The following is a 57,671-nucleotide window of genomic DNA, read 5'->3' on the forward strand; positions in this document are numbered from 1 at the left end:
AATTAAATGAAAAAGGACAGGGCAAAGATGGAGAAATCGATGTTCAAGATGCGATATTATCCGATTCTGAACACATTGCAATAAATTCAGACGATGCAGACAGGGTAGATGAATCGTCTGACAAAAATATGGTATTGGGTAACGAAAAAGATTTATCAATAGTCCGTAGTAAAAATAAGGTGCAAGGTACATATAAACTTGAGAGTCTATCTGAGGATCCGCTGTCCACTGTTTTGGCATTTAAATGGATTGAATTTTTAGCAGGTCGGGTCGGCATAAATAATTTAATGAATATGTTAGACTATTATCATGATCTCAAATGGATATCAGAAGATGTTGTAGCTCGATTGATAAAAATATCTAAAACTATGGAATACTTAACTGAAGAAAATAATAAAATTGACGAAGTTGTTAATAAAATGGTACCTGAAGATCATATCGTTTCAATACTTTATGTTGAAAAATTAGCTGGTCGGACAATATCTGCTGATGAATTAGAGCATATAGATAGGGAAGTAAGTAAGATTAAACAATGGGTTAATGAATTACAAAATATATAAACATCAATGAGTATTATGGAGGTGCATAATTATGAATACCCCAGTAGCATTATCTTCATTATTGTTTGAAACACGACAAGTAACCAAGTTGAGAGATATTCCGGAAGACCCGATATCTATAATATATACATTAAAATGGTTAGACTATTTATCCGAGAGGGTTAGCACCTCAAATGTGTCAAATGCTGTAAAAATATATTATAATTTAGGTTGGATATCTGATGAAGTAGTATTGCAATTATTAACATATTTAAAAGGAATTAAAAAAGATAACTACGATTTGAAAGATAATTCATGCAAACTTACAATAACTGATCATCTGGTTTCATTACTATTTATTGAAAGAATAAATGGTAAAAAAACATCTGGTGAAACACTCGATACAATAGAGTGGGAAATAAGAAAAATAAAAGAGGGGGTTGAACAATCATATGGGATTTAGTTCAATTGCTGGATTTTTGGTATTGATATCGACATTATTGGCATGTTCATTATATCTGTATGATAATGTGGACTCAAGCCTGACTGAAATAAATAGTGCATATTCTGAATATATCGAACATTTGAGCGATAAATCAGATGAAAAATTAATAATAACTTCGGTCGTGGGTGTTGATGGTAATATATATATTAATGTGTTAAATAATGGCTCATTAACTAATGAACCATATAAATGGACAGCATTATACAATGGTACTCCAAAAGGAATTAGCATCGATTCAAATATAACATACCTAACTCCATTAAATAATGTGACCATTACAATAATAGGGACGGCCCCTGCCAGGATATGTATTGTGTCAGAATATGGAAATAAATATTATTATTATTTAAATTAATAAATATTCATGGTAAATATTTATATTTATATTTACTTATTTATTCTTAGAGTTATTTTAACTTAAAAATATAAATACCCATATAATTAATATATTTTAAGATAACTTCGCCTGTTCGGTAGGTGATTTAATGGCATCTAATACATTCTCGGAAATTATTATGTTTGTTGTTGTTTTAATAATTGCCGCCTCAGTTTCGGGAATTCTTGTGGCCAATACTCACCAAATATCATTAGGTATGGCTACTAAGGGAGAGGTAATCTCGTCTAAATTATCCAATATTTTTGAAATTATCAATGATCCAGAAAATATTCCCAGAAATGAAAGCACCGGCATTATTTCAATATATATAAAAAACACGGGGAAAACACCATTTGTATTTAATTCTGGGGTTACAACCGTTCTTATTGATGGAGATATTAAAACAATAAATTATATGACTGCAATAAGTAGTGCCTCAAATGAAATGTTAGATCCGTCGAAAATTGGTAGAATCGATGTTGAATACAATACTACTGGATATCATAGGTTAAAAGTAGTTTCTGAATACGGTGGAGCCCGAACATTGAAAATGCATATCCAATGAGTATATTTGGTGGTTTTATGAAAATTGCAGAAATTAAAATTGATAGGGATGATGTTCACAAGAGATTGGGCGGAGGCATACCTTGGGGGAGCATAATTCTTATTGAGGGGGAAGAATCCACAGGGAAATCAATCATCTCTCAAAGACTTACTTATGGATTTCTACAAAATAACCACTCTGTCGTATATATCTCAACACAGTTAACAACCACGGAGTATTTGAAACAAACTAGGTCTTTGAATTATGACATGAACAAAAAACTTTTATATGGTGATATTTTATATATTCCCGTATATCCATTACTATCGCACAATATTCGAAGAGAAAACTTCATAGATAAAATTATGAGTACTAAACTATTCTATGAAAAAGATATAATTATATTTGATACATTATCTTCACTTATATTAAATGATGTAAGTGATATAACTACGCATGATTTAGTGGCTTTTTTTAAAAGAATTGTGGGTATGAATAAGATTATAATTTATACCATTAATCCAAAAGAACTTTCTGAATCCATGTTGCTATTACTGCGGACTGCAGCAACAGTAATATTTAAAACTGAAATTTATTCATTTGGGAATAATATTAAAAATATGATTAAAATTGAAAAATACAATTTAGCCCTAGGACCATTTCAAAAAAGCATAATATACCGAGTGGATCCGAAAATAGGTATTGCAGTGGAAATATCCTCCATAGCATAATTTATACACAAAACTTACCTTAATACTAGATGTATGGGTGGCGAGATGGAAGATGAATTTAATATAATGATGAACAATAATCCACATTTAAAAGAATATGTAGATAAATTTAAAAAAAAATATAAGAATATCCCTGTATTTAATGCGACATTGTCAGGAGAGTTAAAGGAAGAAATATACCCCAATATAATTTACCCCATAGGAGACCCATTATTTATTCATATATACGGAGCTCCCAAAATTAGTACGACATATAATGTCATAGAACCACGGTTAATGCCTGATGAAATAAGGGCATATAAATCAATAATGGATAAGATTTTAGAATATGCTCCTTATGAAGAGGCCCCCGAGGATGATGAAGAATTTGAAAAAATAATTGAAAAATTGTTTAAAAGATCAACTAAAATAGTTAATAGTAAAAATAACAAAAAAAGCCTTTTTAACCATCTAATTGGTGGAAAGATAAAAATTACACAGGATGAATTTTATAAATATGATTATTTATTAAAAAGAGATTTGGTGGGAATAGGTGTTCTTGAACCCATTAAACGAGATCCGTATATTGAAGATATACATATAATTGGTTCACATAATTGTCAGCTTATCCATAAATTATTTGATTTACTGCCTACAAATATATATTGGAACGATGATTTAGAACTTTTTAGTTATCTAAAAAATTTATGTGAGCGAATCGGAAGGCCTGTTTCTGATGCAACCCCCATTATTGATGGTTCTCTTCCTGATGGTTCAAGGTTAAATCTATTATATTCTAGTGATATTTCATTAAAGGGGCCCTCATTTACTATTCGAAAATTTACGGATATTCCTATAAGTATAACTCAAATTATAAATTGGGGAACCATGTCGGCAAGAATTGCAGCATATTTGTGGTTATGCATGGAATACGGTATGAGTGTATTTATATGTGGTGAGACTGCATCAGGTAAAACCACAACATTAAATGCAATATTGCCATTTATTAAACCCAAATCAAAGATATTTTCTTGTGAGGATACTTCAGAGGTTAAACCTCCGCAGCCAGTATGGCAGCAGCTACTTACAAGGGAAAGAGGACCCGAAGAAAGTAGGGTTACATTATTTGATTTATTGAGGGCCGCTTTACGGTCTAGGCCTAATTATATTATTGTAGGGGAGATAAGGAGTATTGAAGGTGCCGTAGCATTCCAGGCAATGCAAACAGGACACCCCGTTCTGTCAACATTTCATGCTGCAAGTGTTAGGAAAATGATTCAGCGATTAAATGGGAATCCAATTAATATCCCATTAACATTTATGGATAATTTAAATGTAACACTTTTCCAATTGGCAGTATATAATAAAGGAAAATTTTTAAGGAGAGTTGTAAGTATTGAGGAACTTGAAGGATATTCAAAATACGCAGAGGGAATTGTAACTAGGGGAGTTTTTGAATGGGACCCACAGCTTGATAGGCATAATTTTACAGGATTAAATAACAGCTATATTCTCGAAGATAAAATTGCAACGGTTGCAGGTTATGATGACCCCCGGGAGATATACGAAGAACTGGATTTAAGGACAAGAATATTGGAAGAAATGGTATCTAGAAATATTTTTGGATATGATGAAGTAGTAAAAATAATATGGGATTTCTATAAAGAAGGTTTGGACGGCCTTCCATTCCCGATCTAAAATAATTGGGGTAATTATATGGTGTTAAATATTTTGCCGCGAATAGGATTAAGGCCCAGAGATTATTTATTAAAATATGTTTTTCCTTCGACAATAATATCAATTATTATACTTGCCATAGGTTTAAATTATTTTTCGGGCTACACTTTATTAACTACATTAACAATTCCAATCGTTATTATGGGCGGTGCTTTGGGTTATCCATTTATAAAATTACATGATCAGAAAACTAAAATAAATGAAAAACTTCATGTATTTATATCTAAATTTGGAGTACTTTCAATAACAGATTTAGATAGAAAGGAACTTATACATTTGCTTGCATTAGAAAAAGATGAATTGGGACAGTTGGCAGATGAATCAAACAAAATATATGTATTGTTGAATAGATGGAATCAATCACTTGCTGAATCTTGTAGATTTTTATCGCGCAGGACTCCAAGTGATGAATTTTCAGATTTTTTAGATAGAATGTCGTATTCAGTAGATAGTGGTGAGGACCTTAAATCATTTTTGATTAAAGAACAGGATATTGTTCTAAATGATTATATAGAATTTTATAGGCGATCCTTGTATATGTTGGACATATTCAAAGAAATATATGTTAGTGCAATCACGGCACTTTCATTTCTTATAACTTTTGCAATTATCACCCCATATATAGCTCCGTATGATTTTATATCTATGGTAATTATGTCACTTATTGCTTTTGTTGTATTGGAAATCCTGTTAGTACAGATAATAATAAATCAAATGCCAAGAGATAAATTATGGCATCAAGCCGATAGGCCCACACAAATCGATCTGAGCATTAGAAAATATTTAATAATTTCTATCATATTGTCGGTAATTACTATGTCTGCCCTAATCTGGGGAAAATATATTGCAGAAATTCCAAAATTGGTGTTAATTCCATATCAAATGGTGTTTGCTATTGGTATTACTCCCCTATTAATTGGTGGGTTCAAGGCAAAAAGAGAAGAAGATTTGACCATAAGAAGAGAATATAATTTTCCAGATTTTTTAAGGTCCTTGGGCGATTCAGTATCTGCAAAAGGAGGGGGGATGAAAGACTCTTTGGAATATCTTTCATATCATGATTTTGGTCCATTAACTAAAAATATAAAGCATCTTTACAAAAGAATGGTATTAAACATCGATAGTAATAAAACATGGAAATTGTTTGGAGTTGAAACAAGTAGTTATTTAATACAATTATTTTCGGAAATGTTTGAAAGATGTACATATTTGGGAGGTAATCCTGGATTAGCATCAGATATAATCGGAAATAATTTTCGTAAAATAATACATTTAAGGAAATCAAAATATCAAAGTGTTAAGCAATTCTCTGGTACCATGTATGGATTGGCTGGGGGCATGGCTTTAACATTATTCACAGTTCATGGAGTAACCAATATGATAAATAAATTATATGCAGGACTTAATATGGGACAGGTTATGAATCTTATACATGTTGTGCCATCCGAGGACATGAATATTGTAGCATATCTAATGTATGCAAGTTTAATACTTTATTCTATGTTTTCGGCATATTTAATAAAAATGATGGATGGAGGTCATCCACAAGTCGTTTTGGTGCATTTTGTTATAATGGTATGGGTAGTATCTATTGTAGCATGTGTAACAGGATATGTGCTGGATATAGTATTGGGAACCACTATTTCAATAGCTTAAAAAAATATTTGCCCTTTATGTTATATATTGTGGGGAGGAAGATCACTATGGTAACTTATATTTTTGGATTAATCGGATTATTGGTAGCGTCTATACAAGATATTAAAAGTAGGGAAATCGAAGATTATATTTGGATATCGATGGTGATTTTTGGATTAATTTATAATATATATTTATCTATGGCAACCGGAAACTATTTCTTTATTATAAATTCAATTTTTGGATTCATAATATGTTTTGTACTTGGCTATTTGATGTTTTTATTTGGGGTAGGGGGAGGAGATGGAAAAGTATTAATTGGCATGGGGACACTTACTCCAAATTATGATATGCCAATTTATTCAACATTGGGAAATATACTTACCATAGGATACATCCCCGCATTTCCAATAATGGTTTTTATAAATGGTATGTTTTTTATGATATTTTTGCCCATAATTATATTAATACAAAATTTATTGAAAGGAAATACGCCAAAAAATTTTAAAGAAATTATGGTGTTATCATTTGGAGAAAAAATGAAAGTTAGCGAAGCAAAAAAGAAAAATAGACTTATAATGGGTCGTGATAATGATAAAATTAATTTATTTCCTTCGTCAGAAGATGATGATTTTTCCAAGTATTCTGACGACGAAATTATATATGTCACTCCAATGATACCATTAATTATTCCTATAACTATTTCATATATTATTACGCCATTTATTGGTGATAATATCATATACCTAATAATATCAAATATAAAAATATAATTTATAAACAAATTAAAATAATGGGATAAAAAAATAATAAAAATATGCCCTGTTATTTTTAATGATTAATAGTATTTATAATATTATATTTTATTTACTTTATAGGCATATATCCTTCTTTCTTAACAATTTCCTGACCTTCTGGACTTAATACGAAATCTAAGTATTCCTTAGCAAGTCCTTTTGGTTCTCCATTTGTAATCATATTTAAGTTTCTTGAAACTTTGTATTTACCATTTTTAACATTTTCTTCCGTAGGTAATGCTCCTTCAAATTCAAGTCCTTTTACATTATTGTCAATATATCCTATTGAAAGATACCCTATTGCATTTTCATCTCCTTTAACTGCGGATTTCATATTTCCATTTGAGGTTACAACAGTTGCTCTTTCAAATATTTTTGATTTGTCAAGAGCTTTTTCAAAGAACACTTCTCTTGTTCCACTTTCTTCATCTCTTGTATATACATTGATTTGAGCATCATTTCCACCAAGTTCTTTCCAGTTGGTGATTTCTCCTGCATATATTTTTTTGATTTGTTCTTTTGTAATTGATTTTACTGGGTTTGCTGGATTGACTACAATTGCTACACCATCTAATCCAACTGGGTGAGTGATTAATTCAGGATATGTTTCTTTTTCTGCTGATTTTATCTCCCTTGAAGCCATTCCAATATCTGCCAATCCCTGCCCTGCGGCTTTAACTCCAACTCCTGAACCTCCGCCAGATACTTCAACTTTTACTTTTGGATTTTTTATCATGAACTGTTTTGCTGCTTCCTTAGCAATGGGCAATACAGTTGTTGAACCTTCAATTTTTAAAGTGCCCGATAATTCGTTGGTTGTTGTGGTTGTAGTTGTTGTAGTTGTATTATTGCTATCTCCCCCTATACAACCACTAAATCCTACAAATGATGTTATAAGTAATACTCCGAATAATATGCCAATGAATTTTTTCAATTCATCACCTCAATTATAATTATTGTATTATTGTATGCGATTTACCATACATAACATGGCATATTTATTATTAACGCTGTTGTGTATTGCAGGTATATGCCTAAATAATCCTGTCGTTATACTAATATATAAATGTTTCTATTTTGTATTATTTAGTTCATATAATATGAATAAAAGAAATATTTAAAAACTATGAGCTATATAATATAGGTGCACATATAATTATAAGATAATATTAAAAACTATGAGCTACATAGTATATAGTTCCCATATCAAGAGAGGAGAAAAAATATGACATTAATCGCATGGTTAGATGACCTTTCAAATGAAGATGTGAATATTGCAGGAGGAAAAGGAGCTTCGCTTGGTGAAATGTGGAATGCGGGGTTGCCTGTTCCCCCAGCATTTGTAGTAACCGCAGAAGCATATAGATATTTTATAAATGAAACGAAATTAAATAATAAAATAATGGAAGTTTTAGAAGGGCTTGATGTTAATAACAATGACGAATTAACTAAAAAATCAGCAGAAGTGAGAAAATTAATAGAATCTGCTGAAATGCCAACTGATTTAAAAATTGCCATTGTAGAAAGCTATAGTAAATTAGGGCAAATGACTGGTACTGATGAAACATTTGTAGCAGTTAGGAGCTCCGCCACAGCTGAGGATTTACCTGATGCAAGTTTTGCAGGGCAACAAGATACATATTTAAATATGAAAGGAGCTGATGATGTAGTAGATGCCGTTCAAAGATGTTTTGCATCATTATTTACTCCAAGAGCTGTATTTTATAGGGAACAGAAAGGATTTGACCACTTTGAGGTTGCGTTAGCTGCAGTAGTTCAAAAAATGGTAAATGCCGATAAAGCAGGTGTTATGTTTACTGTAAATCCCATAAACCACAACTACGATGAAATTGTAATCGAAGGAGCTTGGGGATTGGGAGAAGGTGTTGTTAGTGGAACAGTTAGTCCAGATACATATATTGTTAGCAAGGATAAAAAAATATTGGATGTATATATTGCTACAAAAGAAACAATGTTTGAAAAGGACGAAAATGGAATAACAAGAGAAATTCCAACACCTGATGAATTAAAAGATAAAAGAGTATTGTCAGATGAAGAATTATTGAAATTAGTAGATAAAGGATTAGTAATTGAAAAACATTACAATAGACCAATGGACATAGAGTGGGCATTGGAAAATGAGGGCGTATATATGCTTCAAGCAAGGCCAATTACTACGCTAGATGAAAAACCAGCAAAAACAGGAGGGGGAGCAAAACCTCCAAGTTCAGAAGATGCTGGTGGAAATATAATTTTAAAAGGAATTGGAGCATCACCTGGAACAGCATCAGGAACTGTAAAAATATTAAATAAAATTGAAGAAATTGATAAAATTAAAGAAGGCGACATATTAGTTACAAAAATGACAACTCCCGACATGGTCCCCGCAATGAAAAAAGCAAGTGCTATTGTTACCAATGATGGAGGATTGACATGTCACGCTGCAATCATATCTCGAGAATTGGGAACACCTTGTGTAGTCGGAACTAAAAAGGCCACGGATGTTTTAAAAGAAGGCACCATTATCACCATAGATGGTGAAAAAGGAGTGGTTTATGAAGGAGAATTGGCTAAAAAAGAAGAAGCAGTTCAAGCCAGAGTGGTTTATCAGGGAGCTCCCCTTATCACAGCAACAGAAATAAAGGTAAATGTCTCTATGCCAGAAGTTGCTGAAAGAGCAGCCGCAACTAATGCGGATGGAGTAGGGCTTTTAAGAGCAGAACATATGATATTAGGAACAGGAGTTCATCCATTGAAAGTATTGAAAGATAAAGGAGAAGAAGGTCTAATAAATGTATTTGCCGATGGAATTAGAGTTGTGGCAGATGCATTCTATCCAAGAACCATTACTTACAGAACCCTCGATGCCCCAACAGATGAATTTAGAGGATTAGAAGGTGGAGAGGACGAGCCAGAAGAGCACAACCCAATGCTTGGATGGAGAGGAATTAGAAGAGGATTAGACCAGCCTGAAATATTAAGATGTGAATTATTGGCAGTTAAAAAATTGCTTAATGAAGGATATAAAAATATAATGGTCATGATTCCTCTGGTATCAAGTGTAGATGAAATTAAAAAAGTTAGGAAGCTTGCGGATACCGTAGGTTTAAGACTTGGAAAAGATGTAGAATTTGGAGTTATGGTCGAAACTCCTGCGGCAGCTCTAATTATCGAAGATATAGTAGAAACTGATATCGACTTTGTGAGTTTGGGAACAAATGATTTGACCCAATATACAATTGCTATCGATAGAAATAACGAATATGTTGCTAAATATTATAGGGAAAATCACCCTGCTGTATTGAAATTAATAGAGCATGTGATAAAAACCTGTAAAAAGAAAGGAGTAAAAACATCAATTTGTGGTCAAGCTGGAAGCAGACCTGCAATTGTGGAAAAACTCGTAGAATGGGGGATTACAAGCATATCCTCAAATATTGATGCCATAGATACAATTAGGCAGACTGTGGCAAGAACAGAACAGAGAATTATTCTTGACATTATAAGAGATAGTAAAAATAGAAGTGGATTGTAAATATATTAAATAAAAAATAATAAATAAAATTTCTTTTTTTATCCTGAGCAAAGCGAAGGATATAGAAAATCCTTGTGATTTTTTTTATTTTTTTAATTTTATAGTATATGTTAATATATTATTATGACTTTAACAATTATAGTTGATTTTATGGATTTGCAAAATATAATAACAAAGGATAAAATAAACAATTATTTATATCGGACAGAAGAAGCAATATCAATAATAAAAAAAGCAATGCCTCCAAAAAGAAGCTTGTTGTATGATGTTGCAGAAGATTATCTAAATATGATAGAATGCTATTTTAATGATGCAAACACATTTATAGAAAAAGGAGATTATATTAATGGGTTCGCATCTCTAAATTATGCTTATGGTTGGATTGATGCAGGAGCGAGATTAGGAATTTTTGATGTAGGAGATGATGACATTAGATTTACACTGGCTAAATAGCGAGACCTAATTAATAATAAATAAAAATAACAAACTTAAAAAATATTATAATAGAATTGTTCAGGAACATATTATAGAATAAATGGCCATAATATGTCTACAAAATCAAAGATTTTGAATTTTCCTTCGGAAAATATGTCAATATTGTTGGTCATTGTGAATAAATTTTTTGAACATATTATAAATTAAATTGGTGAGATTAAATGACAAATTATCATGTAACATTACAAGCGCCTTATATTGTGAAGAATATTGAAGATGTTGAAGATGCCCTTGGTGTGGCGATATCGCATATAGGAAAAATATTGAATAAAAAAGGAATGGAATATGTGGATATAGATGTTGGGTTAACCATATGTCCAAAATGTGGAGAACCTATTGATTGTGTTTTGGTGGTTGCAAGAACAGCGATTGTAGGAATATTGTTGTCTATGAAAATATTCAATGCCGAATCATCAGAACATGCTGTTAGGATTGCAAAATCATCATTAGGTAGAACTTTAAAAGACATCCCACTTGAAATTGTGGACGTAGTAGAAATCTAAAAATATGGATGTTATATTATATTATATTATATTATATATTAATTAAAGATTCAATATAAATATATAACATATTTTGGGAAGGGGGCGAAACGATGGATGAAATTGATTTCGATTTTGTAATTGATAAAATATCGAAGATTAAAGACGAATCAGTTAAAGCTGGGGTACTTTGTGAATTGGCGGAAGGGCTTATAAATTCAAACGATGACCAAGATGAAGTAATAAAAAGGTTGCTTCAGATGATGGAACTTACAGATGCATTTAAAGATGAAAAATACTCTTCGATAGTAATTGGGCAAATCGCATTGGTGAGTGCCAATATTATGGGCATACCTTGTGATTCAGAGTTATATATTGGGATGCTGGAAGATAAAGAAGCAGAACTAGCATTTATGAAAAGAATAAAAGATGTAAAAAAGGAAATAGAAAAAAATACTAATTTGGATGACTTAGATTTGTCCGAATTAGAAAAATAATATATAATAATGCTTATTTATTTAATATATTTTTATATCCAACACAAAAATATGCTCTCTTGGAGAATATGATTTTACAATTCTTTTTTCAACTATTTCACAATTACATTTTGATTTAAATAAATTTATGGCTTCATTATAATCTGTTCCAACAGTATAATAATGAATTATGCCATTTTTTTCAACCATTTTCAGTGCCGTATCTACAAATAAATGGGCAAATTTAGGAAGATTCATTATTATTCTATTACCTTTAACTTCTGTTTTTCTTATATCATTATTTATGGGTATTATTTTATGTTGGAGTTTATTTAATTTGATATTCTTTTTAAGGAGCTCCACGGCGTCTGGATTTATATCTATGGCATATATCTTTTTTGCATTTTTACAAGCTATTGAGAAAGGACCAACTCCGCAAAACATATCCACAACAATATCCTCTGGTTTTACTTTTTCCATTATTCTCTTCCTTTCCCAGCCTAATCTCGGAGAGAAATAAACTTTTTCCACATCTACCCACAATCTATATCCATTTTCTTTATACATCGTTAAAGTTTTATATTCTCCTGCAAGGAGCTCCAATTCTCTAACTCGAAATTCTCCCAATATTTCGCTTTTTCTTCGATATACGGATTTTACAGATGGTATTAACTCTAAGGCCTTAGCCCCTATTTTTTTTGCAATGTTTTCGTCAATATTATCAGATATCTGTATAATTACAATATCTCCAATAATATCATAAGATAATACTACGGCCCCATTTTCTATTTCTTTCTTAAAGTTTTTAAGTAAATATTCCCTAAAATTGAGTTTATTAGTTTTTGGATTTCCCAACATATTAATTTCAATAAATTCTATATTATTGTATATTTTTTTTAAATTTTCCATAATAGATTTATCAATTTCAGTTTCGTCTGTGGAAATTATTGGAATAAATAAATAATTATCTTCTTTTTTTAATTTATAATTTTTATTAAGTTCGTTGTTGTCCAACAATATCTTTCTAATTCGTTCTCCTTTATTTGTGGGAACTTTGCAGCAAAGCACTTTTTTTGCTGTTATTGTTGTTTCTACTTCTGTTATTGTCATTATCTCACTTTTTTATAGTAGTGGTATTCAACAGTTTTTAAATTTATTCCTGTTATTTTTGCTATTTCTTTTGGTGTTTTATTTTCTTTTTTAAGATTTAATATTATTTCTTTTTTGTCCGTAGGTCTTCCTGTCTGTGTATTTTTTGGTTTAATTGTAATTTCTATTTCTTCCAGTGCTTTTATTAGTTTTTTACTGGTTCTACCATACATAGACTTTGGAAGATATATATTTTCTATATCTGAGCTCTCCAAAATATTAATTGCTAAATCTTTTGTTAGTTCTTTATTAATATATAATTCTTCTTCCTCTCCGAAATCAGTATTATCAATTTTTTCAAGGAGCTCCCTTTTAGATTTTCCTCTTATTGTTATCATAATATCTTTATATTTATATTTATATTTATATTTATTTTATAATTCTAACAGGTAGTTAAAACTTACTTTCAAACACACGATTTTAACATTATAACCAATATATTTATATATATTTTCCATTAATATTATATAATAAGTAGGTTTGTATTAGATAAAATCAACATATTAATATATAATAATACCATATAATATCCATAAGAATTTAAAGTTTTATTCTTATTATTCCTATTATTATTTATTATTATTTAAATCCATTTAAAGAGATTGGTGGTATGTTATGAGAGAAATCATGATGTCAGAATGTAGCGAATTATTAATTAATAATGAGTATATAGTTTCACAGCCATTTAGTAGGTCATGTTTCGACATAATTGCTAAAAAAAAGAACTCAAAATTCTTAATAAAAATATTGAAAAATATAGATAGTCTAAGTGTTAAACAGTCATCGGCTCTCTTAAAAATATCTAATTTATTAAATGCCACTCCCCTTTTAATTGGTTCTAGAACAAGAAATTATCCCATGGAAGAAGGCGTAGTTTATGAAAGACATAGTATAAAATCAATCACATATAATACATTTGAACAATATTTGAAGGGAGCTCCTCCAATGGTATATGCTGGAAGAGGAGGATTTTTTGTGAATATTGATGGAACAGAATTAAGAAGGATAAGGGAGGAGTTAAATATATCCGTTGGAGAATTAGCGGATTTTGCAAATGTTTCAAGAAAAACCATATACAAATATGAACAAAATATGGCAAATCCATCTGTTGAAGTTGCAATAAAAATAGAAGAATATTTGGATAGTCCATTAATTAATTGTATGGAATTAAGCGCCAGTAATTTAAAAGAAAATCCAAAAAATACAGAGGATACCAAAAACAAAAATGATGCCAAAATAAATAAAACCAATGAAGAAAATGAATTTAAATCATTGGTTATGAATATATTAAATGAATTAGGATTTAATTTAACAGAAACTGAAAAAGCACCATTTGATGTAGTTGCTGAAAAATACAAAGTGAAACAGAAGTATGAAGAAGAACCCAGATATAATCCATTATTATTAACAAATATAGAAGAAAATGACAATGCAGAAATAAGAAAAAAGGCCATGATTGTTAATCAAATTTCAAATATATTAAATAGTTATTCATTAATGATATTGGAAAATAGCTCAAATGATATGGGAAATATAAAAACTTTGAGTTTTAAGGAGCTTGAAAAAATGGACGATGCTTTTGATTTAATGGACTATTTATTGGATTCAAATAAAAATAAAAAATAATTAAGAATAAAAATAATTAATAATATATTATAGATATTGATATGTATATGTAGCTATATGGTTATAAAACATATATTTTATTTTTTTATTTATTTTTTTGGAATTCTTCCCAATCTTTCATAAAACTTTCTATTCCTTTATCTGTTAATGGGTGGTTGAACATTTTATCCAATACTGCAAATGGAATTGTAGCAACATCTGCTCCCATTTCTGCGGATTGAATAACATGTATTGGATGTCTCACAGATGCAACTATTACCTCTGTTGCTATTCCGTAGTTTGTGAATATTTGAACAATTTCAGCAATTAAATCCATTCCATTTTGTCCATTGTCATCTAACCTTCCAACGAATGGGGATACATAGGTTGCCCCCGCTTTTGCTGCCATTAGTGCTTGATTTGCTGAGAATATAAGTGTTACATTTGTTTGGATTCCTTCCTTTGATAAAACATTTACGGCTTTTAAACCTTCTTTTGTCATTGGTATTTTTACAACCACATTATCTGCCAATTTTACCAATTCTCTTGCTTCCTCAATCATTCCTTCGGCATCTAATGCTATTACTTCTGCACTAACTGGACCATCTACGATAGAGCATATTTCTTTAATTACTTCATGAAAATCCCTTCCTTCTTTTGCTATTAGCGTTGGGTTTGTTGTAACTCCATCGACCATTCCTAAATCGTTAAATTCTTTTATTTTATCCACATTTGCAGTATCTAAGAAAAATTTCATAATTTCACCGTTCTTTTTTTATTTTGTAGTTATAAATATAATCATTTTTATATTAATTTTAAGATATAAAAATTAATCTATTGCGTAGTGTAGTTTGGGAGCTCCCTAATATTATTTTAATATTATTTTAATATGGCGTTGCAATTTATAAATTTTTTCCCATATATGCCCCAATTCTTTCATAACCTATCTTTTTATAATATTCTCTAACTCCAATACCGCTATTTATTAATATTTTATTTTTATTAAATTCTTCTTTTGCTATTTTTTCAGCCTCTTTTAATAATAATTTTCCATATCCTTTATGTTGCCATGTTGTTTCTTTGTCCTCTGTTTCGGTTAATTTTTGCCCCTGTCCGCATATATGGAGCTGTCTTATTAATGCCGTGTTGTTATCTATCTCTGGTCTAAATGGTTTATATGGAATTCTTAATCTAAGGTAGCCTATTAATATATCATTTTTGGTGTCTTCATACGATAAAAATATCTCTGTTCCACCATTTGCTTCATAGTCTTCCCTACAAAGTTTTATATCTTCTAATTTTGGTATTATTCCTTTTTTATATATTATATGTCCAACTTCCCTACATCTTATACATTTACATTTTATATTTTGAGCCTCTAAATTTTTATATATGAGCTCCCCCAAATTACTTTTCCGAACTCCTTCCTCAATTACCGTTGCAGGTATATCTCGCTGTATTCGTGAGGTTCTAACCCATTTTGGCATTATTGATTTTGCGTAGGTAATTAATTCTATTGCATCATTATCATTTATTGGTTTAAATTCTCCTCTTTCATATATGTCATATAATTCAGTTCCTTTTATTACAAGACAGGGGTATATTTTTATTAAATCTGGTTTAAAGTTCGGATTGTTAAATATTTCGTAGAATAATTTTTTATCCAATTCTTTTGAAGACATTGGAAGCCCCGGCATAATATGGTAAGATATTTTTAAACCACTATCTCTTAATAATTGGGTTGCTTTTATAGTATCTTCTACACCATGTCCTCTTTTTATATGATTTAATATGTCGTTGTATATGGTTTGAACTCCAATTTCTACTTTTGTAGCTCCCAATTTTAGCATTTGGTTTATTTCTTTTTCTGTGCAGTAGTCAGGTCTAGTCTCCACAGTAAGTGCCACGCATCTATGTTTTGCAGTTTCGTTTATCTTCTGTGCTTCTTCAAGTGTATCGGATATTGTTCCATTTAAAGCATCTAAACAGCCTTTAACAAAGTTGTCCTGATATTCTGGTGGCCTAGATGGAAATGTCCCCCCCATTATAATTATTTCTACTTTATCGGTTGGATGTCCAACTTTTTCAAGCTGTTCTATTCTTTCCTTTGTTTGAATATATGGGTCAAAATCATACATAATTCCTCGCATTGTGGCTGGTTCTTTTCCTGTGTAGCTTTGGGGTACTTCTCCAAAATTGCTGTCTGTTCCCCCTGGACAGAAAAAACATTTTCCATGTGGGCACTCATGAGGGGAGGTCATAATTGCCACAACAGCCACACCCGAAAGTGTTCTAATAGGTTTTTTTCTCAATATTGGGACTATTATTTTTTTCTCCTCCTCCGTGGCATATTTTATTATTTCTGAATTTGGAGGAAATCCTATATTTAATTTATATTTCCTTAAACCTCGAGCTTTTATATCTTCTATCTTTTGTTTTTTCTTTTTTGGAGGTAAATTGTTTATATCTTTGCTATTTTCCATTAGTTTTTTAATTATATATAATATAAATTCTTTATAGCTTTTTTCATAGTTTTCATTATGATTTTCAGTATTTTTATTCAAAATCTTTGATTTTGTATTTTTAATATTCATTTTATTCACCGTGGAGCTCCATTATATTCATATCAATATTATATGTACATAATGCGTTTAAAAAATTTATTTAATAATGTTAAATATAAAATTATATAAATAATATAAAATTATATAAATAATATAAAATTATATATATGATAAAAGAAATAATATGTAGTAATTAGTTAATAGCGTAAATATAAAATATAATAATTATATTAACATACTATTTTAACAACATTTATTATATGAAGTTATATACTACTTCTTTTTTATGGTATATTTAATCTAATGTAATATTAAATACAATAGATATAAAAAATATACTTTGTATTTCTAATGTTCTTTATATATACTATGTTTTAATTATTTAATTAATATTAATTTAATTAGAGGTGATTACTTGTATAAATTAATAACCATATCTGACACCATTAGAGTTCCACCCAAAATGTTCGGAGCTCCCTTAAAAGATAGCATACATAAAATATTAATGGAGAAATACGAAGGATTAATGGATAAAGACTTTGGTTTTATAATGTCCATAGGCGATATCGGAGAAATTGGGGGGGGCAAGGTAGTTTATGGAGACGGAGCGGCATACCACCCTGCAATCTTTGATTTATTATGTTATGAACCAGAACTATATGAAATTATAGAAGGAGAAATTGTAGATGTTGTAGAATTCGGTCTTTTCGTAAGATTGGGCCCGTTAGATGGACTTATACACATATCCCAAATTATGGATGATTTCGTATCTTATGACCCGCAAAGGGGTGCTATCATTGGAAAAGAAAGCGGAAAAGTTATTGAAAAAGGCGATAAAGTTAGGGCAAGAATCGTGGCAATTAGTTTAAGAGAAGCTAAAAGAAGAGGAAGTAAAATAGCTTTAACGATGAGACAGCAAGGACTAGGAAAATTAGAATGGATTGAAGAAGAGAAAAATAAAAGAGCTAATATCAACAATACAAAGGCTATTGCGGAAGAATAATCTACTACTCATAATGAATATATACATTCATTTATTTATTTTATAATTAATGATATAATAAATCAATAATTGCTATAATTAAGGTGGAATTATGAAAAAATCTTGTATAAGATGCAAGTATTTAACAGATGATGAAAAATGCCCAATTTGTGGCTTTGAAACATCAGATAATTGGAGGGGGCTTTTAATTATATTGGACCCAAAAGAATCTGAAATAGCTAAAAAAGCAAGAATTGATATCAAAGGTAAATATTCATTAAGTGTAAAGTAATAAATAATAAGAATAATAAGGTAATAAAGACATATAAGAATAATAAGGTAAATAATGTATATGCTAAATGAATCGACAAAAGAGATTTTAAAAAAACCCTTTGGAAAAGTATATAAAGAACTACCCCCAATAAATAGAAAAGTCAATATTATCGCAGTTGGTGATATTACCACAAAAAACCTTCTATCAAAAAGTATAATACCAAACCTGTCCATCATTGATTTAAAAACCAAACGGAATATTCCTGTAAAAATAAACCATAAATTTAAAACGGTTTTTGAAGTAAATAACCCCCAAGGGTGCATATCTGATGAAGCAGAAGAAACTATAAAATATATTTCTTCATTAGATATGGTGGATACAGCATTAATTGTAAAGGATGGAGAAGAAGATTTATTAACTATGATGGTAATTAGATATTTTCCAAAAGATACAATTGTATTATATGGACAACCTGATGAAGGAGTGGTGTTATTAACTATAAATCAGGATTTAAAACATAAAATAAATAATATATTATCTATGATGGATAAAATTTAAATAATTGTGTAGATAATAAAAGAATATATATTTCAAGATAGTAAAATTACAAGATTATAAATAACAGATATTACACACAAACTATATTGGTGATTAAATGGAAATAAAAATAACATCTGATAGGGCAAACCCATTATTACATAGAAGAGAAGTTAAATTCATAGCAAATTATGATGGAACTACGCCATCAGTTAACGAAATAAAGATGAAAATAACAGCAATGTTAAACGCTGACAAATCCCTAACAATAGTGGATTCAATCTGTCAAGAATATGGAAACACAGAATCCTTAGGATATGTTAAAATATATGATGATGAAAAATCAATGAATTTATTTGAAAAAAAATCAGTTTTAGAAAAAAATAAAATAGAAGAAGCTGAAACAACAGAAGAAGACGGTGAATAAAATATGGCTACAAAAAACAAAGGAACACAAAAACACAATTACTACAAAGTTGAAGGAGACAAAGTAGAAAAATTAAAAAAAGAATGCCCAAGATGTAAAGGTGGCGTATTCATGGCTGAGCACCTAAACAGATTTGCATGCGGAAAATGTGGATACACAGAATTCAAAAAACAATAAATTTTTAATTTTTTTTATAAATTTTTAATTTTTTTAATATATGATGATTTTTTTAGACATAATTATGGGCGTTGTATTATAGTCAATCTTCGGACATTTTCGCTAAACCATCTCAAAATCGCAAAGCGATTTTTACGATCTCAAAACTCCGAAGGAGTTTTTACGACCCAAAATTCCGGAGGAATTTTTAAGGTCGTATAAATTTTTCAGAGAAAAATTTAGAGATATTTTAAAGCTAAATTCTACTATTACCAATAATAAAGAATGATTTAATGATTTGGACTATAAAGAACAGTTATTGAAGATTAACTATATGCGGGGAGCTCCCAAAATATAACATAATCTAATAAAACATATCTTTTTTTAAATTGTTCGAAAATATTATATATCATTCATTATTTAATCGATATTGTTATTATTTCATTATTTATCTTTATTTATTATTTTATTTAATTGTATAGTTATTTTAAATTTGGTGAATTAAAATATGTTAGAGGATATTTTAAAAGGAGATATTGAAAGAAAAACTATCACCCAAATATATGGTCCTCCGGGTGTTGGAAAAACCAATTTATGCATCATTTCTGCTATAAATTTTATAAGGCATGGATATAAAGTTGCATATATTGATACAGAGGGAGGATTATCGACCGAAAGAATAAAACAAATTTCAAATAATAATGAAGAATTTAATAATATATTAAATAATTTAATAATATATGAACCTGAAAGCTTTGAGGAACAATCAACCATACTTAAACAACTTGCCTTAATCGATAATTTGGGACTAATTATTGTAGATGGTATTGCATCACTTTATAGGCTAGAACTCTCCGATGATATCAATCAAAATGCAAAAGTAAATAGGATAATGGGAAACCAGATATTAATACTAAATAAAATATCAAAAAAGAACAATTCTGCGGTTTTAATTACTAACCAAATAACTGATACCAATAAAGGATTTAAAGCATCAGGGGGTAAGATTTTAGAATATTGGAGTAAAATAATAATTAGGATAGATAAACCAAACACCATAAGAGAAATGACATTAGAAAAACATAGACATGCAGCAGAAGGTCAGAAATTACGATATAAAATAGTCAATAACGGCGTTCATAAATTATAGTCATTGTAGGACACCCTGCATAATGCTCTATGTTAAATAAGCGATATTTATAGTTAATCTTCAATGACTGTCCCTTATCCGCCCTAAATTATTAAATAAAATCTCTTCGAGATTTTATACAAAAGCATAGCTTTTGCAAATAAATTTTTTCGTTTTTCTTTAATTCAATAGGCAATAGGATATTTTGCTTAATTATAGCACGATTTAGTGAAAAAGACCGAAGATTGACTATAATGTTTAGTTACATATGAGTAAATATGTATGGATATTGAAATTTTATTGCAAATATTTCATAATTAACCATATAATCTGTTATATCTTTTTGAACGCATCCTAATAATAAATATCTTAATATAATAATAATAGAATAATAATATTGTATTATATATATTGACCATACAATATTAAGCATATCGTTATATGGTGATATTATGAAAGTGCTATTATATATATTTGTAGAAATTGAAAATATTGGAAAAGCTATCAATGCCCTTTCAGAAGGGGAAATTTCTGGATTTTTTTTAATGGAATATAAAGGAATGTCACCTCAAGAGTGGGCTGGATTTTTAATTGACGAGGAACCTGAAAAAGCTGTAAAAATAATCAATGATATGGCCAAAAATTCAGTTGTAATTGGAACTGTTGTTAGTGAGAATAATCTTGAAAACATAAAATATGCCATAGCTGAAAAATTAGGGGACTACAAACATACGATTATGGAGCTCCCATTATGCGGACTAAAAGTAAATAAAGTGGATTAATCAAATTAATTATTATTTATTATTTATTATTTTATATTGGTGATGATAATGGTATTGCTTGAAGTAAAAAATGTTAGTAAAAAATTTGGAGATAGTGAGGTATTGAAAAATATAAATTTTACATTGGATGAAGGAGAGGTTCTTGGAATTCTTGGAAGAAGTGGTGCTGGAAAATCGGTTTTACTACATATGCTTAGGGGTATGGAGGGGTATGAACCAACAGAAGGGCAGATAATTTATACCGTAGCTCAATGTGATGGATGTGGTTCAGTAGAAGTTCCTTCGATGGAAAATCAAAAATGTAGTTGTGGAGGCAATTATGAGCTGATTTCTGTTGATTTCTGGGACAAAAATCAGACAACATTTAATTTAAAAAGAAAAATTGCCATAATGCTCCAAAGAACTTTTGCTTTATATGGTGAGCAATCTGTTATTGAAAATATATTGCAGGCACTATCAGCAGCAGGGTATGAAGGAAAAGAGGCAACAAATATAGCTCTAAAATTAATAAAAATGATTAAAATGGAGCATAGAATTACTCATGTTGCAAGAGATTTAAGTGGGGGAGAAAAACAGAGGGTAGTTCTTGCACGACAGATAGCTAAAAAACCAATCATATTTTTGGCAGATGAACCAACTGGAACACTGGACCCAAAAATCGCAAAAATTGTTCATAAAGCACTAAAAGAGACCGTAGTTAAAAATAAAATAGGCATGGTAATAACTTCTCACTGGCACGAGGTAATAGAAGAATTGGCAAATAAAGCCATATGGTTAGAAAAAGGAGAGATAAAAGAACAGGGAGATAGTAAAGAAATAGTTGCTAAATTTGTAGAAACCATTACAGAATTAAAGAAATTTGACAAGGTTGAAATTAAAGAGGATATGGCAATATTGGAAAATGTTGAGAAAAAATATTGTTCGGTTGAAAGGGGAATTGTAAATGCCGTTGGTGGAGTATCATTAGATATTAAAGAAATGGAAATATATGGATTGGTTGGAACCAGTGGTGCTGGAAAAACTACCTTATCAAAAATAATTGCAGGTGTAATTCCTCCATCGAAAGGAAAATATATATTTAGGGTGGGGGATGAATGGGTAGATATGACACAACCTGGTCCAATGCATAGGGGAAGGGCAAAAAGATACATAGGTATGTTATTCCAAGAATACACATTATATCCACATAGAACAATATTATACAACCTTACAGAATCCATTGGCTTGGAGCTCCCTGGAGAATTTGGAATGATGAAAGCTAATCAGGTGTTGGTTTCAGTAGGTTTCACAGAAGAGGAGGCAGAGAAACTATTGGATAAATATCCAAATGAGCTCAGTGTTGGGGAAAAACACAGAGTAGCACTTGCCCAAGTTCTTATAAAAGAGCCACATATGGTATTATTAGACGAACCAACTGGAACAATGGATCCAATTACAAGAAACCAAGTTGCAGAATCGATTCAAAAATCAAGGGCAGAATTAGAGCAAACTTATGTTATAGTATCTCATGATATGGATTTTGTGTTAAATGTATGTGATAGGGTGGCATTAATGAGGGGAGGCAAAATAATTAAAATAGGAGCTCCCGAAGAAATTGTTCAAATATTGACGGAAGAAGAAAAAGAAGAAATGATTGGACATTAATAACATATATTATTTATATAATTTTATTTTTTTAATTATTTATTTTATTATTGTTTTTGAAAGGTAATTATAGTTAATCTTCAATAACTGTTCCTTATCCGTCCCAAATTGAGCATATTTCTCTGTTGTTGGTAATATAATAAGAGATTTTATATTCTTTAACTATGCATTACGGAAATTGTTCGAAGATTGACTACAAATGAATGGTAAAAATATATTATTGGGAATATCAATTTTAACAAATGTATTATTGATAATATTAATAATATCATCTGTTTATATGGTATGGAGCTCCGCCAATGATTCCAGAAATGCAATTCCATTTGAACAAATGGCAGAGGGGCAAAATTCAATCTCAATAGTAAGTCAAAAAGTCATATTTGAAGATAACAATATCTATGTGGAAGTAGTTGGTAAAAACATAGGGGATAGAGTATGCGAAGGAAGTATAACTGCTAAATTTTATGATTCGGGGTGTTATTTAATAGGTAGCACAACAGAATACATTGCTAATATTGATTCGGGCGAAACATTTAAAATAAAAATAAACAGTCCTCACAATAATAATATATCAACAGTTAATTTATCAATAAAAAGTTATGGCAGTATGCAAACTTATGACGGAGCTCCCATTCAAACCAACTATAATATTTTAAAATACAACAATAGTCAAATTATTGAAGTTGTCGGTAAAAATACAAACAATAAAAAACTTAATGGATATATTTTAATAAAATATTATGATGGCAATAATATATTAATAGGGCAGAATGAGGTTTATTTATCTTGTGTATCCCCAAATGAGGAGTTTAAATTTAAAACCCATTACAATACTTGGATACATAATAATTACACAATTTCAAAATGCAAAATATATTCTATCTTTGATATATACAATCCCGTAGGAGGTTATTTGAGGGAGTTGGATAATGGAAAACAAACAGATATAAAAATAATTAGTCAAAAATTATCAATGTCAAAAAATGGACAGGCATATGTAGAACTAATTGGTGAGAATACAGCTAAAAATAGTATAGGTGGAGCAAATATACAAATTAAATTTTACAATGACAATAATATATTAATTGGATGTGGGGAAAAATATATTAAAAATATAGGGGCCAAAGAAAAATTTAGATTAAAAATATATTGTTGTATTCTTACTAACTATCATAATTACAATTATTATGGTGATGGCAAATATAATAATAATACCAATCCATTAATTTTAGGATATGATGATGAAGTTTCAAAATATAAAATAAACATAAATAAATAATTGTTAAAAAATATATAAAATAATATAAAGATATTAAATTTATTTTTTTATAAATCTCTTGGGTCTATTAATTCCCCTTTAACCGCACAAGCTGCTGCTGTGATTGGTGAGGCCAAATAAACTTCTGATTCCAATGAACCTTCTCTTCCTCTGAAATTTCTATTTGAGGTAGCAACCCCAACTTCATTAGGTCCCAATATACCATAGAGGGCCCCCATACATGCAGAACATGACGGATTTGTTACGACACAGCCATATTCATAGAATTTTTGAATAATTCCTTCGTTAATTGCCTCCAACATTACCTCTCTTGAAGCTGGGGTGACTACAACCCTAACATCATCAGCTATACCTCCATGCTGGTCTATGATGTTTATTGCAGCTCTTAAATCCTCAACTCTTCCGTTGGTGCAACTTCCGATAAATACTTGGTCAATAGGTCTTCCAGCAACTTCTCTTGCAGTTTTTACATTATCCACAGCATGAGGGCAAGCGAATAATGGTTCTAAGTCATTTACTTCTATTTCATAGGTTTCTTCAAATTTAGCGTCTTCGTCTCCTTTTAGTGCGGTGTATGGTCTTGTTGTCCCGTGCTTTTGCATAGCCCTTTTTATGAAATATGTTGTTTTTACATCTGGTTCTATAAGTCCAGCTTTTGCACCCATTTCAATGGCCATATTTGACATGGTCATTCTTGAAGAAATGGACATCTCTTCAACTGTTTCACCGCCATACTGGGCTGCTTTGTAAGTTGCGCCATCAAATCCAACTTCTCCAATTATTTTTAATATTACATCTTTTGAGGTAACGAAATCGTTTAATTTTCCACTTACATTAAAGTATAGCGTTTCAGGTACTTTAAACCATAATTCTCCTGTTGCAAATACTGCTGCCATGTCTGTGCTTCCTATTCCTGTTGCAAATGTTCCAAATGCTCCATATGTGCAAGTGTGGGAATCTGCTCCAACTGCAACGGTTCCTGGTAAAACATGTCCTTTTTCAGGTAAAACTTGATGGCAAACTCCTTCTCTAATATCATAGAAGTTTTTTATGCCTTGTTCTTTTACAAATTTTCTTAAAAGGGCATGGTTTTCTGCTGCGGTTATACTATCCGCAGGTATTTGGTGGTCGAAAAGTATTGTTATTTTCTCTTCATTATCCCATACTTTTTCTATTCCTTCATTTTTTAATGTATTCACTGTCAATGGTCCAGTAATATCATGAGCCATTGCCGTTTCTATTTTGGCCATTACTATGTCTCCGGGAGCTACTGTTTTATTTCCTGATGCTTTTGCAAGTATTTTTTCTGCTAATGTCATTGCCATAATTTGCCTCTATTTAAATTATTTTGTTTTTAATAAACGGTATAGTGTGCTCGGAAAAAACTCTTTCCTTGAAAATCTATAAATCCAAAGGAAAAGGATTATAATATTTATATATGTGTTGTGGTCAATCATATAATGTAATACAAAATACATGACGACCCAGTTGGAACAAACTTTTTGAACACACCGATATATATTATGCCCGTATTATACATAATATACTTTCATATGTTCAATATGTATAGGATTATAAACTATAAATAATATTTGTTTATGATATAAATTATTATATAATAATTATAATAATTATGGTTAATTGACAATATATGTTCTTAAATATACAATAATTAAAGACACATATAATACTACTAAACAGTAATTAAGGCATAATTTTCCATCTGACATATATATTATAATAAAAAATATCCATACAGTTCAAAGATTTAATCCATATAATATGGCAAATATAATATATTGTAATATAATATTTATGGCCATAGAACAAACATGAATATGTAATAATTATGTCCAATAGAAACTTATATATAATATACATTCAGAAACTATAAAAAGTATTATATATTAGAAATAGCTAATAACTTTCGATATAATAAAACACACAATATTTTTTTATTTTCGTGAGGTGTAAATATGATAGACAACCAAAGACCATTGGATGCATTAGGCAAATCAATAAATACTAATGTTTTAGTTAAATTAAAAGACGGACAAACCGTAAAAGGTAGGTTAAAAGCATATGATTTGCATTTAAATGTTGCATTAGAAAATGCTAAATTCGATGGAGAAGAAAAAGAATATCCTCTCATTGTAGTAAGGGGAGACAATGTATTATTTATATCATTATAAATGACCAATATATTGGATAAAACTATATTAATATAAAAAAGATATATCTATATCATATAATTAAAACACGGTGAATTAAATGAGTAAAGGAACGCCATCACAAGGTAAGCATAACAAAGGTTCAAACCATATAATATGTAGAAGATGTGGAAGAAGATCATACCATGTTAGAAAAAAAGCATGTTCAGCATGTGGATTTGGAGCAAGTAAAAGATTAAAGACATTTGCATGGAAAAACAAAAAAATAAATGGACAAAGAGTTAGATAAATAATAAATTTAATATTTATTTATTATTTTTTTAATCAATACTATGTATTATATAACATATATGTTATTTAGGCTTTATTTTTATTTATTTTATTTTTATTTATCATCAATCTTCGGTAGTTCCCTGTATATTGTCCCTGAGAACAGATGATAAAAACCAAAGATTTTATAGTCCATTGGTTTAGCTAATCTACAAGTTCGAAGGAATTTGACTTTTCGAACATGCCATAATTTTAGAAACATTCATTAATTATAAATATATATTATAGATATTAGAATAATATATATTAAAAATATTATTAGTGATAACAATGTGTGGAATTTTTGGAATATATTCGTTTTTAAATAATGATGTTGCAAGTAAAATTTATTATGGCCTTTACGCTTTACAGCATAGGGGGCAGGAAGGTTCAGGCATAGCTACCTTTGATGGGGAAAAAATTAATTCCTACAAGGGCCTTGGTTTAGTTCCTGAAATATATACAAATGAAATATTATCGGAGCTCCATGGTTCTGTTGGTATTGGTCATGTTAGATACTCCACAACAGGAGATAGCTGTATTGAAAATTGTCAGCCATTTGTAGTAAGTAGCTCCATAGGTTCTCTCTCAATAGTCCATAATGGAGATATTGTAAATTCCGATAAATTAAAAATTGAGTTAGAAAAATTAGGGCATATTTTTATGTCTTCAACAGATTCAGAAGTTATAGCCCACCTTTTAGTTAGGGAGCTCCTAAAAACTGACGATATTGTTGAGGCAGTGACAAATATTTCAAAAGAATTAATCGGTTCATATGCCATTATAATTATGCACAATAATAAACTTATAGCTGTTAGAGGTCCAAACGGATTTAAACCACTTTGTGTAGGAAAAGATGAAGATGGTTCCTTATATGTTTCCTCTGAAAGCTGTGGATTAGATGTAATTAATGCAAAATTAATAAGAGATGTGAAACCAGGAGAAATTATAGTAATAGATGGCAATGGTATGGAATCATATAATATGATGCCTGAAAATGAAAAACCAGTGCCATCAAGCTGTATGTTTGAATATGTTTATTTTGCAAGACCTGATTCCATAATTGATGGAGTTAATGTATATGATGTTAGGAGAAATATAGGAAAAATACTTGCAAAAGAACACCCTTGCGATGCTGATATTGTTGTCCCAGTTCCTGATTCTGGAATTACCTCTGCTATGGGATATTCCGAGGAAGCCAATATTCCATATTATGAAGGCCTAATAAAAAATAGATATGTGGGAAGAACATTTATCATACCCTCGCAGGAAGCCAGAGTTTTAGCTGTTAGATTAAAGTTGAATCCCATAAAGCATCTTATTAAAGATAAAAAAGTGGTTTTAATAGATGATAGTATAGTCAGAGGGACTACTTCACAAAGATTAATCGACTTAGTAAGAAAAGCAGGGGCAAAAGAAGTTCATTTAAGAGTAGGTTCTCCAAAAATAATTTCACCATGCTTTTATGGTATAGATATGCCAACAAAAGAAGAATTAATAGGGAGCTCCAAAACGGTTGAAGAAATAAGGGAGCATATAACAGCTGATTCATTAGGTTATTTAAGTATAAAGGGATTAATAAAGGCCATAGGAAGAAAAGATTTATGTTTTGCCTGCTTAACAGGAAACTATCCTACTGAAGTATCCAATAAGTTAAACAATGTCAAATAATATTGCGTAATTTATTTAATTTTCTGATCAATCATAAACAAATATCATAATATATTTAAATATGCACCTATATATTATCAATATTTTTATTTACTTCTTTTAATTTATGTTTTGCCTTTCTTTTAAGATACATATTTCCTAAAACACCAGAAACTACTGGAAGTGGTGTGGCGACATATATAATCCCCCCAAGTATTGCAAGAAGTTTTTTATGAAGTGCAATATCTAATTCAGTTTTAGATATCATGGATTTTATAATTTTTTTTTCAGAGGTATAAACCATTTTATAGCTCCAAAGAATTATCTCCTGTAATGGCGTGGGAGCTCCCCCAAAAGATGTTTTTCTTTTAACTATGGAATTATACAACTCTTCTTTTGAATTTCCTTCAAACATGGTATATCCATTACCTACCATTTTTGCCAAATGTCCATCGCTATTCCCGATAAATGCCACAGGTTTTTTGTGATAATTATTAACAACCTTTTTTAAAGCTATATTATTTATAATTCCATCTCTATGGTATGCGTTAAATACCTCAACACCATCTAATTTTAAATTAAATATTTTATCGCCCAATGCATGACATATTGGACTATATGGATGCGGAGCTATGGCTAAACCTCCTTGCGCGTGGATTTTTTCAACAGTTTCCTCAGCAGTTAGTCCTTTTGGAATTTCCTCATTTAAATATAATCCAAGGAGCTCCCCATCTTTTGTCATTATTTCGCTTCCAACAATTACCTCTACACCATATTCTTTTTCAAGTTTTTTAGTTTCCAATCCTCCCCTTATGGTATTATGGTCAGTGATGGCAATTATATCCAATCCTTTTTTTTTAGCACTCCTAATAATGTTTTTTGGTTCTTCAACAGAATCAGGAAATGTCAGCCCCATATATTTCATTAATCCCGAATATTTAGAATGAATATGCAAATCTGCTTTTGAGTGGCAATCATTCATTGAATCCCTCTTAAATAATAAATAATCATAGTTTTATATGCATTAGTGTGAATTACCCCTCCCTTACGGACGGGGTTGAACGAAAACCTTTCGGTTTTCGTAGCCCTCGCCCTTCGGGCAAGGCTTCCTGATTCATAGGAGATACTTGCCCAGAGATTACCTTTATATAAGGTATAACTCTGAGTAGAGGTCTCCCCTCCGCAGGCACAACGGACTCTCCTAGCCCTGACTTTAATATATTCAAGGATGCGTTGTAATCCCTATCAATTTTCCAACCGCAGTTGGGACAAAAAAAGATTCTATCAGACAATCTTAAACTACTAACTACACAACCGCAGTTGAAACATTTTTTAGAAGTATAGGCAGGATTTATGAGTATTACTTCTCTACCAGCACCTTCCGCCTTATAAAGAAGTAAGTTTATAAATTTTTTCCAAGAACCATCAAGAATATGACGGTTTAAGGTCTTCTGACCTTTTTTGTTTTCAACCATTGATTTTATGTTTAAATCCTCTAAAACTATTTTATCATAATTGTTTATGTAGTATCTTGATAATTTATGTAGAAAATCATTTTTCTGATTATTTAGTTTATCATAAACCTTGATAAGTTTTAATTTGGTCTTTTTATAGTTATTAGAACCCCTAACCTTTCGAGATAGGTTCTTTTGGACTTTCTTTATTTTATCTAATGTTTCATCTATAAATTTGGGATTTTCAAACTTGTTTCCGTCTGAATCGATGGTATAACCATCAATTCCTAAATCGATACCTACAACCTTATTGGTTTTAGGTAGTGGTTTAGGTTCTTCTTCCACTTGAAAGAAAGCAAACCACTTGTTTGTTAATTCTTTTTTTATAATTACTCCTTTAATTTCTCCTTTGATTTTTCTATGTAGTTTTATAGAAATTTCTCCTATTTTAGATAGGTAAAGTTTGTTATCCTTTATCTTAAAACCTGATTGATTGTATTCTATCGTTTTATAGTGATTTTTAGATGATTTGAATCTTAATTTACCTACTTTATGTCCATTCTGTTTTAGTTTTCCCAATGCTTTGAGATTGCCCCAAAGTTTATTATTTACCATTTGAAGGGCTTTGGAATGGACTTTTTTAAGTTCAGGATTCTCCTTTTTATGCTCTGTGATTAATTTTTGAGTATCCCCTTTGTTTAGTTTCGGATTTTTAGTTTTTTGTTCTAAAAGGTAATTATAGAGGTATCTACAAATGTTTAGGTGCTCTTCTATTGTTTCTTGGATACTCTTGGATATGTAAATCCTGAACTTATAAGTTCTCATCATATTATTTACTCTGTTGTTCATCAACATATTTTTTCAACATATCGAGAGTCACTTGTCCAGATGTTGCCAGAAAATACGACGGTGACCATAGTGCATTTTTCCATAGTTTTTCTTTGACTTCTGGAAAATTACGCCTAATTTCCCGTGAAGTTATTGTTTTTAACGCATTTATGTATTTAGTAATATTCAATGTAGGTTTAGATTTGAATAGTGTATATGAATATGGTCGTCATCGCACTCCATAGCAACAATACTTACTTCAAAATTATGGGATATTTCATATACCTTCTGTTTAAGAAAATCTATTATTTTATCATTTATAAAAATATTTTTCTTCTGTATTTAACTACAATAATAAGATGATAATGCAAAGAATACACTGAATGACAACCCTTATCAAGTTTATATTTCATAATTATCACAAATATGGTATAACTATGTTTATACTATATATTTTGCCCGCATTTCCGAGCGAAGCGAAGGAAATATATAAAAACCGAAGGTTTTTATCATAATTCATCCCCTCCCTTACGGAAGGGGACTTCTTGCGGAATAAGTTAAAATATATAATAATATGTATTTTATATTATTTTACTGTTTATAAAAATAGTAACTATTCTATATTATATAATTATACTTTTTTTTATAATATTTCAATCTAAAATTTATAAAAAATTAAAAAATGTATTAAATATTTAACTTTATTCTAAAAAAATCTTAAAATTTATTTACTCTTAGGTTAAATTAATATCTATCCATATAATGCTAAAACGATTGGTATGTTGTCAATTATATCAATAACATTATAATAATATCCCTTCTCTTTAAGCAATAAATCTCCTGCATATCCGTTTATAAATGCACCACAACACCCCGAAATAAAGGCGTCATTTTTGCAAAATAATGCTCCAATTATGCCACACAATGCATCTCCTGTTCCCCCAACAGTCATACCGGCGTTTCCTGTTTTGTTTATTTTTATATTATTTTTATTAAATATTAAGTCGTATTTTCCCTTTAAAACTATTGTGGAGCTCCAAGGTATCCCATAAATATTATTTATATTATTGACATCAAGCCCCATATATTCAAATTCTTTTTTATGTGGTGTGAAAATAAAATTCTCATTGAAAATAAAATTCTCATACTCTATTACCTTTATAGCATCTGCATCAATTACAACTTTTTTGTTTAATTTATCCATTTCCATTAAAAATCCATTTACAAACTTTTTTGTAGAGTTATTTACACTTAATCCATTCCCCAAAATAACAACATTGTATTTTTTAGAGAGCTCTACAATTTCATTTATATGTTCCTCTCCAAAATAATTCCCTTCAATTTCATAGCCCATTAATTCCGGATAGTTTCTTAAAGCATCCATGGTATTTTTAACGGATGCAACAGTTACCAAATCCACTATTTTTGAAGATGCTAATGCAGATAAAATCGGAGCTCCGAAAAATTCCTTGGAGCCACCAACAACCAAAACCTTTCCATTATCTCCCTTATGTGAATCTGGATTAATCTTAGATAATGCCTTTAAATCCCCCCAACCAACAATATGCTCTGCTATTGGTGGAATGCCTATTTTTTTAAGATTGGTTTTATTTAACTCATTATCTAATTTATGTTTGTGGAATGTAATTATTAAATCCCCGTTTAATCCCTTAGTTTCGGTATCTACGGAGATTATTTTTATATTATTTGATTTATTTAAATTATTTAATTCATTTACCACAGTTTTAAATGGTTCTCGGAGCTCCCCTTTAATACCTGTTCCCAGCATGGCATCTATAATTATTACATTTTCCTTTTCTGTTTTAATATTTTTAATTACCTTTAAAATTTCATTTGGACATGCCATTTCCTTTATTTTCAGTCTAAAATCCAACTCACCGATATTTTTTAAAATCTTAAAATTTTCCTTTGATTCATAGGTTTTTATTTCCTTTTCTTTTCCAAGTAGTATTACGGTTATTTCCGAGCGAAGCGAAGGAAATCGTATAAATCCGGAGGATTTTGAGATTTTATCCATATAATCGCAGTATCCTATTAAATGACGAATCGCAACAAATCCATCTCCACCGTTGTTTCCAAGTCCGCAAAATACGAATATTTTATTTTTATTATTTTTAACTAAATAATTTACCACTTCGTCGGCGATGGATTTTCCAGCATTTTCCATAAGAACCATTTTCGGAATTCCTAGATATTCACAATTATTATCTGTAATGTTCATCTCTTTTGGTGAAATATATTTTTTTATTCCATAATTTTTTAAAAGTATGTTGTGGAGCTCTAAATTATCCATAATTTCACCATTTTTTATTTTTATTATCAATTATTATTTTTCATTGGCATATGGGTTGTATCTTTTCAGCAACAATGATAAACTTACAACTGTAATTGAACTTAATGTCATGGCAAATGCAGCGAGCTCAGGTCTAAATACTATACCATATGGATAAAGAACACCAGCTGCCACAGGAATTAACGCTAAATTATAGGCAAATGCCCAGAAGATATTTAGTTTTATCTGTTTTAATATTCTTTTACTGAGTCTTACAAACCCAACTACATCCTTTAATCTATTTTTTATTAAAACAACATTTCCGCTTTCAATTGCTATATCTGTCCCTCCTCCAATAGCCACGCCCACATCTGCTGTTGAAAGTGCAGGGGCATCATTTATACCATCCCCTACAAATCCCACATATCCATTAACATTGTTTCTAATTTTTTCAACAATTTTTGCTTTTTCATCTGGTAGCACATTGGCAAATATGTTATTTTCTACAATACCCACATTTTTACCAATTATTTTTGCAGTTTTTTCGTTATCTCCTGTAATCATATATGTGTTTATTCCCATATTTTTCAGTGCTTCGATAGTTTCCTTAGCATCCTCTTTTATTTTATCCGATATTCCAATAACTCCCTTTATTTCTTCATCTACTGCCACAATCAAAGTGGTTTTCCCATCATTTTCAAGTTTTTGGGCAATATTCTCATAATTATAATTATCCTTATTATTATCCTTATCATCTGTATTGCTATTCTTGTTATTTCCCATATATTCCTCAATAAATAATTTATTTCCAATGACTACTTCCTTACCATCAACAAATCCTATTACACCTTTTCCACTAATTGCTCTAAATTTTTCAACCTTTTTATTACTAATATCTAAATTCTGCTCCAAAGCCTTTTTTACTATGGCATTGGCAATGGGATGCTCTGAATTACTTTCCAATATAGATACCATCTTTAAAAATCCATTGGTATCCATATCTGTAATTATATCCATAACCTCAGGTTCCCCTATGGTAATAGTTCCGGTTTTATCAAATATCATGGCATTTAATTTGTCCGATACATCAAACACCCTACTATCTTTAATCAATATGCCGAGCTCAGCTCCCCTACCAATTCCAACAGTTATTGCAGTAGGTGTGGCAAGCCCCAATGCACAGGGGCAGGCCACCACAAGAACGGATATCAATATGGTTGTGGCAAACAAAAATCCATTTACAAAATGCCAATATGTGGCAGATATTAAAGCTATTATTAAAACTGTTGGAATAAAATAGCTAACAACCTTATCGGCCAAACCCTGTATTTCTGGTTTTGATGACTGAGCATTTTTGACGAGCTCTATAATTTGAGATAATAAAGTATCCTTCCCCACTTTTTCAGCTTTTATTCTCAGAGCTCCGTTGGTATTTATGGTTCCTCCAATAACTTTATCTCCTGATTTTTTTAAATTTGGAACTGGTTCTCCTGTAATCATCGACTCATCAACATAACTCTCCCCTTCAACCACAACAGCATCAACAGGTATCTTTTCTCCCGGTCTAACAACTATTATGTCCCCTATTTTTACATTTTCTATTAATACTTCAACCTCTTTACCATCTTTAATTATCTTCGCAGTTTTTGGTTTTAAACCCATAAGCTTTTTGATGGCCTCAGAAGTCTTTCCCTTTGCCCGTTCTTCTAAATATCTTCCAAGTGTTAAAAGAGTGGCAAGCATTATTGTAGTATCGTAGAACATGAATTCCTTTGGTAGAATCCCAGCAGTTACCATAACGGCGGACAAATATGCCACACCCATTCCCATTGAATACATTACATCCATATTTAATGATTTAGTTTTTAGAGAGTTAAAACCTGCCTTAAATATTGGCATTGCAACATATATCAACGGCGGTAAGGACAGTAAAAAAGCTAAATATGGCTTGTATGGAATATTTATATACATCATGGAGAATAAAACTACTGAAAAAACAGCCCCTACAATTACCCTATGCAGTTTATCTTTTAGTTCTAACTCTTTATGCTCTTCCACATCCTCTAAATTTTCATCCTCTCCTATTCCAACAACATCAAAACCAAGCTTTTCAATTTTTTTGCCGATTTCTTCAATCGAAATAACATCTGGATTAAAATCCACTTCTGCACTTTCATCTACAAGATTTACGGTGATGCTATTTACCCCATCAGTTTTGCTCAACACTTTTTCAATGGTTTTGGCACATACTGCACATGTCATGCCGGATATTTTAATTTTAACATTCATAATATTTCCCCCTAAGCCGATTTTCATTCACTATATACGCATATAACATCCCAAATAAAATATTCTAATATATTTTAATATAAATTATGTATGTATTTAAATCTTTCGTCTTGATATAAGGAACAAATTAGATATATTAAAAATGAATAACTAAGTTTAATTAATTTATTATATGTTAAGTAATTAATATTAATTAATATTAATTAATATGGTGATAAAATGGATGAGATTGACGCAATAGCAATAAATATGTTGATAAATGCCCCATTGATGTCAGAGAAAGAAATGAAATATGCAACAAATAGATTGAAAATTATGGCAAAGAAAAAAATATTAAATAAACGAGCAAAGCGATTTTTGAATAACAAAAACCGTTTAGGTGGTTTTCATCTAACAAATGAAATAAATAATATATTGGATTATTGGGCTGATGAAGCTTATATTATTTCAATGAAACTATAATTACCGAAAACTTTATATATTTGCAATACATAGGAAATAATATTCCTATTAATATAATTTCATAAGGAAATATATTTCCTAATATACGGTGAAAAATTATGAACAATATAAAATTATCCATCATATTATCAACATTACTCCTTTCGAGCAGCATTATTTTTTCAGGGTGTATAGATAGTCCACAAACTATAAAAATAGATAAATTTGAAGATTTGGGGAATAAAGGCGTAAGTATATCAATAGGCAATCCCGAGCATGTTCCCGCAGGAAAGTATGCCATGAAAATTTTAGATAATCTAAAAAAATCAAACCCTGAGTTCGCAGACAATATAACAAAAAATATTGTTTCAAAAGAAGTTAATGTTAGGGCAGTTCTAGACAAAGTTGTTTCAAAAGAAGTGGATGCAGGATTTGTTTATAGGACTGATGCATTCATGGAAAAGGATAAATTAAATATTATCAAAATCCCGGACGATGTTAGTGTAACTCCCGAATATCCAATTTCAGTATTGAAAGATAGTGACAATAAAAAATCATCAGAAGAATTTGTGAAATTTATTCTTTCAAAAGATGGTCAAGATATACTGTCAAAATATGGATTTATAAGCCCTGTGGAAAACCCAAAACCCTATGAAGTCAGTGGCATTAATGATGAAATTGTAGTTTATGCCGCAGCATCATTAACTGATGCATTTAATGAAATTGCAGACGAATTCGAGAAAAAAACAGGATGTAATGTAAAACTATCATTTGCAAGCTCTGGGTCATTAAGGCAGAAGATAGAAGGTGGCGCAGTAGGTGGGACCAATGGAGCCGATGTATTTGCCTCAGCAAGTTTAAAACATATGGACATACTTAAAAATGAAGAATTTATAGGGAATTATTCAATATTTGCAAAAAACGAGATGGTAGTAATTACCCCAAAATAATGCATGGTCGTGTGTGAAGTGGTAATATATGAAGGCAATATTATTTAAATTACTAATGGTATTTAGCATCACAGGATTTGTTGTGTTGATTATCCTACCACTTTTGGCATTATTAATCAACATATTTTCAAATCCATCATTTCAATCTATCGATTATAATTTAGTACTAAACCCATTAATTTTAAGTATTACAACATCTCTTGCATCAACAATAGTTTCGCTTTTTATAGGTATTCCTCTAGCATATATTCTTACATATAAAAAATTTCCATTAAAAGATATGTTGGATACTATTGTTAATCTTCCCCTTGTAGTGCCCCCAACTGTTGCAGGATATTTACTCCTGATAACTTTTGGAAGATATGGGTTGATAGGACACCCACTGCATTTATTGGGAATTACAATAATGTTCACGACATTTGCAATTATTGTTGCCCAAACATTTGTTGCATTGCCATTTATGATAAGGGGAGTTAGGACATCCCTTCAAGAGATTTCGCCTTCATTAGTTGATGCTGCAAAAACTCTTGGGGCAGATGAATATGAAATATTTAAGGAAATAATTATACCAATGTCAAAACCGGGCATTATTTCAGGAACAATATTAACCTATGCCAGAGCAGTGGGCGAATTTGGGGCCACTGTAATGGTATGTGGGCTTTTGGAAACATTACCAATAGCAATATATAATAATGCATTAAGTGGAAATAGGGAGGTTGCAAATATATTGGCCTTAATTTTAATTATAATGTCTTTTGGAACCTTAACTTTATTCAAAAGAATTAGCTTTGAAAAATCGATGAAATCATATCGTTATTTAAAAAGATTATTAATTAAAATTATTCCATGGTAGTCGTTGCACATTGTAGTCCTAAAATCCTGTAAAAGAGGGGCAGAGGCTTGACCACCTTTGTAGGGTTAAACCCTACTAAATAACCCCAGAATAAATTCGTGGGAGTGTGTCAAAGTAATTTTATTAAATAATTTAGAGAGATGAGGCGTATGATAAAGATAGATAATGTATCTAAAAAAATGGGGAACCAGAATATTCTAAATAATGTTAGCTTACAGGTGCATGACGGCGAGATAATGGTTTTGTTAGGCCCTAGCGGTTGTGGAAAAACCACCCTTCTTAAAATTATTGCCGGATTATTAAAACAAGACTCCGGGAATATAATTATTAACAATAATATAATTAATGACTTTCCGTCCAAAGAAAGAAATATGGGATTTGTATTTCAAGATTATGCATTATTTCCCCATAAAAATGTTTATGATAATATAGCATTTGGCTTAAAATTAAGAAAAGTTCCCGAAAATGAAATTAATATTAAGATAAATGAAATAATGGAAATTCTTGAAATTGACCATTTAAAAGATAAAAAAATTCCACAGTTGAGCGGAGGTCAGAAACAGAGGGTTGCACTAGCAAGGGCTTTGGTTATAGACCCTGATGTTTTATTACTTGATGAACCATTAAGTGCTTTGGACCCCATTTTAAGAGAAAAGCTAAGGGAAGAGTTAAAAACCATACTTAACACCCTTGGAGTTACGGGAATTTATGTAACTCATGATTTAACCGAGGCCATGATATTGGGGGATAATGTCGCAGTAATGAATAATGGAATAATACAACAAATTGAAAAGCCTGATGATATATTTTATCATCCAAAAAATGAATTTGTTGCAGAGTTTGTTGGTGTAAAGAATATATTAAAAGGAAGAATATTCGAATATGATGGGGAGGATGTAATAATAACCATAAATAATCCCAATTTAAAAGCTCCATTTAATATAAAGGTTAATAATTACCCAATATTTGAAAGAAAAAAAGAAAAAGAAATATCTTTGTGCATACATCCCGAAGAAATAAAATTAAATAATGTAAAGAATGGGGAAAATAATATAAAAGGAAAAATTATAAATATATTTCCAAATGGCTCAGTATTAAAGGTGGTGTTGGATATTGGCGGTATGGAACTTTATGCAATAACAACAAGAAATTTATTAAAATATGGCATAAATGATGAAGTCTGGATTTCATTTAATAAAGGAGCTCCCCACCCAATGTGCGGTAAAAGATGTAAAACACCAAATCGAGAATTATTGTGTAAATGTAAACCACCACAAGAAAGTTTAGATATTGCACAATAATTAAATAAAAATATAGACGATTAATTAAATAAATTAATTTAAATTAATAAAAAATATTCGTGATATTATGTCCGTTGTAACAATTAAAAAAGAGATAGACGAAATTAAAAAGAAATTGATAGAAAAAGATGCAAATAGTTTAATGGTAATAGGTTGTGGTAAATGTGCAAAAAGCAGTAAAACAGGAGGTCCAGAGGAAGTAATAGACATAAAAGAAATATTGTCAAAAAATGGATTTAAAATATTTAAAAATGAAAACTTGCCCGAGGTTTTGGACGAAGGGTTATGCAGATATAGCGATGTTCAAAAATTATCAGAGGATATCATAGATGGGTCCTTTGATTCCATACTTGTGCTTGCATGCGGAGCTGGATTAAAGGCTATTTCCGATAACTTTAATGATAAAACAATTATTTCAGGAGTAAATACAATAGGCATAGGTATAAAAGAAAATCTTGTATGTCTTGCATGCGGAGATTGTAGTTTTGATAATGGCATATGTAATAGATTATCAATAATTGAAGAAATAAACAATCACCTGAAAAAATCATATAATTAAATTAAAAAAATAAAAAAAGAATAAACTATATTATATTTTTTCAGCAGAATATAGCTCAAAAGCTTCATTATTTAATATTTTATTTTCAGTTATTTTATTTTCATCATATTTTATAATGCCTATTCCATCTTCTAAGTTTATATCTACTTCAATTATACCATCTAATTCAGATAATAAGTTTTTTATGGTTTTTACACACATATTACAACTCATTCCTTCTATTTTAAGTTTTAATTCTTTCATATTATCCCCTGTTGATGTTATGAATGTATTTTAATATATCAAAAATAGATAATGTCCCAACAACTTCATTATTATTGTTTGTGACCGGATGGGCCATGTCCTCATTTTTAATCATTTCATTTATTAAATCATCAGTTAGTTCATCTTCTTTATTTAATATCTTTATCTCATCTACAAAAAACATTAAATCTTCAACTTTTGAGTGTTTGCATCCAACCAATAAATCCAGTGCATTAACCCATCCCTCAAGTTTTTCATCTTCAACTACTGGAGCATATGCCTTTCTATTTTTATACAGTATTTGAACTGCTTCACCGCCCACTAACTCAGGAGCAAGTTTTATAAATTTATTATTCATTACATCCTTTATTTTTATTTTTGAATTCATATTATCTCCATTTTATAGTCAATATTTAACCGTATTTATTTTTTAATTTTTTACTTACTACAACTCCAAGAAGCATGGCAACTGGAACGAAAAATGATGCTAAAACATAGGCATCATATTTTACAATATGGGCATGATTTAGCCCTTCAAAAACTATCAAGGCGAGTTCTGTAAAATAAAATGCTGCAAAGATTGTATATAATCCCTCCACCGCCCTATGCATATTTAACTGAGTTTTTGCCGTTTTATGTATTTCATTTTGTAAATTTATGGTTTTATTATTTTGGGAGATATTTACATTTGTTTCAAGTATTCCTATTAATTCATTTACGGTATTTTTCATAATACTGAGCTCATTCAATAAATGTGTGAAATCATTGAGGAGCTCCCTATACTCCATACTATATCCTGCTGAATCTAAAAAGGATTTAAATTTTTGGTCGTCTAATTTTTTCGCCATATAATATTCAAATAGACTATATTTTTTTGTAAGTTTCTCTTGAAGGTTAGATATATTTTTAACACTTATCGATAGCATCGACAAATATTCTTCAAATGAATGTTCTTTATCAATATTTACATCTATTACAAGCTGATTTATATCTTGTTGTAATGATTCTACTTTTTTTGAATATTCTAAGTATAAATCATTCATTATTTCATTCATTTGTCCAACAACTTCCAACACAATTATATTGTCAATTCCGTTGATAATATTTAAATTATTTCCTTCAATTAAATATCTTCTACGATATTGTGTAGTGTTGTAGTTTGTGGTTATAGTTAGCCCGTTATATTCTATTTTTTCTCCATCTGGAACTTCTATTGGCACATTTATTGCAATATCAAATTCATAATCGCTAAAAATGTCCCCTACCTTATTCTTATTGTTATAATAGTCATTAAAATCATTATACCACAATTGAAGGTTTTTATGTGCCTCATCTTCTTTGAATTTAATCAATATATCATTTTTAATCCCATATCCGCTATTTTTTAATCTATATGTTTTATCAAGGAGCTCCTCAATAATTAAATCAGAAGATTTAGAATTTCCTTCAATCATACCTTTGTTAAATAATATATGAATTTTTAAAAAATGGCTATTGATATTATTTGGAATATCTTCATATTTTTTAATGTTTCTGTTAGAAAGCATTAATGGAGTATCCATTTTTTTCCAATTTTCTATATATTCATTCGATACATAAAGTCCGCAAAAACAATGCCCGTATGTTTTAATCTCATGTTTTACATCGGGGCAGGGGCAGGGCACATTTCCGAGCTTGCAGGGGCAGTATTTTATTCCGTTTTCTTGATTCTTTAACTGGGTATTAAGCACATTTAAAACATAATCTTTATCAGGATTTAAATAATAGCCACTATATTCACTGAATAATTCAACTTTATTATAATATTCTATCAGATTATTTTTATCATTACTATCGTTATTATGCTTGTTATGTTTTGCAAAATCAATAAATGATTTTTCGGTAACAGGTGGCTTTAACAATTTTTTATTTAATAGTTTTTCTAATTTTTCTATGTTGTAGCCCACAATTATCTCATTGCCCAGTACAATGGATGGAAATGCAATATTTTTAATATCTCCAATATTATTGAAGACTTTAAATTCCTCATTTAAATCAGATTCTTCAATATCTTCTATATTTATTAATTCAAATTTAATATTATTATATTCCAAAATATTCTTTAAAATATTGCATAGTGGGCATGTTGAATTTACATATAATTTTAATAAATTATTGGCCATAGTTTCATTATTTTTTTTAGTTATTTTTTTAGTTATCGTATTATGTGTTATTTATTATTCTGTTCCCGCAATATTATCAATCTATCGGTGCAGGTAAAACAGGGGTCGCAACTTGCCACTATAAGCTCGGCATCGGACACATGATAATCTTTTAATACTTCCTCCATACATGCCAAATTTGTAGCTGTGGGAGTCCTGACCTTAGCCTGTCTTACTCTACCTTCGTTATCTACTCCATATGTATAATATTGCTGACCTCTTTGTGCCTCAGTATAACAATCTATCGGTTTAAATTCCTTTATCTCATAATTTGGATTATAAAATTTTTCAGGGAGACTTGGGAGCTCCTTTAATGCCTGTTTTATTATTTTAACACTTTCAATACATTCGTAGAATCTAACGGCTACTCTTGCATATACATCGCCATCATCAAGAATTATCTCATCGAACTCAAAACAGTCATATTCAGGCACATAGCCCATTTTTCTCATGTCGCTTTTTATCCCACTTCCCCTTGCAGTCGGTCCCAAAGCATGGTATTTTGCCGCTGTTTTCCTATCTAAAACCCCAATATCTTTCATACGAGAAACTAACAATGGGTCGTTAATGGTCCTTCCAATTATTTTATTTAATGCATCTTCATATTTTTCCATTCTTTCAAGATATGCTGAAATCTGACTGTCTTTTATATCGCATCTTGGTCTTATTCCTCCTATAATTGGGCATGAATACTGAACCCTACTTCCACTTATATCAAATAATGTTTGCATTATTGGCTCTCTTAGCATGAATGCCCTCATTGACATTGTTTCATGTCCAAGAATTTCAAAGGCATGCCCAAATAGTAGCGTATGTGAGTGTAATCTTTCTAATTCTTCAACTATTACTCTTATGTGGTTTGCACGCTCTGGAACTTCTATATCGCTTCCTATCTCACATACCCTAACAGCACTCCAAAGATGTATATGGGAACATATTCCACAAATTTTTTCAGTTAGGATTGTTGCTTTTTCAGGAGGTAGTCCTTCCATAAGTCGCTCTATGCCTCTATGATTAACCCCTATGGTGAGCTCGGCATCTTTTATAATTTCGTCTTCTATAAATAATCTTAATCTATGCGGTTCCAATATTGCAGAATGAATAGGTCCTATTGCAATTTCTCCTTCATACATAATATTACCTTACTAATTTTTTTAATAATTTAATTATCATTAATATTTTTTTATTCCATTTTCTTTTATTAAAGTAATTTTATATTATATTTTTCATTATTAATTATGATAGATTATTTTAATATATATTTTTATGCTTTTGCTTTTTATGGTATTATACAATTGTATAATTAAAGTGCTGTGTTTGTTATTTATATATATAATTTTTAACACAATAAAATACAGTGCTTTCGAAAAAATTGTTTGGATGTGTTTAAAAATTATCTAGCATAATTTTAATTATGATTATAGAAGTGGGAGCTCCGGAGCTCCAATATAAATATGATAATACTAATTATAGATATTTTCGAAAGTAGTATAAAAAGGTGAAAATATGACAATAAAATCAACAGATTTAAACCCAAAATTCACGGAGAAAATAATTGAAGCAGGAGAAGCTATTGGGGAAGGAGATATAATAAGTTCCTTTAAAAGATGCTACCAGTGCGGAACATGCACAGGAGGATGCCCAAGCGGTAGAATTACAGCATATAGGGTAAGACAGCTAATTAGGTCAGCAATGTTTGGATTGGGAGACTATGTAAAAACCGAAGACCTTTGGAAATGCACAACATGCTACACATGCTATGAAAGATGTCCAAGAGATGTTAAAATCACAGAAATTATAAAGGCTATGAGAAATGTTGCAGCTCAAATGGGATATTTAGCAACAGCTCACAGAAAAACCTGTTTATATGTATTCCTTACAGGACATGCTGTTCCAGTAAATGACGAAATAAAAGAAGTAAGAAAGAAAATAGGATTAACCGAAATTCCACCTACAACTCATAAATATCCAGAAGTAGTTGAAGAAATGAGAGGTATAATGGAAGATTTAAAATTATGTGAAAAAGTAGGAATATGCCCAACAACTAAAAAATTACAGGAGCTCACCCCAATGGATTGGAGCGATATGAGTGAATAATCAGCATAAATACAAATAATAATGACCAATAACTAAAATATTATATAATAATCTTATATATGGTGAAAAGATGGACGATATGGAATTTATATTCTTTTTAGGTTGTATTGCACCAAACAGATATCCGGGTATTGAAAGTGCGACATATAAAGCATTAGATAAATTAGGAATAAAATTAAACCCATTTGAAAAGGCATCATGCTGTCCAGCGCCTGGAGTTTTCGGTTCTTTTGATATGCCAACATGGTTAACATTGGCAGCAAGAAACCTATGTGTAGCAGAAGAAAAAGAATTAGATGTTTTAACAATTTGCAATGGATGCTATGGTTCATTGTATGAAGCTAACCACTTACTCCATGAAAATGAAATAGCAAGAGAAAAAGTAAATAAAGCTCTTTCAAAATATGGATATGAATTTAAAGGAACAATTAAAGTAAGACACCTTCCAGAAGTTTTATACTTTGATTATGGTGCTGAAAACATTGCAGAAAAAGTTGAAAAACCGATTGATTTGAACATTGGTGTTCATTACGGTTGCCACTACTTAAAACCAACAGATGTAAAACATCTTGAAGGGGCAGAAAGACCAAAATCATTCGATGCACTTGTTGAAGCAATTGGAGCTAAATCCATGGATTACAGGGAAAAACAAATGTGCTGTGGTGCTGGTGGTGGAGTAAGAGCAAGAGATTTAAAAACATCATTAGAAATTACAGAAACAAAAATTAAAAACATGCTTGCTGTTGGTGTGGATTGTATTACAGAAGTATGTCCATTCTGTCATTTACAGTTTGATAGAGGACAAATCGACATCAAAGAGCAGTTAGATAGAGAATACAATGTTCCAGTTATACACTACTCCCAGTTATTAGGTTTAGCTATGGGAATGAAACCAGAAGAAGTGGCTTTGGATTTACACTTTATTTCCTGCGACCCAGTTCTTGAAAAATTAGGATTAAAATAAATAATAATTAATAACTATAAAATTAATAATTAATTAATTTTTTTCTCTTTTTCCACTATTGGATTTCGTTTTTATTTTCAATAGGGCATAGTCAATGAGAAAAGCTTATTCGTTAAATATTTCATTAATGCAAAAAGTCCTTATTGACTATTAGTATGTTCAAAAAGTTTGTCCCCCATAGGTCAGAAAATCATGGAGATATATTTAAAATATCAGTAATATTTTACATATAATAATGTTTTATTATTGCAAAAAGTTCTTGAACATACTGTATAATTTATTTTAGATGTCTATTTTATATATGTTCATAAAAAAGTTTTATAATATTTGTGAATTTAAACCTATTGAATACAGAGAAATATAGAATTTGTTGGTATGGGAATTTGTTGGTATGGGAGCTCCCGAACATACAAATATATTGTTATTACGATATCGGAAATTATTAATATTATTATATCGCAGTTATTGTTATTATTAAAATATGTATAAAATTTAAAAAATTAAATTTAAAGTGATATATATGGATTTTAAAAGAATAATTTTAGCAGGGACTTCTTCAATGGTTGGAAAGACCACAATATCCACGGGGATAATGAAAGCACTTTCAAAAAAATATACAATTCAACCCTATAAAATAGGACCAGATTACATTGACCCAACATACCATACAACAGCCACTAAAAACCAAAGTCGGAATTTGGACTCTTTTTTTATGGACGATGGCCAAATAATGGAGTTATTTAAAAGAAATTCTAAAAATAGCAATGCCGATATAAGTGTTATAGAGGGTGTTAGGGGACTATATGAAGGTATTTCCCCATATAATGATATAGGAACTACGGCCTCAATCTCTAAATCATTAAATGCTTCCACAATATTGATAGTTGATGGAAGAAGCCTAACACGAAGTGCCGCAGCAATTATAAAAGGGTTTAAAAGCTTTGACACAGATGTAAATATTGATGGAGTAATATTTAATAAAATTAGGGGGGAAAAACATTATAAAAAATTAAAAGAAGCTATAAATTATTATGTTCCAGATATAGAAGTTATCGGAGCTCTACCGCGAGATGAAAAACTTGAAGTATCTCAAAGACATTTGGGGCTTGTTCCAACCCCAGAAAATAGGGAAAAACTTAATAATGATGTGGAGCTTTGGGGAAAAGTTGTTGAAGAACATCTTGATTTAGATAAAATAGTTGAATTAAGTAATAGATATGAATTAGAGGAGGCAGAGGCAAATAATACAATAAATACAACAGAACATACCAAATTATATGAATTAAATAAAAATAAATGCACAGTAGGGGTTGCATATGATGAAGTTTTTAATTTCTACTATTGGGATAATTTTAAAGCATTAGAGGATAATGGGGCAAAAATAAAGTTTTTTAGTCCTTTGAATGATGAATATATTCCAGATTGCGATGTGTTGTATTTGGGCGGAGGATATCCTGAAATTTATGCCAATGAATTAAATAAAAATAAATCTATGATGGAAAGTATTAAAAATTTTGATGGAAAAATATATGGCGAATGTGGAGGTTTAATGTATTTAACTAATTCAATAAATGGCATTAAAATGACGGGGGTTTTGGACTGTGATTCAATTATGACAGATAGAGTGCAGGGGTTAAGTTATGTTAAAGCAACTTTTATGTCGGATTGTATGGTAGGTAAAAAAGGAGCGGAATTTAAAGCACATGAATTCCACTATTCAAAATTAATAAATATAAAAGAAAAATCATTTGCATATGATATAAATAGAGGAACAGGGATAATAAATAATAAAGATGGCATAATTAAAGACAATAGGATATTGGGCGGATATGCACATCAACATTGTGTAGCAAATCCTTATTTTGCATGTTCTTTGGTAAATAATATTTAATAATTAAAAAAATAATGTAAAGAAATTATAATGTAAATATAAATATAAAAAATGGGAAAATATGTGGTCTAAATCGATTTTAAAACATGGGTATGAATTGGCTATTGATACCAATGCCGAAATATTTATAATATTTACTGAATCAGGTCTGACTTATGAAATATTTAAGGAGCTCCAATTAAAAAAATCAGAAAATTTAAAAGTAATAATGGCCACACCCAATAAGGATACCTATTTTAAATTATGTAATGAAAAAGGAATAATACCAATATTAATGAATTTTAGAAATAAAAATAAATCAATCATGATAAATCAATGTATCGCAAAGCTATTGGAAAATAATCTTGTAAAAAAAGATGATTTAATAGTTTCTGTATATGGTATCCCAAAAGTCATAGGCGGAACAGATACAATTTCATTAAATAAAGTAGGTAAATCAAGTCCCATATTGAAATTTTACCAATATGTTGGCACATTGGATGCTTCAACGGGTCGGGTCCTCACAGAATTATTGAATATTGCCATGGAGCTCGGGGTTGAAGGGAGAGAAGGGCAACCCGTAGGGGCAATATTTGTGGTGGGCGATACCGAAAAAGTTTTAACTATGTCAAGTCAGCTTATATTAAATCCTTTTGAACATCATGATGCAATAATATTTGATAGTAAAGTAAAGGGAACAATAAAAGAGCTATCTACCATAGATGGGGCATTTATAATTAATGAAAAGGGCAAAGTAGTTTCTGCTGGAAGATACCTTGATTGCACCTGCGGACATATTATAATTCCATCAGGATTGGGTGCAAGACATTATGCTGCTGCTGCTATCTCAAAACATACAAAGGCAATTGCAATAGTGGTATCTGAAAGCGGGGGAGTAATTAGGGTGTTTAAAGATGGCAAAATATTTGTAAAATTAGAATCGGCATAAATTATAAATCGACGGACACTAATTTAATTATATATTAAGTTGGTTTTTAGAAATATATTTTATAAAAATTTATATAATATTATGATATTGTTTTATAGGTCAATTATAATGAAAATATGATATTCTAATACGGGATATATTCAAGAACTATTTATGATAATAAAATACTGTAAATATTAAATAGAATATAGTGAATCGACGAACATCACAGCAAGATATTGATTAAACAAATCTATCAAGATTGTGACTCGAACCATAGGTTTGATTTTCTTATTGGATATATAAGGACTTTAACTATTAATTAACAATATTTAAAATTCAAAATAAACGAGGATAAATATGACATTGGCAGAGGAAATATTATCAAAAAAAGTAGGAAAAAAAGTAAAAGCAGGAGATGTTGTAGAAATAGATATAGATTTAGCAATGACTCATGATGGAACAACACCATTATCTGCAAAGGCATTTAAACAGATAACCGATAAGGTATGGGACAATAAAAAAATAGTCATAGTATTTGACCATAATGTCCCAGCAAATACATTAAAAGCCGCAAATATGCAAAAAATTACACGAGAATTTATAAAAGAACAAAATATAATAAATCATTATTTGGATGGTGAAGGCGTATGCCATCAAGTGCTACCTGAAAACGGACATATACAACCAAACATGGTTATAGCTGGTGGAGATAGTCACACATGCACCTATGGGGCATTTGGGGCATTTGCAACAGGATTTGGGGCTACCGACATGGGGAATATATATGCAACAGGAAAAACTTGGTTAAAAGTTCCAAAAACCATAAGAATAAATGTTAATGGAGAAAATGATAAAATTACTGGAAAAGATATTATTTTAAAAATTTGTAAAGAAGTTGGACGAAGTGGAGCTACTTACATGGCACTTGAATACGGCGGGGAAGCAATAAAAAAATTAAGTATGGACGAAAGAATGGTTTTAAGCAATATGGCTATCGAAATGGGCGGAAAAGTTGGGCTTATCGAAGCCGATGAAACCACATATAATTACCTTAGAAATGTAGGAATTAGTGAAGAAAAAATATTAGAATTGAAAAAAAATCAAATAACCATTGATGAGAACAATATAGATAATGATAATTATTATAAAATTATAAATATAGATATTACAGACATGGAGGAGCAAGTGGCATGCCCTCACCATCCCGATAATGTTAAAAATATTTCGGAAGTAAAAGGAGCTCCCATAAATCAGGTGTTCATAGGTTCATGCACAAATGGTAGGTTGAACGATTTAAGAATAGCCTCAAAATATTTAAAAGGAAAAAAGGTTCATAATGATGTTAGATTAATAGTAATACCTGCTTCAAAATCAATATTTAAACAGGCATTAAAAGAAGGATTAATTGATATTTTTGTAGATGCTGGAGCTTTAATTTGCACCCCCGGATGCGGTCCTTGTTTGGGGGCCCACCAAGGAGTTTTAGGAGATGGTGAAGTTTGTTTAGCCACCACAAATAGAAATTTCAAAGGAAGAATGGGAAATACGACAGCGGAAATATATTTATCCTCCCCCGCTATTGCCGCAAAAAGTGCAATTAAAGGATATATCACAAATGAATAAAATAATAAATTTTGGGAGCTCCCAATTTATATTTTTTGCCCTACAATTATATTATCTTGCACCCTATTTATTTTAACATTTACAGTTTTTCCTTCTAATTTCTGGTAATTTTTATTTATATTAATTATTTGAATTATCCTATTTTTTGCCACCCCCATAACTTCACCAGTTACTCTACCATCTAAAACTACCTTAGTTTTTACAACCTCATTTAATTTAAATGGACTTGGCAATTTTTTTCTTTTATGGGTACCAAATGCTTTAAATTTTGATAAATCAAGATTAACAGTTATGCCTTTATTTTTATATTCTTGCTCATACTCCCTTAATAATTCGTAGAAGGCATTTAATTTCCAGCTTTTCATTTTTTTAATTTTTCTACCAAATTTATAAGATAAACACATCTGAACTCCCAATATAGGGTTTTTCTTTTTAGTAATTGGATTTATTATATTTTGGGGATTTTTTTGTTCTAACTCCACAGCAAAATCAATTACTTTTTTAAATTCCTCATCATTTATATTTGGCAATAATAAAGATGTTACCAACAAATGTATTTTTGAGTTTTTTATATATTCTGCAATATCCAATATTTTATTTATATCGTATGTTTTACTACCTGATAGCATTCTACTTTTTATTTCATCTATGGCATTTATTGACAGATTAATCCGATGTAGTCCAGCTTCTTCCAATTCATCTATTAATTTATAGGATAAATTTACACCATTTGACTGCATAGATACTAATCCGTCTCCCTTTTTATTAATTTCATTTAAATTTTGAATTAACTCCGGAAGTGGATAATATAAAGATGGTTCGCCTTGCCCATCAAGATGTGCCTCAATTCGTTTATTTCCTTTAAATTCAACTATTTTTTTATACTCCTCAACTAAATAATCCATATCAACATAATAATCGTTTTTTCTTGTTTTGGAGTGTTTTCCCTCATCTACGGAACAGAATGGACAATTTATATTGCATCCACTTAATCCTCTAACTTGAATTATATTCGTGCCCCTATCAATTAAACCAAATGCCGTATGCCCAATTAATGGTATTTGGGAGCTCCCTGAAATATAGTATGTTTTTCTATTTGTATATTTATTTACTAAATTTTGGGATACATTTATCGATATTAAATTTAATATGCCTGATTTTAAGGATTCTATTCGTTTTTTATGAATGTTTTTTAATAAATCATGGCTAAAAAAAAGTTTATTGTCTTCTAAATAAGTATCGTAATCCAATATAACTGCTGTTTCATAATTTTTGTTTATCTCAATGACTAATTTATTTTTATATTGCTTTACATCTGTAATCATTTTAAAATTGTTAAAATCGATAAAATCATTATTAATATCCATAATATCCCGAGGTTATAATCTATATATCTTATATGAATTCATTGTATTTTTATTGTTTTTATTGAATTTGTTAATTATATGAATTTAATTTCATTATTATTCAAATTATTATTGGTATTGTTGCTATTGTTGCTATTGTTGTTTTTATTGACTGTTTTGTTTTTTTTATAGTTTTTTCCCCTTTTATTATTTCGTTTTTTATTTGTTTTTTGTTTATTTGATTTAATTCTATTTACTATTTTTCTATTTAATGGGCTTCCACATACATCACAAATATCATCATTGTAATTTAAATCGTACATTTTTTTACAGCCTTTGCAAATTAATTTCCAGACAACTCTTCCATTAATTCCTTCAAATATTATGTTCTCTGTTTTTATGTTGAATCGTTCCGATACATTTTGAAGTCCATAATCGTCGGTATATAGCACACCATTTAAATCAATGGCAAGGGCAAGTATTTCTATATCATTTTTAGAAAGAGTATCTCCTGTTATATCTATTGCCATTTTTCTAACTTTTTCGACAGTCTCTGGTTCCGGTTCTCTTATTTTTAATTTTCCATATTCTATGGAGAGCTCCACAACCTCACTTTTAGTAATTACTTCATCTATTATCCCGCGGGTTGCATAATGTATTCCCTCTTCTATTGAAGGATTATATCCATGTATAAAAGACGATGCATCAAGTATTTTCAAAAATACCACCATAAATATCCAATTATAAAACTTCAAAAATTTTCCTTTGGAAAATTTTTTACAGTCGTAAAACTTACTATGCAAGTTTGAGATTTTAAAAATAAAAATATAATTAATTTAAATTATTAAAATTAATTTAAAAATAAAAAAGTATAGATGATAATAGTTAATAAATTATAATTTATCAATATCGGCAACTTTTTCTTTTAAGCTTTTTTCCTCTTCTTTTTCCACTTCTGCACCTACTTCTTCGTATTCTTCGTCATCATTGCCACTTTCTACTACTGCTGAAATAGCCACATTTTCTTCTTTTTTATTTCCTTCTATGTCCCTAAAACTTATGCCAAATTCCCCGTTTAAGTTAAGTTCCCCCAATTTAAACTTTGACAATTTTAATGTTTTATTTATGTCCATTCTTATTATTAATTCTTTATTACTTAATGAATCTATTAACTGTCCAACATCATCTTTTGCCATATTGTCACCCATTATATTTTTGTTTTTTATGGTATATAATATTTTTTAATAGATTTTACTTAAATATTCCGTAGGAGCTCCCTAATAGATTCCTCAACATTTTTTGCCTTTACAACACCTGATGCCAATAAAACACCATCAGCCCCGAGCTCCATAGCAGCAGATACATCCTCCCCTTTTGATATTCCTGCCCCACATAATATAGTTACAGTTTTATTTAATTTTCTTACTTCATTTACGGTATTTTCTACGATTTCAGGGTTGGCTTTGGATACTGGAATACCTGAACCTATTAATTCTGGCGGTTCTATTGCCAACATTGTAGGATTCATCACAGCTACGGCTTTTGAAACTACAATATTATTTGTGCATACAACAGATTCAAAATTATATTTATTTGCTAAATTTATGGCCTCCTCTAAGTCGGCTAAAACCATTCTTTTTTCCGAGTGATTTAACAAACTTCCATTTAAACCACAATCTGCAATTGTTTCTGCAAATACATACCCGGTATTACTTCCAGCACCCACTGCATCAAAATGTTGGGCATAAACTGGAATATTTACATTATCCTTAACTGTTTTTAAGTCTAAATATTGGGGGGCTACACCAATTGAAATTCCGCTTTCTTCCGAAATTTTTTCACATGCTTTTGCTATATTTAATCCTTTTTTTCCCACACTTTCTGAATATGTTTTATAATTTATAATGATAATTGGAGAGTTAATAATAATCACCATCGATTGAATATTATTATATACTTATTTTATTTTTATAATTATAATTAATTATTAATTTTTTATTTTTTAATTACTTTTAAAGCTTCTTCCACATCCGCATTTTCATGAACAACCATTGCCGTAGCCTTTGTAATTCCAATAACATCTTTATGCTGGAAGACATTTCTACCAGAAGCTACACCGGCCCCTCCTGCTTCAATAGAATCTTTAACCATTTGTAAATATTCCGCATCTGTGGATTTTGCACCGCCTGCTATAATAATTGGAGCCGGGCAACCTTTTACAACATCCTTAAATGAGTCAATATCGCCTGTGTAATTTGTTTTTATAATATCTGCCCCCAATTCTGCCCCCAATCTTGCAGCATGAGCTACAAATTCTGGGTCTTTTTCGTCCGTTATTTTTTCTCCTCTTGGATACATCATAGCAATAAGTGGCATGCCCCAGTATTCGCATGTTTCAGCTATTTTTCCCAAATCTTGGTACATCTGGCAATCTGTGGGAGCTCCCATATTTACATGCACAGAAACAGCATCTGCCCCCATTCTTATGGCTTCCTCCACGCTTGTAACTATTACTTTTTCGTTTGGGTCGGGGGATACCCCTGTTCCTGCGGATAAATGTATTATTAAACCGATATCTTTGCCGTATCCTCTGTGCCCGTGTCTAACTATTCCTTTATGAACCAATACAGAGTTTGCACCGCCCTCTGCAACGGAGTTTATTGCAGTTCGCATATCCTTTAATCCTGCAACAGGTCCAGATGATACACCATGGTCCATAGGAATAATTACGGTTTTTTCTGATTTTTTATCGAATATTCTTTCTAATCTTATTAATTTTCCTGTATTTTTGATATTGTTAAACATTTTCATAATTCCACCGACTAACATAATAATATTTATGATATAATGACATATTTCAATTGTATTTGTAGTTTATATATTATAGTCTGTTCGAGAACTTTTTGCATCTCAAAATCGCAAAGCGATTTTTACGATTTTAAAAAAGCAAAGCTTTTTTATAACAATGTCTATTGTATAATCCAATATTGTAAAGTATTATGTTTAAATATTAATATACTAAGACCTTAATGGAACAGACCTTCCGAACAGACTATATATTTGATATTATTGCTTTGTTATATAATTTATTATTATATAAATTATTCTATTCGATATATATCGACTGGAACATTTATAAACTTCTTTTTATGGAATTCGTATATTTTTGATATCTTAAAATCCGCTTGAAATATATTTGTGATGTTTCTGTTTTTACTTTCTATATAATTTATTATAAAATCTCTTGTGGGTGTGTTATGTATTGTGTATATTATATCCCCTAATTCCAATGCCTTCTCTAAAAATATCCTATCTGCATATTTTTTTTGTGAGCCGAACGGTGGATTTTGTATTATTATATTTTTGGCTTTATTGCCCTCTTTATTATTTTCATATAATTTATATTTGCTTATAAATTCCATATCAATATTTTTTACATCCTCTTTGATAAATTGAATATTTTTAACAATATCTGTTATTTCGTCATTAGAGTATAATTTATTTATTATTTCAAGGTTTTTTAAATTTTTTAAATTATATTGTGCCGTATTTAGGGTTTCTTCGTCAATATCAATTCCGATTACTGAATTTGCACCCATTAATTTTGCACCTATTGAAAGTTTTCCAGTTCCACAACCCAAATCAATTACAAAATTATTTAAAATATCTTCTTTTGCAAAAAATAATATTTCACTTGCCAACTTTCCTTCCATCGTATATTGTTCTAAATTTGATTTTGGATTAGGGTGCGGTTTTAAATTATCTAAAATCATTTCTAAATATCTTTTTTTCATAATCTCACAAAATATCGGCATAAATATATAAAAAATTTAAAAAAAATAAAAAAGAAATTATAATGCGTCAAGAGTCATTTCCATAATTTTATCAACTGCTTTGGCAAGTTTTGGCGGTAATCCTTTTATATCGACACTTAAAAATCCTTTTATAATTAAAGAGGTAGCTTCGTCCACTGTTAATCCTCTTGACATTAAATACATCAATTGGTCTTCTGCGATTTTTCCAACTGCGGCTTCATGAGACAAGTCAAGGTTTGTTTTTTTAGCTTCCAACTCTGGAACAGCATGAATATGTGCATCATCTGATAATATGAGTCCTCTACATTCCAAATGTCCTTTTACATCATCATTTGCACCTACAAGATGCCCTCTTGCGATTATCTTGGAGTTATCTACTACAATAGTTCTTGAAATCATATCCGCAGTACTGTTTTTACCATCTAGAATTACTCTTGAACCCATGTCCATTACAGAATTTCCTGACCCATATGCCACGGTTTGGAATGTTGCACTTGAATTATCTCCTTTACAGTGTGCCGTAGGATAGCTTTGAATGGATTTAACCGGTGATAGTACTACATAATTACTTATAAATACTCCGTTTTCCTTAATTTGAAGTCCTGTTCTTGGTCTTACATGAACATTTTCTCCCCAATCATGTATCATAGTGTATGTTAATTTTGCATCTTTTCCTACATAGAATTCTGAAACTCCAATGTGGAGTCCGGATTTAATATGTGGTGAGGTTGCACAACCTGTAATTACATTTAATTCTCCTCCTTCTTCCACAATTATTATATTATGAACATTTTGAGAGGAGCTCTCTTCACCAATTAATAAACATGTTTGTAAGGGTATGGTTTCTTTTACTCCCTTTGGAACCCTTATAAAAAATCCTTCTGTTAGTTCCAATGCAGTTCTTGCTGCATATTTGTCTTTAATATCAACAACATTCCATAAATATTCATCTAAATTATATTTTTCCAATGCCTCAGATATTGGTATCATTTCAATTTTTGATTCAATTTTTGAATAAACTGCTTTATTATTTACTTGAAGATATGAACCTATGGTTGCTTTTTCCTCGGTATCGATTCCAAGTTGTGCTAATTTTGATTTATATTCTTCATCAAGTTCGGCAAAGGAATCTATTGATATGCCTCCTTTTTCTATTTTATAGTCTTCAAGATTGATATCTTCTCCAAATGGTGCCGGAACATCTTTATATTTTTGTGCCTGTTCCAGTATTTTTAATGTTTTTTCTTTTGATAGCATGCTATGCACCTCTTATATCCGTGGTTTATTAGATTATTAAGAATTTCTCTTGGATTTCCAGAACATGAAATTACTCCATCACATAAAACATGAGCTTTATCAACTTCCATAAAATCTAAAATATGTCCCATGTGTGTGATGATTAAACCACTTTTATTTCTTTCACAAATTTTCAGTTCTTTATCGAGCAATTTATTAATTGTATTTCCAATTAATTCTACATTCTCAACATCTACTCCACTATCTGGTTCATCAAACATGATAAAATCTGGATTTTGGGAATATATTTGAAGTATTTCAGACCTTTTTACCTCTCCTCCGGAGAATCCTACATTTACCTCCCTATCCATGAACTTTTCAAAGTTCAAATGTTTTACCATTTTTTCAACATCTTCCCAATCTCTTTTTGATATAATTTTTAAAAGATTTTTTAACTTTACTCCTGAAATTGCAGGTGGGCTTTGGTAGGATATACCTATTCCAAGTTTTGCCCTTTCATGCATCGGCATGTCCGTAATATCTTTTCCATTAAAATAGATGCTACCATTTGCAACCTCATATTTTGGATTTCCAAGTATTGTATTTATCAATGTAGATTTACCTGCTCCATTTGGACCAAATAATACATGAGTTTCTCCTTTTTCGATGTGTAAATTAATATCGGTCAATATTTCTTTATCTCCTATTTTTACACATAAATTTTCAATTCTAAGCATCTGTTAATCACCATTTTGATAAATAAGATGTATTCGGAAGTTTATCCTCGCAGGTCATAAATATTTGTGATACTCCATTAAATTTTATTCTGCGGAGCTCCGAACGAACTACAATAAAATATTTTGAAATGTATTTAATAAATATATATTTATTATTTTTAGTTATATGGCATATATAAATAAACAACAGAAACTATAATTCCAAATATCTATCATTTACTACATATAATATATGTCACAATAAATTATATTTTCGACCTATTTAAAAATTGTTTATTATAAAATACAATATTATTGATTACAATCTTTATTTATAAATAGATGTTGATTTATGATTTAATATTACAAAAAATTATTAACATAATTATATATTTTAATCGTTAGTATCGACATATTTTAAAATTATTTCTCTTATATCATCTACGCCATCTAAAATTGTAATGCCGTCCATTTTTCTTAATTTATCAACATTCTCTACATCTTCTTTTCTAATATATAACTTCAAAGTTTTTCCACTGGGAATTATTGTTTCAATTTCTCCCATTTTATTATCTGGTGGGTAAATATATGTAGGAACCTTTGCTTTAATACCTTGGGCAATGGAATTTGTAATAAGAGTATCGGCTATGCAATGAGATACCTTTGCAACAGTGTTTGCAGTGGTTGGAGCTACGATAAAAATATCATATTTTCCAGTTTGCAATTTTCCCGGTAAAAATGGGGCATTTGCATCTACTTCTAATCTAATGTCATAGAATTCATCCATTATCAAATTCCAAAGTTTATACCACTTTAAAACAGCCTTTGCACTTTTTGAGGCATATACATCAATATCTAAATTATATTTATTTTTTAAATCAATCATCATATGGACTATTTCCTCTATCTTATCTCCACATCCGGTAATGCCCCATGCAATTTTAACCATGATTTCACCTTTATTACAATATATCTGTGCGTATATATTTTACTATATATATGTTATATATATGCATAACCTACTTAAACCCTATTTTTGGACAATGTATTATAAAATTTATTTAAAGTTTTTCTTAATACCCTTAATCCTTCTTCATCTTTCATAATTCCGTCCTTTCCTTTATCCTTTGACCAAAATGTAGCACCCAAATTTGCACCAAATGAACCTCCGC

The 57,671-nt window shown here is 30.1% G+C and carries 59 protein-coding genes and 1 pseudogene (2 of these 60 only partly in view); 35 read left to right on the forward strand and 25 right to left on the reverse strand.

Annotated features, from left to right (window positions below; all coding sequences use genetic code 11):
* The 8 genes from MAEO_RS01310 to flaK all read left to right on the forward strand — a co-directional run.
* Positions 1 to 560, forward strand: partial view of a FlaD/FlaE family flagellar protein gene (locus MAEO_RS01310; RefSeq protein ID WP_232202530.1) — the 3' portion only. Its footprint begins 310 nt before the window's first position; the window shows 560 of its 870 coding nt (coding positions 311–870); its start codon lies beyond the left edge, outside the window; its stop codon occupies positions 558 to 560.
* A 31-nt stretch (positions 561 to 591) separates the two neighbouring features.
* Positions 592 to 1,002: a FlaD/FlaE family flagellar protein gene (locus tag MAEO_RS01315; RefSeq protein ID WP_011972984.1), complete on the forward strand. Its 411-nt coding sequence runs from the start codon at positions 592 to 594 to the stop codon at positions 1,000 to 1,002.
* Positions 980 to 1,399 (forward strand): flagellar protein F, encoded by a 420-nt coding sequence (locus MAEO_RS01320; protein WP_232202531.1) that lies wholly within the window; start codon positions 980 to 982, stop codon positions 1,397 to 1,399. The genes MAEO_RS01315 and MAEO_RS01320 overlap by 23 nt, the downstream gene beginning before the upstream one ends.
* A 130-nt stretch (positions 1,400 to 1,529) precedes the next feature.
* Entirely contained in the window at positions 1,530 to 1,985 is a 456-nt protein-coding gene (locus tag MAEO_RS01325; protein WP_011972986.1) for a flagellar protein G, read from the forward strand.
* A 17-nt stretch (positions 1,986 to 2,002) separates the two neighbouring features.
* Complete coding sequence (locus MAEO_RS01330; protein WP_011972987.1) at positions 2,003 to 2,695, forward strand: ATPase domain-containing protein; 693 nt, start codon at positions 2,003 to 2,005, stop codon at positions 2,693 to 2,695.
* A 45-nt stretch (positions 2,696 to 2,740) separates the two neighbouring features.
* The gene (locus MAEO_RS01335; protein WP_011972988.1) at positions 2,741 to 4,372 is read left to right on the forward strand and encodes a type II/IV secretion system ATPase subunit; all 1,632 of its coding nucleotides are present in this window, start codon (positions 2,741 to 2,743) and stop codon (positions 4,370 to 4,372) included.
* 18 nt (positions 4,373 to 4,390) lie between these two features.
* On the forward strand, positions 4,391 to 6,067 hold the full coding sequence (gene flaJ, locus MAEO_RS01340; protein ID WP_011972989.1) for an archaellar assembly protein FlaJ: 1,677 nt from the start codon (positions 4,391 to 4,393) through the stop codon (positions 6,065 to 6,067).
* A gap of 47 nt (positions 6,068 to 6,114) precedes the next feature.
* Positions 6,115 to 6,819, forward strand: coding sequence for a preflagellin peptidase FlaK (gene flaK, locus MAEO_RS01345; RefSeq protein ID WP_011972990.1), 705 nt, complete (start codon positions 6,115 to 6,117; stop codon positions 6,817 to 6,819).
* A 94-nt stretch (positions 6,820 to 6,913) separates the two neighbouring features.
* Here flaK and MAEO_RS01350 read toward each other — a convergent pair whose 3' ends face one another.
* The gene (locus MAEO_RS01350; protein ID WP_011972991.1) at positions 6,914 to 7,777 is read right to left on the reverse strand and encodes a phosphate ABC transporter substrate-binding protein; all 864 of its coding nucleotides are present in this window, start codon (positions 7,775 to 7,777) and stop codon (positions 6,914 to 6,916) included.
* A 291-nt stretch (positions 7,778 to 8,068) separates the two neighbouring features.
* Here MAEO_RS01350 and ppsA point away from each other — a divergent pair, with 291 nt between their 5' ends.
* The 4 genes from ppsA (at position 8,069) to MAEO_RS01370 (ending at position 11,852) form a co-directional block, all read left to right on the forward strand.
* Positions 8,069 to 10,378 (forward strand): phosphoenolpyruvate synthase, encoded by a 2,310-nt coding sequence (gene ppsA / locus MAEO_RS01355; protein ID WP_011972992.1) that lies wholly within the window; start codon positions 8,069 to 8,071, stop codon positions 10,376 to 10,378.
* A 150-nt stretch (positions 10,379 to 10,528) separates the two neighbouring features.
* Positions 10,529 to 10,831, forward strand: a complete 303-nt coding sequence (locus MAEO_RS01360; protein ID WP_048062349.1) for a DUF357 domain-containing protein — start codon at positions 10,529 to 10,531, stop codon at positions 10,829 to 10,831.
* Between the two features lie 203 nt (positions 10,832 to 11,034).
* On the forward strand, positions 11,035 to 11,376 hold the full coding sequence (locus MAEO_RS01365) for a DUF555 domain-containing protein (RefSeq protein WP_011972994.1): 342 nt from the start codon (positions 11,035 to 11,037) through the stop codon (positions 11,374 to 11,376).
* 92 nt (positions 11,377 to 11,468) lie between these two features.
* A complete protein-coding gene (locus MAEO_RS01370; RefSeq protein ID WP_011972995.1) occupies positions 11,469 to 11,852 on the forward strand; it encodes a hypothetical protein in 384 nt (127 codons plus the stop codon).
* A 21-nt stretch (positions 11,853 to 11,873) separates the two neighbouring features.
* Here MAEO_RS01370 and trm5b read toward each other — a convergent pair whose 3' ends face one another.
* Positions 11,874 to 12,941, reverse strand: coding sequence for a tRNA (guanine(37)-N1)-methyltransferase Trm5b (trm5b, locus tag MAEO_RS01375; protein ID WP_011972996.1), 1,068 nt, complete (start codon positions 12,939 to 12,941; stop codon positions 11,874 to 11,876).
* Positions 12,941 to 13,318 carry a hypothetical protein gene (locus tag MAEO_RS01380; RefSeq protein WP_011972997.1) on the reverse strand — a complete coding sequence of 126 codons (378 nt, stop codon included), beginning with the start codon at positions 13,316 to 13,318 and terminating at the stop codon, positions 12,941 to 12,943. The genes trm5b and MAEO_RS01380 overlap by 1 nt, the downstream gene beginning before the upstream one ends.
* Before the next feature lie 277 nt (positions 13,319 to 13,595).
* Here MAEO_RS01380 and MAEO_RS01385 point away from each other — a divergent pair, with 277 nt between their 5' ends.
* The gene (locus MAEO_RS01385) at positions 13,596 to 14,606 is read left to right on the forward strand and encodes a transcriptional regulator (RefSeq protein ID WP_011972998.1); all 1,011 of its coding nucleotides are present in this window, start codon (positions 13,596 to 13,598) and stop codon (positions 14,604 to 14,606) included.
* An 85-nt stretch (positions 14,607 to 14,691) separates the two neighbouring features.
* On the opposite strand, the gene fsa is transcribed toward MAEO_RS01385, so the two are convergent.
* Positions 14,692 to 15,342 carry a fructose-6-phosphate aldolase gene (gene fsa, locus MAEO_RS01390; RefSeq protein ID WP_011972999.1) on the reverse strand — a complete coding sequence of 217 codons (651 nt, stop codon included), beginning with the start codon at positions 15,340 to 15,342 and terminating at the stop codon, positions 14,692 to 14,694.
* Positions 15,343 to 15,487: 145 nt separating this feature from the next.
* A complete protein-coding gene (locus tag MAEO_RS01395; RefSeq protein ID WP_011973000.1) occupies positions 15,488 to 17,179 on the reverse strand; it encodes a tRNA uridine(34) 5-carboxymethylaminomethyl modification radical SAM/GNAT enzyme Elp3 in 1,692 nt (563 codons plus the stop codon).
* 385 nt (positions 17,180 to 17,564) lie between these two features.
* Between MAEO_RS01395 and MAEO_RS01400 the strand changes: the two genes are divergently transcribed.
* From MAEO_RS01400 to MAEO_RS01440, 9 genes are all read left to right on the forward strand, one after another.
* On the forward strand, positions 17,565 to 18,152 hold the full coding sequence (locus MAEO_RS01400; RefSeq protein ID WP_011973001.1) for a DNA-directed RNA polymerase: 588 nt from the start codon (positions 17,565 to 17,567) through the stop codon (positions 18,150 to 18,152).
* 91 nt (positions 18,153 to 18,243) lie between these two features.
* Positions 18,244 to 18,423, forward strand: a complete 180-nt coding sequence (spt4, locus tag MAEO_RS01405) for a transcription elongation factor subunit Spt4 (protein ID WP_011973002.1) — start codon at positions 18,244 to 18,246, stop codon at positions 18,421 to 18,423.
* Positions 18,424 to 18,477: 54 nt separating this feature from the next.
* Positions 18,478 to 18,963, forward strand: a complete 486-nt coding sequence (locus MAEO_RS01410; RefSeq protein WP_011973003.1) for a GTP-dependent dephospho-CoA kinase family protein — start codon at positions 18,478 to 18,480, stop codon at positions 18,961 to 18,963.
* A 97-nt stretch (positions 18,964 to 19,060) separates the two neighbouring features.
* On the forward strand, positions 19,061 to 19,369 hold the full coding sequence (locus tag MAEO_RS01415; RefSeq protein WP_011973004.1) for a 30S ribosomal protein S24e: 309 nt from the start codon (positions 19,061 to 19,063) through the stop codon (positions 19,367 to 19,369).
* A 3-nt stretch (positions 19,370 to 19,372) separates the two neighbouring features.
* A complete protein-coding gene (locus MAEO_RS01420; RefSeq protein ID WP_011973005.1) occupies positions 19,373 to 19,546 on the forward strand; it encodes a 30S ribosomal protein S27ae in 174 nt (57 codons plus the stop codon).
* 487 nt (positions 19,547 to 20,033) lie between these two features.
* Positions 20,034 to 20,675, forward strand: coding sequence for a DNA repair and recombination protein RadB (gene radB, locus MAEO_RS01425; protein ID WP_011973006.1), 642 nt, complete (start codon positions 20,034 to 20,036; stop codon positions 20,673 to 20,675).
* A 431-nt stretch (positions 20,676 to 21,106) separates the two neighbouring features.
* Positions 21,107 to 21,436, forward strand: coding sequence for an MJ1244 family protein (locus MAEO_RS01430; protein ID WP_011973007.1), 330 nt, complete (start codon positions 21,107 to 21,109; stop codon positions 21,434 to 21,436).
* 48 nt (positions 21,437 to 21,484) lie between these two features.
* Entirely contained in the window at positions 21,485 to 23,080 is a 1,596-nt protein-coding gene (atwA, locus tag MAEO_RS01435) for a methyl coenzyme M reductase system, component A2 (protein WP_011973008.1), read from the forward strand.
* A gap of 199 nt (positions 23,081 to 23,279) precedes the next feature.
* Complete coding sequence (locus MAEO_RS01440) at positions 23,280 to 24,359, forward strand: hypothetical protein (protein WP_011973009.1); 1,080 nt, start codon at positions 23,280 to 23,282, stop codon at positions 24,357 to 24,359.
* A gap of 47 nt (positions 24,360 to 24,406) precedes the next feature.
* Here the strand turns inward: MAEO_RS01440 and MAEO_RS01445 are convergent, their stop codons facing one another.
* On the reverse strand, positions 24,407 to 25,684 hold the full coding sequence (locus MAEO_RS01445) for a 3-isopropylmalate dehydratase large subunit (RefSeq protein ID WP_011973010.1): 1,278 nt from the start codon (positions 25,682 to 25,684) through the stop codon (positions 24,407 to 24,409).
* Between the two features lie 651 nt (positions 25,685 to 26,335).
* Here MAEO_RS01445 and MAEO_RS01450 point away from each other — a divergent pair.
* From MAEO_RS01450 to purF, 3 genes are all read left to right on the forward strand, one after another.
* Positions 26,336 to 26,551, forward strand: coding sequence for an LSM domain-containing protein (locus tag MAEO_RS01450; protein WP_011973011.1), 216 nt, complete (start codon positions 26,336 to 26,338; stop codon positions 26,549 to 26,551).
* Between the two features lie 79 nt (positions 26,552 to 26,630).
* Positions 26,631 to 26,819, forward strand: a complete 189-nt coding sequence (locus MAEO_RS01455; RefSeq protein WP_011973012.1) for a 50S ribosomal protein L37e — start codon at positions 26,631 to 26,633, stop codon at positions 26,817 to 26,819.
* Positions 26,820 to 27,130: 311 nt separating this feature from the next.
* Positions 27,131 to 28,510 carry an amidophosphoribosyltransferase gene (gene purF / locus MAEO_RS01460; protein WP_011973013.1) on the forward strand — a complete coding sequence of 460 codons (1,380 nt, stop codon included), beginning with the start codon at positions 27,131 to 27,133 and terminating at the stop codon, positions 28,508 to 28,510.
* A gap of 67 nt (positions 28,511 to 28,577) precedes the next feature.
* On the opposite strand, the gene MAEO_RS01465 is transcribed toward purF, so the two are convergent.
* The 5 genes and pseudogenes from MAEO_RS01465 to MAEO_RS01480 all read right to left on the reverse strand — a co-directional run bounded on the left by MAEO_RS01465 (position 28,578) and on the right by MAEO_RS01480 (position 35,353).
* Positions 28,578 to 29,471: a PHP domain-containing protein gene (locus MAEO_RS01465; protein ID WP_011973014.1), complete on the reverse strand. Its 894-nt coding sequence runs from the start codon at positions 29,469 to 29,471 to the stop codon at positions 28,578 to 28,580.
* A gap of 52 nt (positions 29,472 to 29,523) precedes the next feature.
* Positions 29,524 to 30,771 carry an RNA-guided endonuclease InsQ/TnpB family protein gene (locus MAEO_RS01470; protein ID WP_157196815.1) on the reverse strand — a complete coding sequence of 416 codons (1,248 nt, stop codon included), beginning with the start codon at positions 30,769 to 30,771 and terminating at the stop codon, positions 29,524 to 29,526.
* Position 30,772: 1 nt separating this feature from the next.
* A pseudogene (gene tnpA, locus MAEO_RS08135) lies at positions 30,773 to 31,184 on the reverse strand (IS200/IS605 family transposase).
* A gap of 338 nt (positions 31,185 to 31,522) precedes the next feature.
* Positions 31,523 to 33,085: an NAD(P)H-hydrate dehydratase gene (locus tag MAEO_RS01475; protein WP_011973016.1), complete on the reverse strand. Its 1,563-nt coding sequence runs from the start codon at positions 33,083 to 33,085 to the stop codon at positions 31,523 to 31,525.
* 33 nt (positions 33,086 to 33,118) lie between these two features.
* Positions 33,119 to 35,353 (reverse strand): heavy metal translocating P-type ATPase, encoded by a 2,235-nt coding sequence (locus MAEO_RS01480; RefSeq protein ID WP_011973017.1) that lies wholly within the window; start codon positions 35,351 to 35,353, stop codon positions 33,119 to 33,121.
* A 219-nt stretch (positions 35,354 to 35,572) separates the two neighbouring features.
* On the opposite strand from MAEO_RS01480, the gene MAEO_RS01485 reads away from it, so the two are divergent.
* The 5 genes from MAEO_RS01485 (at position 35,573) to MAEO_RS01505 (ending at position 39,457) form a co-directional block, all read left to right on the forward strand.
* Positions 35,573 to 35,815 (forward strand): hypothetical protein, encoded by a 243-nt coding sequence (locus tag MAEO_RS01485; RefSeq protein WP_011973018.1) that lies wholly within the window; start codon positions 35,573 to 35,575, stop codon positions 35,813 to 35,815.
* 98 nt (positions 35,816 to 35,913) lie between these two features.
* Positions 35,914 to 36,744 carry a molybdate ABC transporter substrate-binding protein gene (gene modA, locus MAEO_RS01490; RefSeq protein ID WP_011973019.1) on the forward strand — a complete coding sequence of 277 codons (831 nt, stop codon included), beginning with the start codon at positions 35,914 to 35,916 and terminating at the stop codon, positions 36,742 to 36,744.
* Positions 36,745 to 36,772: 28 nt separating this feature from the next.
* Positions 36,773 to 37,597: a molybdate ABC transporter permease subunit gene (gene modB, locus MAEO_RS01495; protein ID WP_011973020.1), complete on the forward strand. Its 825-nt coding sequence runs from the start codon at positions 36,773 to 36,775 to the stop codon at positions 37,595 to 37,597.
* A gap of 149 nt (positions 37,598 to 37,746) precedes the next feature.
* On the forward strand, positions 37,747 to 38,898 hold the full coding sequence (locus MAEO_RS01500) for an ABC transporter ATP-binding protein (RefSeq protein WP_052287789.1): 1,152 nt from the start codon (positions 37,747 to 37,749) through the stop codon (positions 38,896 to 38,898).
* Positions 38,899 to 38,965: 67 nt separating this feature from the next.
* Positions 38,966 to 39,457 carry a hypothetical protein gene (locus tag MAEO_RS01505; RefSeq protein WP_011973022.1) on the forward strand — a complete coding sequence of 164 codons (492 nt, stop codon included), beginning with the start codon at positions 38,966 to 38,968 and terminating at the stop codon, positions 39,455 to 39,457.
* A 30-nt stretch (positions 39,458 to 39,487) separates the two neighbouring features.
* Here the strand turns inward: MAEO_RS01505 and MAEO_RS01510 are convergent, their stop codons facing one another.
* The 4 genes from MAEO_RS01510 to MAEO_RS01525 are packed head-to-tail and all read right to left on the reverse strand — an operon-like array spanning position 39,488 to position 43,034.
* Positions 39,488 to 39,700 (reverse strand): heavy-metal-associated domain-containing protein, encoded by a 213-nt coding sequence (locus MAEO_RS01510; RefSeq protein ID WP_011973023.1) that lies wholly within the window; start codon positions 39,698 to 39,700, stop codon positions 39,488 to 39,490.
* A gap of 1 nt (position 39,701) precedes the next feature.
* Entirely contained in the window at positions 39,702 to 40,088 is a 387-nt protein-coding gene (locus MAEO_RS01515; protein ID WP_011973024.1) for a CBS domain-containing protein, read from the reverse strand.
* A 25-nt stretch (positions 40,089 to 40,113) separates the two neighbouring features.
* Positions 40,114 to 41,862, reverse strand: a complete 1,749-nt coding sequence (locus MAEO_RS07725; RefSeq protein ID WP_011973025.1) for a DUF3422 family protein — start codon at positions 41,860 to 41,862, stop codon at positions 40,114 to 40,116.
* A 47-nt stretch (positions 41,863 to 41,909) separates the two neighbouring features.
* Positions 41,910 to 43,034, reverse strand: coding sequence for a hydrogenase large subunit (locus tag MAEO_RS01525; RefSeq protein ID WP_011973026.1), 1,125 nt, complete (start codon positions 43,032 to 43,034; stop codon positions 41,910 to 41,912).
* Positions 43,035 to 43,407: 373 nt separating this feature from the next.
* Here MAEO_RS01525 and hdrC point away from each other — a divergent pair, with 373 nt between their 5' ends.
* From hdrC to hacA, 5 genes are all read left to right on the forward strand, one after another.
* A complete protein-coding gene (gene hdrC, locus MAEO_RS01530; RefSeq protein ID WP_011973027.1) occupies positions 43,408 to 43,998 on the forward strand; it encodes a CoB--CoM heterodisulfide reductase subunit C in 591 nt (196 codons plus the stop codon).
* Between the two features lie 70 nt (positions 43,999 to 44,068).
* Entirely contained in the window at positions 44,069 to 44,962 is an 894-nt protein-coding gene (hdrB, locus tag MAEO_RS01535) for a CoB--CoM heterodisulfide reductase subunit B (RefSeq protein ID WP_011973028.1), read from the forward strand.
* 520 nt (positions 44,963 to 45,482) lie between these two features.
* Positions 45,483 to 46,853 carry a Ni-sirohydrochlorin a,c-diamide synthase gene (cfbB, locus tag MAEO_RS01540; RefSeq protein ID WP_011973029.1) on the forward strand — a complete coding sequence of 457 codons (1,371 nt, stop codon included), beginning with the start codon at positions 45,483 to 45,485 and terminating at the stop codon, positions 46,851 to 46,853.
* Between the two features lie 61 nt (positions 46,854 to 46,914).
* Positions 46,915 to 47,781: a diadenylate cyclase gene (locus tag MAEO_RS01545; protein WP_011973030.1), complete on the forward strand. Its 867-nt coding sequence runs from the start codon at positions 46,915 to 46,917 to the stop codon at positions 47,779 to 47,781.
* A 339-nt stretch (positions 47,782 to 48,120) separates the two neighbouring features.
* On the forward strand, positions 48,121 to 49,386 hold the full coding sequence (gene hacA, locus MAEO_RS01550) for a homoaconitase large subunit (protein ID WP_011973031.1): 1,266 nt from the start codon (positions 48,121 to 48,123) through the stop codon (positions 49,384 to 49,386).
* A 26-nt stretch (positions 49,387 to 49,412) separates the two neighbouring features.
* On the opposite strand, the gene MAEO_RS01555 is transcribed toward hacA, so the two are convergent.
* The 10 genes from MAEO_RS01555 to MAEO_RS01600 form a co-directional block, all read right to left on the reverse strand.
* On the reverse strand, positions 49,413 to 50,753 hold the full coding sequence (locus MAEO_RS01555; RefSeq protein ID WP_011973032.1) for a radical SAM protein: 1,341 nt from the start codon (positions 50,751 to 50,753) through the stop codon (positions 49,413 to 49,415).
* Between the two features lie 74 nt (positions 50,754 to 50,827).
* The gene (locus MAEO_RS01560; RefSeq protein ID WP_394296024.1) at positions 50,828 to 51,460 is read right to left on the reverse strand and encodes a type II toxin-antitoxin system VapC family toxin; all 633 of its coding nucleotides are present in this window, start codon (positions 51,458 to 51,460) and stop codon (positions 50,828 to 50,830) included.
* Positions 51,461 to 51,625: 165 nt separating this feature from the next.
* On the reverse strand, positions 51,626 to 51,928 hold the full coding sequence (locus tag MAEO_RS01565) for a hypothetical protein (protein WP_011973034.1): 303 nt from the start codon (positions 51,926 to 51,928) through the stop codon (positions 51,626 to 51,628).
* A gap of 59 nt (positions 51,929 to 51,987) precedes the next feature.
* A complete protein-coding gene (gene tpiA, locus MAEO_RS01570; protein WP_011973035.1) occupies positions 51,988 to 52,668 on the reverse strand; it encodes a triose-phosphate isomerase in 681 nt (226 codons plus the stop codon).
* Between the two features lie 59 nt (positions 52,669 to 52,727).
* Entirely contained in the window at positions 52,728 to 53,543 is an 816-nt protein-coding gene (locus tag MAEO_RS01575; RefSeq protein WP_011973036.1) for a 2-amino-3,7-dideoxy-D-threo-hept-6-ulosonate synthase, read from the reverse strand.
* Between the two features lie 290 nt (positions 53,544 to 53,833).
* The gene (locus MAEO_RS01580; RefSeq protein WP_011973037.1) at positions 53,834 to 54,526 is read right to left on the reverse strand and encodes an METTL5 family protein; all 693 of its coding nucleotides are present in this window, start codon (positions 54,524 to 54,526) and stop codon (positions 53,834 to 53,836) included.
* A gap of 57 nt (positions 54,527 to 54,583) precedes the next feature.
* Positions 54,584 to 55,804: a SufB/SufD family protein gene (locus MAEO_RS01585; protein WP_011973038.1), complete on the reverse strand. Its 1,221-nt coding sequence runs from the start codon at positions 55,802 to 55,804 to the stop codon at positions 54,584 to 54,586.
* The gene (locus tag MAEO_RS01590; RefSeq protein ID WP_011973039.1) at positions 55,780 to 56,520 is read right to left on the reverse strand and encodes an ABC transporter ATP-binding protein; all 741 of its coding nucleotides are present in this window, start codon (positions 56,518 to 56,520) and stop codon (positions 55,780 to 55,782) included. The genes MAEO_RS01585 and MAEO_RS01590 overlap by 25 nt, the downstream gene beginning before the upstream one ends.
* 373 nt (positions 56,521 to 56,893) lie before the next feature.
* The gene (gene afpA, locus MAEO_RS01595; RefSeq protein ID WP_011973040.1) at positions 56,894 to 57,448 is read right to left on the reverse strand and encodes an archaeoflavoprotein AfpA; all 555 of its coding nucleotides are present in this window, start codon (positions 57,446 to 57,448) and stop codon (positions 56,894 to 56,896) included.
* A 74-nt stretch (positions 57,449 to 57,522) separates the two neighbouring features.
* Positions 57,523 to 57,671 carry the 3' end of a flavodoxin family protein gene (locus tag MAEO_RS01600; RefSeq protein WP_011973041.1) on the reverse strand. 445 nt of this gene lie beyond the right edge of the window, so 149 of the gene's 594 nt are visible here — the last part of the coding sequence; its start codon lies beyond the right edge, outside the window — the gene reads right to left on this strand; the stop codon is at positions 57,523 to 57,525.

The sequence above is a fragment of the Methanococcus aeolicus Nankai-3 genome (assembly GCF_000017185.1).
In the GTDB taxonomy this organism is placed as follows: domain Archaea; phylum AGJL01; class Methanococci; order Methanococcales; family Methanococcaceae; genus Methanofervidicoccus; species Methanofervidicoccus aeolicus.

Excerpts from the sequence above, each read along its gene's own strand:
- MAEO_RS01315 (WP_011972984.1), top strand. The coding sequence starts at position 592 with ATGAATACCCCAGTAGCATTATCTTCATTATTGTTTGAAACACGACAA.
- MAEO_RS01325 (WP_011972986.1), top strand. The coding sequence starts at position 1,530 with ATGGCATCTAATACATTCTCGGAAATTATTATGTTTGTTGTTGTTTTA.
- MAEO_RS01330 (WP_011972987.1), top strand. The coding sequence starts at position 2,003 with ATGAAAATTGCAGAAATTAAAATTGATAGGGATGATGTTCACAAGAGA.
- MAEO_RS01335 (WP_011972988.1), top strand. The coding sequence starts at position 2,741 with ATGGAAGATGAATTTAATATAATGATGAACAATAATCCACATTTAAAA.
- flaJ (WP_011972989.1), top strand. The coding sequence starts at position 4,391 with ATGGTGTTAAATATTTTGCCGCGAATAGGATTAAGGCCCAGAGATTAT.
- flaK (WP_011972990.1), top strand. The coding sequence starts at position 6,115 with ATGGTAACTTATATTTTTGGATTAATCGGATTATTGGTAGCGTCTATA.
- ppsA (WP_011972992.1), top strand. The coding sequence starts at position 8,069 with ATGACATTAATCGCATGGTTAGATGACCTTTCAAATGAAGATGTGAAT.
- MAEO_RS01360 (WP_048062349.1), top strand. The coding sequence starts at position 10,529 with ATGGATTTGCAAAATATAATAACAAAGGATAAAATAAACAATTATTTA.
- MAEO_RS01365 (WP_011972994.1), top strand. The coding sequence starts at position 11,035 with ATGACAAATTATCATGTAACATTACAAGCGCCTTATATTGTGAAGAAT.
- MAEO_RS01370 (WP_011972995.1), top strand. The coding sequence starts at position 11,469 with ATGGATGAAATTGATTTCGATTTTGTAATTGATAAAATATCGAAGATT.
- trm5b (WP_011972996.1), bottom strand. The coding sequence starts at position 12,941 with ATGACAATAACAGAAGTAGAAACAACAATAACAGCAAAAAAAGTGCTT.
- MAEO_RS01380 (WP_011972997.1), bottom strand. The coding sequence starts at position 13,318 with ATGATAACAATAAGAGGAAAATCTAAAAGGGAGCTCCTTGAAAAAATT.
- MAEO_RS01385 (WP_011972998.1), top strand. The coding sequence starts at position 13,596 with ATGAGAGAAATCATGATGTCAGAATGTAGCGAATTATTAATTAATAAT.
- fsa (WP_011972999.1), bottom strand. The coding sequence starts at position 15,342 with ATGAAATTTTTCTTAGATACTGCAAATGTGGATAAAATAAAAGAATTT.
- MAEO_RS01395 (WP_011973000.1), bottom strand. The coding sequence starts at position 17,179 with ATGAATATTAAAAATACAAAATCAAAGATTTTGAATAAAAATACTGAA.
- spt4 (WP_011973002.1), top strand. The coding sequence starts at position 18,244 with ATGAAAAAATCTTGTATAAGATGCAAGTATTTAACAGATGATGAAAAA.
- MAEO_RS01410 (WP_011973003.1), top strand. The coding sequence starts at position 18,478 with ATGTATATGCTAAATGAATCGACAAAAGAGATTTTAAAAAAACCCTTT.
- MAEO_RS01415 (WP_011973004.1), top strand. The coding sequence starts at position 19,061 with ATGGAAATAAAAATAACATCTGATAGGGCAAACCCATTATTACATAGA.
- MAEO_RS01420 (WP_011973005.1), top strand. The coding sequence starts at position 19,373 with ATGGCTACAAAAAACAAAGGAACACAAAAACACAATTACTACAAAGTT.
- radB (WP_011973006.1), top strand. The coding sequence starts at position 20,034 with ATGTTAGAGGATATTTTAAAAGGAGATATTGAAAGAAAAACTATCACC.
- MAEO_RS01430 (WP_011973007.1), top strand. The coding sequence starts at position 21,107 with ATGAAAGTGCTATTATATATATTTGTAGAAATTGAAAATATTGGAAAA.
- atwA (WP_011973008.1), top strand. The coding sequence starts at position 21,485 with ATGGTATTGCTTGAAGTAAAAAATGTTAGTAAAAAATTTGGAGATAGT.
- MAEO_RS01440 (WP_011973009.1), top strand. The coding sequence starts at position 23,280 with ATGAATGGTAAAAATATATTATTGGGAATATCAATTTTAACAAATGTA.
- MAEO_RS01445 (WP_011973010.1), bottom strand. The coding sequence starts at position 25,684 with ATGGCAATGACATTAGCAGAAAAAATACTTGCAAAAGCATCAGGAAAT.
- MAEO_RS01450 (WP_011973011.1), top strand. The coding sequence starts at position 26,336 with ATGATAGACAACCAAAGACCATTGGATGCATTAGGCAAATCAATAAAT.
- MAEO_RS01455 (WP_011973012.1), top strand. The coding sequence starts at position 26,631 with ATGAGTAAAGGAACGCCATCACAAGGTAAGCATAACAAAGGTTCAAAC.
- purF (WP_011973013.1), top strand. The coding sequence starts at position 27,131 with ATGTGTGGAATTTTTGGAATATATTCGTTTTTAAATAATGATGTTGCA.
- MAEO_RS01465 (WP_011973014.1), bottom strand. The coding sequence starts at position 29,471 with ATGAATGATTGCCACTCAAAAGCAGATTTGCATATTCATTCTAAATAT.
- MAEO_RS01470 (WP_157196815.1), bottom strand. The coding sequence starts at position 30,771 with ATGATGAGAACTTATAAGTTCAGGATTTACATATCCAAGAGTATCCAA.
- MAEO_RS01475 (WP_011973016.1), bottom strand. The coding sequence starts at position 33,085 with ATGGATAATTTAGAGCTCCACAACATACTTTTAAAAAATTATGGAATA.
- MAEO_RS01480 (WP_011973017.1), bottom strand. The coding sequence starts at position 35,353 with ATGAATGTTAAAATTAAAATATCCGGCATGACATGTGCAGTATGTGCC.
- MAEO_RS01485 (WP_011973018.1), top strand. The coding sequence starts at position 35,573 with ATGGATGAGATTGACGCAATAGCAATAAATATGTTGATAAATGCCCCA.
- modA (WP_011973019.1), top strand. The coding sequence starts at position 35,914 with ATGAACAATATAAAATTATCCATCATATTATCAACATTACTCCTTTCG.
- modB (WP_011973020.1), top strand. The coding sequence starts at position 36,773 with ATGAAGGCAATATTATTTAAATTACTAATGGTATTTAGCATCACAGGA.
- MAEO_RS01500 (WP_052287789.1), top strand. The coding sequence starts at position 37,747 with ATGATAAAGATAGATAATGTATCTAAAAAAATGGGGAACCAGAATATT.
- MAEO_RS01505 (WP_011973022.1), top strand. The coding sequence starts at position 38,966 with ATGTCCGTTGTAACAATTAAAAAAGAGATAGACGAAATTAAAAAGAAA.
- MAEO_RS01510 (WP_011973023.1), bottom strand. The coding sequence starts at position 39,700 with ATGAAAGAATTAAAACTTAAAATAGAAGGAATGAGTTGTAATATGTGT.
- MAEO_RS01515 (WP_011973024.1), bottom strand. The coding sequence starts at position 40,088 with ATGAATTCAAAAATAAAAATAAAGGATGTAATGAATAATAAATTTATA.
- MAEO_RS07725 (WP_011973025.1), bottom strand. The coding sequence starts at position 41,862 with ATGGCCAATAATTTATTAAAATTATATGTAAATTCAACATGCCCACTA.
- MAEO_RS01525 (WP_011973026.1), bottom strand. The coding sequence starts at position 43,034 with ATGTATGAAGGAGAAATTGCAATAGGACCTATTCATTCTGCAATATTG.
- hdrC (WP_011973027.1), top strand. The coding sequence starts at position 43,408 with ATGACAATAAAATCAACAGATTTAAACCCAAAATTCACGGAGAAAATA.
- hdrB (WP_011973028.1), top strand. The coding sequence starts at position 44,069 with ATGGACGATATGGAATTTATATTCTTTTTAGGTTGTATTGCACCAAAC.
- cfbB (WP_011973029.1), top strand. The coding sequence starts at position 45,483 with ATGGATTTTAAAAGAATAATTTTAGCAGGGACTTCTTCAATGGTTGGA.
- MAEO_RS01545 (WP_011973030.1), top strand. The coding sequence starts at position 46,915 with ATGTGGTCTAAATCGATTTTAAAACATGGGTATGAATTGGCTATTGAT.
- hacA (WP_011973031.1), top strand. The coding sequence starts at position 48,121 with ATGACATTGGCAGAGGAAATATTATCAAAAAAAGTAGGAAAAAAAGTA.
- MAEO_RS01555 (WP_011973032.1), bottom strand. The coding sequence starts at position 50,753 with ATGGATATTAATAATGATTTTATCGATTTTAACAATTTTAAAATGATT.
- MAEO_RS01565 (WP_011973034.1), bottom strand. The coding sequence starts at position 51,928 with ATGGCAAAAGATGATGTTGGACAGTTAATAGATTCATTAAGTAATAAA.
- tpiA (WP_011973035.1), bottom strand. The coding sequence starts at position 52,668 with ATGGTGATTATTATTAACTCTCCAATTATCATTATAAATTATAAAACA.
- MAEO_RS01575 (WP_011973036.1), bottom strand. The coding sequence starts at position 53,543 with ATGAAAATGTTTAACAATATCAAAAATACAGGAAAATTAATAAGATTA.
- MAEO_RS01580 (WP_011973037.1), bottom strand. The coding sequence starts at position 54,526 with ATGAAAAAAAGATATTTAGAAATGATTTTAGATAATTTAAAACCGCAC.
- MAEO_RS01585 (WP_011973038.1), bottom strand. The coding sequence starts at position 55,804 with ATGCTATCAAAAGAAAAAACATTAAAAATACTGGAACAGGCACAAAAA.
- MAEO_RS01590 (WP_011973039.1), bottom strand. The coding sequence starts at position 56,520 with ATGCTTAGAATTGAAAATTTATGTGTAAAAATAGGAGATAAAGAAATA.
- afpA (WP_011973040.1), bottom strand. The coding sequence starts at position 57,448 with ATGGTTAAAATTGCATGGGGCATTACCGGATGTGGAGATAAGATAGAG.